This window comes from Streptomyces sp. NPDC090021 (assembly GCF_044748225.1).
Lineage (GTDB): Bacteria > Actinomycetota > Actinomycetes > Streptomycetales > Streptomycetaceae > Streptomyces.
In genome coordinates, this window is the sequence record NZ_JBIVFO010000016.1 from 23306 (window position 1) to 79148 (window position 55843).

53 protein-coding genes, 2 pseudogenes and 1 riboswitch (1 of these 56 only partly in view) are annotated in these 55843 nt (G+C 71.6%); of the genes and pseudogenes, 23 read left to right on the plus strand and 32 right to left on the minus strand.

Annotated elements, in window-relative coordinates; all coding sequences use genetic code 11:
• Positions 1–509: pseudogene (locus ACIPXC_RS14880) on the minus strand (hypothetical protein); the annotation flags it as partial.
• A 405-nt stretch (positions 510–914) separates the two neighbouring features.
• Here ACIPXC_RS14880 and ACIPXC_RS14885 point away from each other — a divergent pair.
• Positions 915–3011 carry a PhoX family protein gene (locus tag ACIPXC_RS14885; protein WP_401617228.1) on the plus strand — a complete coding sequence of 699 codons (2097 nt, stop codon included), beginning with the start codon at positions 915–917 and terminating at the stop codon, positions 3009–3011.
• Positions 3012–3104: 93 nt separating this feature from the next.
• On the opposite strand, the gene ACIPXC_RS14890 is transcribed toward ACIPXC_RS14885, so the two are convergent.
• The 4 genes from ACIPXC_RS14890 to ACIPXC_RS14905 form a co-directional block, all read right to left on the minus strand.
• The gene (locus ACIPXC_RS14890) at positions 3105–4373 is read right to left on the minus strand and encodes a sensor histidine kinase (RefSeq protein ID WP_401617231.1); all 1269 of its coding nucleotides are present in this window, start codon (positions 4371–4373) and stop codon (positions 3105–3107) included.
• Positions 4361–5062 carry a hypothetical protein gene (locus ACIPXC_RS14895; protein WP_401617234.1) on the minus strand — a complete coding sequence of 234 codons (702 nt, stop codon included), beginning with the start codon at positions 5060–5062 and terminating at the stop codon, positions 4361–4363. The genes ACIPXC_RS14890 and ACIPXC_RS14895 overlap by 13 nt, the downstream gene beginning before the upstream one ends.
• 37 nt (positions 5063–5099) lie before the next feature.
• A complete protein-coding gene (locus ACIPXC_RS14900; protein WP_401617237.1) occupies positions 5100–7091 on the minus strand; it encodes an FUSC family protein in 1992 nt (663 codons plus the stop codon).
• 79 nt (positions 7092–7170) lie between these two features.
• Positions 7171–7998, minus strand: coding sequence for a hypothetical protein (locus ACIPXC_RS14905; RefSeq protein ID WP_401617240.1), 828 nt, complete (start codon positions 7996–7998; stop codon positions 7171–7173).
• Between the two features lie 125 nt (positions 7999–8123).
• On the opposite strand from ACIPXC_RS14905, the gene ACIPXC_RS14910 reads away from it, so the two are divergent.
• The 3 genes from ACIPXC_RS14910 to ACIPXC_RS14920 all read left to right on the plus strand — a co-directional run bounded on the left by ACIPXC_RS14910 (position 8124) and on the right by ACIPXC_RS14920 (position 9531).
• Complete coding sequence (locus tag ACIPXC_RS14910; RefSeq protein WP_401617605.1) at positions 8124–8603, plus strand: RrF2 family transcriptional regulator; 480 nt, start codon at positions 8124–8126, stop codon at positions 8601–8603.
• Positions 8604–8652: 49 nt separating this feature from the next.
• A complete protein-coding gene (locus tag ACIPXC_RS14915) occupies positions 8653–9051 on the plus strand; it encodes a RidA family protein (protein ID WP_401617243.1) in 399 nt (132 codons plus the stop codon).
• Between the two features lie 75 nt (positions 9052–9126).
• Positions 9127–9531, plus strand: coding sequence for a hypothetical protein (locus tag ACIPXC_RS14920; protein WP_401617246.1), 405 nt, complete (start codon positions 9127–9129; stop codon positions 9529–9531).
• Positions 9532–9641: 110 nt separating this feature from the next.
• Here the strand turns inward: ACIPXC_RS14920 and ACIPXC_RS14925 are convergent, their stop codons facing one another.
• The 4 genes from ACIPXC_RS14925 to ACIPXC_RS14940 form a co-directional block, all read right to left on the minus strand.
• A complete protein-coding gene (locus tag ACIPXC_RS14925; RefSeq protein WP_401617249.1) occupies positions 9642–9812 on the minus strand; it encodes a hypothetical protein in 171 nt (56 codons plus the stop codon).
• Between the two features lie 57 nt (positions 9813–9869).
• Positions 9870–10265, minus strand: a complete 396-nt coding sequence (locus tag ACIPXC_RS14930; RefSeq protein WP_401617252.1) for a hypothetical protein — start codon at positions 10263–10265, stop codon at positions 9870–9872.
• Between the two features lie 103 nt (positions 10266–10368).
• Positions 10369–10971 (minus strand): hypothetical protein, encoded by a 603-nt coding sequence (locus tag ACIPXC_RS14935; RefSeq protein ID WP_401617255.1) that lies wholly within the window; start codon positions 10969–10971, stop codon positions 10369–10371.
• Positions 10972–11228: 257 nt separating this feature from the next.
• The gene (locus tag ACIPXC_RS14940) at positions 11229–11471 is read right to left on the minus strand and encodes a hypothetical protein (protein WP_401617258.1); all 243 of its coding nucleotides are present in this window, start codon (positions 11469–11471) and stop codon (positions 11229–11231) included.
• Positions 11472–11664: 193 nt separating this feature from the next.
• On the opposite strand from ACIPXC_RS14940, the gene ACIPXC_RS14945 reads away from it, so the two are divergent.
• Entirely contained in the window at positions 11665–12129 is a 465-nt protein-coding gene (locus ACIPXC_RS14945; protein ID WP_401617261.1) for a histidine phosphatase family protein, read from the plus strand.
• A gap of 69 nt (positions 12130–12198) precedes the next feature.
• Here ACIPXC_RS14945 and pucL read toward each other — a convergent pair whose 3' ends face one another.
• The 5 genes from pucL to ACIPXC_RS14970 form a co-directional block, all read right to left on the minus strand.
• Positions 12199–13116, minus strand: coding sequence for a factor-independent urate hydroxylase (gene pucL, locus ACIPXC_RS14950; RefSeq protein WP_401617264.1), 918 nt, complete (start codon positions 13114–13116; stop codon positions 12199–12201).
• 269 nt (positions 13117–13385) lie between these two features.
• Positions 13386–14735 (minus strand): aspartate aminotransferase family protein, encoded by a 1350-nt coding sequence (locus ACIPXC_RS14955; protein WP_401617266.1) that lies wholly within the window; start codon positions 14733–14735, stop codon positions 13386–13388.
• A gap of 172 nt (positions 14736–14907) precedes the next feature.
• Positions 14908–15282, minus strand: a complete 375-nt coding sequence (locus tag ACIPXC_RS14960; protein ID WP_401617269.1) for a hypothetical protein — start codon at positions 15280–15282, stop codon at positions 14908–14910.
• A 195-nt stretch (positions 15283–15477) separates the two neighbouring features.
• Positions 15478–15681 (minus strand): cold-shock protein, encoded by a 204-nt coding sequence (locus tag ACIPXC_RS14965; RefSeq protein ID WP_030030412.1) that lies wholly within the window; start codon positions 15679–15681, stop codon positions 15478–15480.
• 300 nt (positions 15682–15981) lie between these two features.
• Positions 15982–16722, minus strand: a complete 741-nt coding sequence (locus ACIPXC_RS14970; protein WP_401617272.1) for a PP2C family protein-serine/threonine phosphatase — start codon at positions 16720–16722, stop codon at positions 15982–15984.
• Between the two features lie 156 nt (positions 16723–16878).
• Here ACIPXC_RS14970 and ACIPXC_RS14975 point away from each other — a divergent pair, with 156 nt between their 5' ends.
• From ACIPXC_RS14975 to ACIPXC_RS14985, 3 genes are all read left to right on the plus strand, one after another.
• Positions 16879–17178 carry an antibiotic biosynthesis monooxygenase gene (locus ACIPXC_RS14975; protein WP_401617275.1) on the plus strand — a complete coding sequence of 100 codons (300 nt, stop codon included), beginning with the start codon at positions 16879–16881 and terminating at the stop codon, positions 17176–17178.
• Positions 17179–17245: 67 nt separating this feature from the next.
• Complete coding sequence (locus tag ACIPXC_RS14980) at positions 17246–18622, plus strand: FAD-binding oxidoreductase (RefSeq protein WP_401617278.1); 1377 nt, start codon at positions 17246–17248, stop codon at positions 18620–18622.
• Between the two features lie 122 nt (positions 18623–18744).
• Entirely contained in the window at positions 18745–19170 is a 426-nt protein-coding gene (locus tag ACIPXC_RS14985; RefSeq protein ID WP_401617281.1) for a type IV pili methyl-accepting chemotaxis transducer N-terminal domain-containing protein, read from the plus strand.
• Between the two features lie 124 nt (positions 19171–19294).
• Here the strand turns inward: ACIPXC_RS14985 and ACIPXC_RS14990 are convergent, their stop codons facing one another.
• A complete protein-coding gene (locus tag ACIPXC_RS14990) occupies positions 19295–19858 on the minus strand; it encodes a potassium channel family protein (RefSeq protein ID WP_401617285.1) in 564 nt (187 codons plus the stop codon).
• 65 nt (positions 19859–19923) lie between these two features.
• Positions 19924–20586: a GAP family protein gene (locus ACIPXC_RS14995; RefSeq protein ID WP_401617288.1), complete on the minus strand. Its 663-nt coding sequence runs from the start codon at positions 20584–20586 to the stop codon at positions 19924–19926.
• A gap of 175 nt (positions 20587–20761) precedes the next feature.
• On the opposite strand from ACIPXC_RS14995, the gene ACIPXC_RS15000 reads away from it, so the two are divergent.
• Positions 20762–21157: an SHOCT domain-containing protein gene (locus ACIPXC_RS15000; protein WP_401617291.1), complete on the plus strand. Its 396-nt coding sequence runs from the start codon at positions 20762–20764 to the stop codon at positions 21155–21157.
• 57 nt (positions 21158–21214) lie between these two features.
• Here ACIPXC_RS15000 and ACIPXC_RS15005 read toward each other — a convergent pair whose 3' ends face one another.
• The 8 genes from ACIPXC_RS15005 to sigJ all read right to left on the minus strand — a co-directional run bounded on the left by ACIPXC_RS15005 (position 21215) and on the right by sigJ (position 32238).
• A complete protein-coding gene (locus ACIPXC_RS15005) occupies positions 21215–22594 on the minus strand; it encodes a hypothetical protein (protein WP_401617294.1) in 1380 nt (459 codons plus the stop codon).
• Between the two features lie 153 nt (positions 22595–22747).
• On the minus strand, positions 22748–25312 hold the full coding sequence (locus ACIPXC_RS15010; RefSeq protein WP_401617297.1) for an ABC transporter permease: 2565 nt from the start codon (positions 25310–25312) through the stop codon (positions 22748–22750).
• Positions 25313–25410: 98 nt separating this feature from the next.
• The gene (locus ACIPXC_RS15015) at positions 25411–26187 is read right to left on the minus strand and encodes an ABC transporter ATP-binding protein (protein ID WP_401617299.1); all 777 of its coding nucleotides are present in this window, start codon (positions 26185–26187) and stop codon (positions 25411–25413) included.
• Positions 26188–26420: 233 nt separating this feature from the next.
• The gene (locus ACIPXC_RS15020) at positions 26421–27098 is read right to left on the minus strand and encodes a response regulator (RefSeq protein WP_401617302.1); all 678 of its coding nucleotides are present in this window, start codon (positions 27096–27098) and stop codon (positions 26421–26423) included.
• Complete coding sequence (locus ACIPXC_RS15025) at positions 27095–28498, minus strand: sensor histidine kinase (RefSeq protein WP_401617609.1); 1404 nt, start codon at positions 28496–28498, stop codon at positions 27095–27097. Before ACIPXC_RS15025 ends, ACIPXC_RS15020 begins: the two co-directional genes overlap by 4 nt.
• A 431-nt stretch (positions 28499–28929) precedes the next feature.
• Positions 28930–29676: a VOC family protein gene (locus ACIPXC_RS15030; RefSeq protein ID WP_392577671.1), complete on the minus strand. Its 747-nt coding sequence runs from the start codon at positions 29674–29676 to the stop codon at positions 28930–28932.
• A gap of 281 nt (positions 29677–29957) precedes the next feature.
• Positions 29958–31181: an NAD(P)/FAD-dependent oxidoreductase gene (locus tag ACIPXC_RS15035; RefSeq protein WP_401617305.1), complete on the minus strand. Its 1224-nt coding sequence runs from the start codon at positions 31179–31181 to the stop codon at positions 29958–29960.
• A 112-nt stretch (positions 31182–31293) separates the two neighbouring features.
• Positions 31294–32238, minus strand: coding sequence for an RNA polymerase sigma factor SigJ (sigJ, locus tag ACIPXC_RS15040; protein WP_401617308.1), 945 nt, complete (start codon positions 32236–32238; stop codon positions 31294–31296).
• Between the two features lie 496 nt (positions 32239–32734).
• On the opposite strand from sigJ, the gene ACIPXC_RS15045 reads away from it, so the two are divergent.
• From ACIPXC_RS15045 to ACIPXC_RS15055, 3 genes are all read left to right on the plus strand, one after another.
• On the plus strand, positions 32735–33211 hold the full coding sequence (locus ACIPXC_RS15045; RefSeq protein ID WP_401617311.1) for a cupin domain-containing protein: 477 nt from the start codon (positions 32735–32737) through the stop codon (positions 33209–33211).
• A 260-nt stretch (positions 33212–33471) separates the two neighbouring features.
• Positions 33472–34200 carry a hypothetical protein gene (locus ACIPXC_RS15050; RefSeq protein WP_401617314.1) on the plus strand — a complete coding sequence of 243 codons (729 nt, stop codon included), beginning with the start codon at positions 33472–33474 and terminating at the stop codon, positions 34198–34200.
• On the plus strand, positions 34197–35942 hold the full coding sequence (locus ACIPXC_RS15055; protein WP_401617317.1) for a hypothetical protein: 1746 nt from the start codon (positions 34197–34199) through the stop codon (positions 35940–35942). The genes ACIPXC_RS15050 and ACIPXC_RS15055 overlap by 4 nt, the downstream gene beginning before the upstream one ends.
• Positions 35943–36318: 376 nt before the next feature.
• Here the strand turns inward: ACIPXC_RS15055 and ACIPXC_RS15060 are convergent, their stop codons facing one another.
• Positions 36319–36774: a hypothetical protein gene (locus ACIPXC_RS15060; RefSeq protein ID WP_401617320.1), complete on the minus strand. Its 456-nt coding sequence runs from the start codon at positions 36772–36774 to the stop codon at positions 36319–36321.
• 342 nt (positions 36775–37116) lie between these two features.
• On the opposite strand from ACIPXC_RS15060, the gene ACIPXC_RS15065 reads away from it, so the two are divergent.
• The 8 genes from ACIPXC_RS15065 to ACIPXC_RS15100 all read left to right on the plus strand — a co-directional run bounded on the left by ACIPXC_RS15065 (position 37117) and on the right by ACIPXC_RS15100 (position 46070).
• On the plus strand, positions 37117–37413 hold the full coding sequence (locus tag ACIPXC_RS15065) for a lactococcin 972 family bacteriocin (RefSeq protein WP_401617322.1): 297 nt from the start codon (positions 37117–37119) through the stop codon (positions 37411–37413).
• A 143-nt stretch (positions 37414–37556) separates the two neighbouring features.
• Entirely contained in the window at positions 37557–39671 is a 2115-nt protein-coding gene (locus tag ACIPXC_RS15070; RefSeq protein ID WP_401617325.1) for a bacteriocin-associated integral membrane family protein, read from the plus strand.
• 43 nt (positions 39672–39714) lie between these two features.
• Positions 39715–40392, plus strand: coding sequence for an ATP-binding cassette domain-containing protein (locus tag ACIPXC_RS15075; RefSeq protein WP_401617328.1), 678 nt, complete (start codon positions 39715–39717; stop codon positions 40390–40392).
• Positions 40393–41678: 1286 nt separating this feature from the next.
• A complete protein-coding gene (locus tag ACIPXC_RS15080; protein ID WP_401617331.1) occupies positions 41679–42356 on the plus strand; it encodes a hypothetical protein in 678 nt (225 codons plus the stop codon).
• Positions 42357–42442: 86 nt separating this feature from the next.
• Positions 42443–42553, plus strand: a complete 111-nt coding sequence (locus ACIPXC_RS15085; protein WP_401617334.1) for an SDR family oxidoreductase — start codon at positions 42443–42445, stop codon at positions 42551–42553.
• A 30-nt stretch (positions 42554–42583) separates the two neighbouring features.
• Positions 42584–43018, plus strand: coding sequence for an NUDIX domain-containing protein (locus tag ACIPXC_RS15090; RefSeq protein WP_401617337.1), 435 nt, complete (start codon positions 42584–42586; stop codon positions 43016–43018).
• Positions 43019–43348: 330 nt separating this feature from the next.
• A complete protein-coding gene (locus ACIPXC_RS15095) occupies positions 43349–45814 on the plus strand; it encodes a heavy metal translocating P-type ATPase (RefSeq protein ID WP_401617340.1) in 2466 nt (821 codons plus the stop codon).
• A gap of 52 nt (positions 45815–45866) precedes the next feature.
• Positions 45867–46070 (plus strand): hypothetical protein, encoded by a 204-nt coding sequence (locus ACIPXC_RS15100; RefSeq protein WP_401617342.1) that lies wholly within the window; start codon positions 45867–45869, stop codon positions 46068–46070.
• Between the two features lie 114 nt (positions 46071–46184).
• On the opposite strand, the gene ACIPXC_RS15105 is transcribed toward ACIPXC_RS15100, so the two are convergent.
• Positions 46185–47246 carry an amidohydrolase family protein gene (locus tag ACIPXC_RS15105; RefSeq protein WP_401617344.1) on the minus strand — a complete coding sequence of 354 codons (1062 nt, stop codon included), beginning with the start codon at positions 47244–47246 and terminating at the stop codon, positions 46185–46187.
• Positions 47247–47338: 92 nt separating this feature from the next.
• On the opposite strand from ACIPXC_RS15105, the gene ACIPXC_RS15110 reads away from it, so the two are divergent.
• Positions 47339–48073: a TetR/AcrR family transcriptional regulator gene (locus ACIPXC_RS15110; RefSeq protein WP_401617346.1), complete on the plus strand. Its 735-nt coding sequence runs from the start codon at positions 47339–47341 to the stop codon at positions 48071–48073.
• A 49-nt stretch (positions 48074–48122) separates the two neighbouring features.
• Here ACIPXC_RS15110 and ACIPXC_RS15115 read toward each other — a convergent pair.
• From ACIPXC_RS15115 to ACIPXC_RS15140, 6 genes and pseudogenes are all read right to left on the minus strand, one after another.
• A pseudogene (locus tag ACIPXC_RS15115) lies at positions 48123–48248 on the minus strand (RidA family protein); the annotation flags it as partial.
• Positions 48249–48509: 261 nt separating this feature from the next.
• On the minus strand, positions 48510–49070 hold the full coding sequence (locus ACIPXC_RS15120) for a hypothetical protein (protein WP_401617349.1): 561 nt from the start codon (positions 49068–49070) through the stop codon (positions 48510–48512).
• A complete protein-coding gene (locus ACIPXC_RS15125; RefSeq protein ID WP_401617352.1) occupies positions 49067–49816 on the minus strand; it encodes a (2Fe-2S)-binding protein in 750 nt (249 codons plus the stop codon). The genes ACIPXC_RS15120 and ACIPXC_RS15125 overlap by 4 nt, the downstream gene beginning before the upstream one ends.
• A complete protein-coding gene (locus ACIPXC_RS15130) occupies positions 49810–50886 on the minus strand; it encodes an ABC transporter ATP-binding protein (protein ID WP_401617355.1) in 1077 nt (358 codons plus the stop codon). The genes ACIPXC_RS15125 and ACIPXC_RS15130 overlap by 7 nt, the downstream gene beginning before the upstream one ends.
• A complete protein-coding gene (locus tag ACIPXC_RS15135) occupies positions 50883–52001 on the minus strand; it encodes a FecCD family ABC transporter permease (protein ID WP_401617358.1) in 1119 nt (372 codons plus the stop codon). The genes ACIPXC_RS15130 and ACIPXC_RS15135 overlap by 4 nt, the downstream gene beginning before the upstream one ends.
• Complete coding sequence (locus tag ACIPXC_RS15140; RefSeq protein ID WP_401617361.1) at positions 51998–53215, minus strand: ABC transporter substrate-binding protein; 1218 nt, start codon at positions 53213–53215, stop codon at positions 51998–52000. The genes ACIPXC_RS15135 and ACIPXC_RS15140 overlap by 4 nt, the downstream gene beginning before the upstream one ends.
• Before the next feature lie 251 nt (positions 53216–53466).
• A riboswitch (cobalamin riboswitch) is annotated at positions 53467–53652 on the minus strand.
• A gap of 688 nt (positions 53653–54340) precedes the next feature.
• Here ACIPXC_RS15140 and ACIPXC_RS15145 point away from each other — a divergent pair.
• Positions 54341–55798, plus strand: a complete 1458-nt coding sequence (locus ACIPXC_RS15145; RefSeq protein WP_401617364.1) for a hypothetical protein — start codon at positions 54341–54343, stop codon at positions 55796–55798.
• Positions 55799–55807: 9 nt separating this feature from the next.
• Positions 55808–55843: the 5' end (the start) of a hypothetical protein gene (locus tag ACIPXC_RS15150; protein WP_401617366.1), read on the plus strand. The gene runs 537 nt beyond the window's last position; only the first 36 of its 573 coding nucleotides appear in the window; it begins with the start codon at positions 55808–55810; its stop codon lies beyond the right edge, outside the window.

The window sequence follows — 55843 nt, forward strand, 5'->3', positions numbered from 1 at the left end:
GTCTGCGGGGCGTCGGCTTCTGCCTGCGGCTTCGCAGCGAGGGTGTCCGGCTCCGCCGGGGTTTCGGTCTGGGCCTGCGGCTCGGAGGCCGGCTCGGCCGGGGTCTCGGCCTGGGGCTGGGGTGCGTCCGGGTCCACCGCAACCTCGGTCTGGGTCTGCGGGGCGTCGGCTTCTGCCTGCGGCTTCGCAGCGAGGGTGTCCGGCTCCGCCGGGGTTTCGGTCTGGGCCTGCGGCTCGGAGGCCGGCTCCGCCGGGGCTCCGGCCTCGGCTCCGGCCTGGGGCTGCGGCGCGTCCGGGGCTGCGGCGGCCGGGGTTTCTTCGTCGGGCTTCGCCGCAGGCGACCCCGCAGGCGACCCCGCAGGGGAGGCGCGGCGAGCCTCCGGGACCGTGGGGTCGGCGGCCGGGGCGGGGGCCGTCAGGACCGTGCCGGGCTCGCGGTCCCGCGTGGACTGCGGGGGAACCGTCGGGTTGTCGAACGACGCCGCCACGAGTTCGGCGGCCGCGTCCAAGGGGTTGCGTTCCGCCTGGTTCGGGACAGCCGCCGAGGTGGCGTCCGAAGTTTCCGGAACCGGTTCCGCAGACCGTCCGAACACCTTGCGCAACAAGCTCCGAATACCCATGGGCCAGGCCTTTCGCATGAGTGCGTGCGTCATTTGTCCGTGCTGCGCGGTTGATCCCTGCCCAGAGTGGACACGTAAGGTTATCGGCCGCCCGGCTGGATCTTCGGCAGGGGCACCTTTCGTGGCGCCCGCCTCCCAGGGGCTCTCAGGCCGTTCCCGAACTGCCGCTCCGACGTGCCGGGTTCACCCATCGTTCATCCCAGCGCCGCCGCTTCGGCGCAACCCGGGCCTACCGTCGCGGCTGGATCGTCCCGACACGTTGTCGGCGCCCACGCAGCTACTCGGAGGACACTCGTGCGCAAGCTCCTGCCGTTCATCGGCAACCCGCATGGCAGCGGCCGGTCCGCTCTCACCTGTCGTTACCGCTGTGGTGACGCCTGCTTCCACGAGGTGCCGAACACCAGCGACAACGAGTACGCGGGCGACGTCATAGCCCGCGCCTACTCCCGCCGGTCGATGCTGCGCTCCGCGGCCGTCGTGACGGTCGCCACCGCCGCCGGTTCCGCGGTCGCGCTCGGCACCCCGGGGCAGACCGCCAACGCCGCGCCCGCCGCCGACGCCTCGGCCGCCGGTGCGGGCAAGGCAGGCAAGGCCGGCGAGGCCGCTCGCGGCCTGCGCTTCAAGGCCGTCGCGCCGAACACCGACGACAAGGTCACCGTCCCCGAGGGCCACGAGCAGAACGTGGTCATCCGCTGGGGCGACCCGATCATCAAGGGTGCCCCGGGCTTCAACGCCGACAAGCAGACCGCCGCCGCGCAGGCCGGGCAGTTCGGCTACAACAACGACTTCCTGAGCCTTCTCCCGCTCGGCGGGAACTACGAGCGCCAGCAGCTCCTCGTGGCCAACCACGAGTACACGGACGAAGTCCTGATGTTCAAGGGGTACGACCCGGCCAACCCGACCCGTGAGCAGGTTGAGATCGCCTGGGCCGCGCACGGCCTGTCCGTGGTCGTCGTCCAGGAGGACCACCGCAGCGGCAAGCTGACCGCCGTCACCCGCCACCAGCTCAACCGCCGCCTGACGGCCACCAGCGAGTTCCGGATGACCGGTCCGGCCGCGGGCGGTGCCCTGCTGAAGACCTCCGTCGATCCCACCGGCACCAAGGTGCTCGGCACCCTCAACAACTGCGCCGGCGGCACCACCCCGTGGGGCACCACCCTGCACGGCGAGGAGAACTTCAACCAGTACTTCGGCAACGCGGGCCAGGTCACCGACCCCACCGCCGCCGCCCGCCTGAAGCGCTACGGCGTGACCTCGGGTGCCACCGAGCGCAAGTGGGAGCGCTTCGACAAGCGCTTCGACGTGGCCCAGGAGCCCAACGAGTCGCACCGCTTCGGCTGGGTCGTCGAGCTCGACCCGTACGACCCAAACTCCGTCCCGCGCAAGCGGACCGCGCTGGGCCGCTTCAAGCACGAGGCCGCCCAGCCCCGGCTGACCGAGGACGGCCGTCCGGTCGTCTACATGGGCGACGACGAGCGCTTCGACTACTTCTACAAGTTCGTCTCGTCGAAGCGGATGAAGAAGGGCAATTCGCGCGCGGCCAAGGAGCACAACCTCACGCTGCTCGACGAGGGCACCCTGTACGTCGCCAAGCTCACCGGTGACAGCCCGGCCGCCGAACTCGACGGCACCGGCAAGCTCCCCTCCGACGGTGAGTTCGACGGCTCCGGCGTCTGGATCAAGCTGGCCACCGGCAACGTCTCGCACGTCGAGGGCATGACCGCCGAGGAGGTGTACGTCTTCACGCGCCAGGCCGCGGACAAGGTGGGCGCCACCAAGATGGACCGCCCCGAGGACGTCGAGCCCTCCCCGCGCACCGGCCGCGTCTATGTGGCGCTGACCAACAACACCGACCGCGGCAAGCCAGGCAAGGAAGGCGCCACCGAGGCCAACCCGCGCAACCTGAACAAGCACGGCCAGATCCTGGAGCTCGCCGAGAACTTCGACGACCCGGCCGGCGACGGCTTCGCCTGGCGGCTCTTCCTGGTCGCCGGTGACCCCAACGACCCGGCGACCTACTTCGCGGGCTTCCCGAAGGACAAGGTCAGTCCGATCTCCTGCCCGGACAACGTGGCCTTCGACCCGCACGGCAACCTGTGGATCTCCACCGACGGCAACCAGCTCGGCTCCCACGACGGCCTGTTCGGCGTCGCGACGGCGGGCGAGCGCCGGGGCGAGCTGAAGCAGTTCCTCACTGTGCCGCGCGGCGCCGAGACCTGCGGCCCGCTGATCCAGGACAAGCGCGTCGTGGTGGCCGTCCAGCATCCGGGCGAGATCGACGGCGCGTCCGTGGAGAAGCCGCAGTCGGTGTGGCCCGACGGCCCGGGCAAGATCGTCCGTCCGGCCGTCGTCTCGGTCTGGCGCAAGGACGGAAAGAACATCGGCGTCTGATCCGTGGCCTGTTGGGCCGTGTTGGGCCCTGCTGGGCCGTGTTTCACGTGAAACATCCTCAGGTGGAGCACGGCCCGTATCGCCCCGGATCGGTCAACTTCCCTCCGGCAGACGTCCGACGGGAAGCCCGAGCGTCGTCAACGCGCCTCCGTCCGGGGCGTTGGCGAAGCTCAGCGCGATCTCCAGGACCGCCGCCTGGCCCGCCACGATGGTCAGCCCCAGTCCGTGGCCGCGCCCGCGTCCGGGGTCTCCGGTGCGGAAGCGCTGCGGGCCCTGCTCGATCAGCTCCGGCGGGTAGCCGGGACCGTGGTCGCGGACCGTCACCACCGGCCCGTCCACGGTCACCTCGACCGGTGGCCGGCCGTGCTTGTGCGCGTTGACCAGCAGGTTGGTCAGGATGCGGTCCAGGCGCCGCCGGTCGGTGAGCACCGCCGCGTCGCGGACCACCCGTACCGAGACGGCGGGCCCGGCTCCCGCCGCGGCCCGCTCCACCACCCGGCCGAGCTCCACCCGGGCGAGATCGGCCCGCTCCACGCCCGATTCCAGCCGGGAGATCTCCAGCAGGTCCTCGGTGAGCAGGTGCAGGGCCTTCAGCCGGTCGTTGATCATCTCCTTGGGGCGGCCCTCGGGCAGCAGGGCCGCCGCGGCCAGTGAGCCGGTGAGCGGGGTCCGCAGCTCGTGTGCCACGTCCGCGGTGAAGCGCTTCTCGGCCTCCAGCCGTTCCTGGAGCGATCCGGCCATCAGGTCCAGTGCTTGTGCCACGTCCCGTACCTCGTCCCGGTCCCGGGAGCGGCGGCCCGCCCGCCGTTCGTCCGCCCGGGAGGGGAAGCCCACGCGGGCGTCCAGGTCCCCGGCGCTGATCCGGCGTGCCACGGCGGCGGTCCTCGCCAGCCGCCGGCTGATCCGGTCGGCGAGGAAGAGCCCGGCCAGCGCCACCACCCCGGCGGCCAGCGCGGCGGAGGCGAGGATCGCGGTGTCCATGTCCCGCAGGCGCTTGCGGGTGCCCTCGAACGGGATCCAGACGGCGAGGGCCTGACGGTCGGCGGGGGCCGCGGCCCACATCACGGGCTTGCCGTCGAGCGAGCCGACCATGCTGCCGGTGTCGCCGCGGGCGACCAGGTCGCGCAGTGGGCGGGGCAGCTGGGGCGGGTCGAGGACGACGTTCACGTCGCCATGGGTGGTGCCGTACTCGTAGTGGCTGAGGGCGTGCTCCAGGGCGGTGTCCGCGTCCTTGCGGACCTCGCCGACGATCTGCCGGGCGACCACGTTGTGCACCAGGATTCCGAGGGCGGCGGCGACCATGCAGCACACCGCCGTGGTGGTCAGGGCGATCTTCCAGCGCAGGCTGCTCAGCGCGTGCATCGCTGCGCGTCCGGGCTGAGCGGGACGCCGGTGAGGGAGGCGCAGTCGTCGAGGGTGAGCTGGCTGAGGTTCATGATCCCGGCCTTCGGGTCCCACACGTAGTCGGAGACGGCGACGTAGGCCGGGTTCGACGTGGGTTCGCGGATCGCCAGGTGCTCGGCGGCCACCTCCACTCCCTCCAGCACCGCCCGCCGGGACAGGATCCGGGCGATCCTGCCGTCGTCCTGGACGGTGTAGACCCGCAGCTCGTTGAGCCGGCCGTCGAGGTCCAGGGCGGTGATCAGCTCCTCGCGGCCGTTGCCCGTCAGGTCGTGGAAGACCGCGGGGCGCAGCGGGCAGTCGGGGCCGCCGTCCACAGCCTGTGTACAGAGCGCGAGCCGCTGGACGGCCCGGGGGTCGACGAGCCGGCCCGTGCCGCCGTCCTGTTCGGTGGCGGAGGTGATGTCGGCGCGGACGACGCTCACCGGGTTCACCCCGCGCATGCTCCGGTCCGCGACCTCGGGCAGGCCCGGGAGGACGGTGGCCGTGCCCGGTTGCAGGGCGGGGTCGGGCGGATCGGGGCGGATGTCCTTCCACAGGCTCTGCGGGGCGTGCACCGTGCCCAGGTCGCCCTCGCTCTGCAGCCCCTCCACGTCGGCGCACCCTGTCAGGAGCAGGGCGAGGGCCAGGGCGGCCGGGGCGCGGTACATGCTCCGATGCTCCCCCGTCCGGTGCCTCCCGGCCCGGTCAGCGCTCCGGCTGGGTGATGGCCCGGGCCGCCGCGAGCTCCTGGTGGACGGGTGCCAGGACGCCCGCCCCGTCGCCTCCCGGCTCGCCCTCGACCCGTACCGGGGTGGTGCTGCTGCGGACGCGGCCGGCCAGTTCGCGCAGCTGCCGGGCGAGTCCGGCCACCTCGTCGGCGGCCGGTGGCGGGGCGCCGTGGTTGACGCGGACCCGGGCGGCGGTGGAGGCGTCGACGATCCGTTCCACGGCGACGACCAGCGGCCACCATGCGGCGGCCCGGGTGCCGGTCGGCGGCGGCTCGGTCAGTGCCCGCTGGAACTCGCTGCGTACGCCGGACAGGTCGCGGTAGAGCCGCCGCCGGGCCTGGAGCCGGGCGGTCCGGGCCGCCGCGAGGGCGGCGTCGGGGGCCGGTGCGAAGGCCCGCTCCAGATAGCGGGCGGCGTCGTCGACGGTGTCGGCGAGCCGGTCCCCGATCCGGGTGTGCCAGCTCTCGGGCCACAGCAGGTAGCCGGCGGTCAGGGTGATCGCGCAGCCGATCAGGCTGTCCAGCAGCCGGGGGCGGATCAGGTCGAAGCCCTGGTGGTTGAGCAGGTCCGAGAGCAGCAGGATCACCGGGGTGATCGCGGCGGTCTGGAAGGCGTACCCCTTGGCGGAGAAGACCGGGATCAGTGCGCCGAGCACCATCATCACCGGCACGTCCCACCAGCCGCGCGGTACCTCGGCGAGTACGGCGGCGGCGACGACCAGCCCGATCGCGGTGCCGAGCGCGCGCAGCAGGGCCCGGGAGAACACGGAGCCGAAGTCGGGCTTGAGGACGAAGGTGACGGTCAGTGCGATCCAGTAGGACCGCTCGACCTCGACGACCGACACGAGTGACTGCGAGAGGCCGATGCAGAGGGCGAGCCGCAGTCCGTAGCGCCAGGAGGCCTCGGACAGCATCATGTCGCGCACCGCCCGCTTCGCGCGCACCCGGAGCGCGGCGGGCCGGCCGAGGCGGTCGTCCACGTTGGACGGGTCCGGTTCGGCGAGGTGCACGACGGCCGCGGCGTGGCGCAGCGCGGCGTCGAGGGCCCGCTCGGCGGGGGTTGTGGCGGGGGGCAGGTCCAGTGCGGGTGTCCCGGTGCGGCCCTCCTCGACGGCCGTGGCGAGCTCCCGTACGGCGGCGGGGATCTGCGGGGGCAGCGGCCGGCCGCGCAGGTGTGCGGCGGGTGCGGCCTCCACGAGCGGGATCACCACGTTGAGCTGGGCGAGCATGCGGACGAGCGACGGGTTGCGTCCGTGTACCCGGGCCCGGCGGCCCAGGATGAGGTCGTAGGCCTGGTTGAGGTCCTGCGTGACCCGGCGGCGTTGCTCGTCGTAGAGGTCGGCGGGGCCTCCGGCGGCCTCCAGGGTGTCCGCCAGGGCCCGGTAGGTGGCGGCGACCGCCGCCCGTTCGGGCCGTCGGCCGCGCAGGGGCCAGCCCAGCAGGGTCAGGGCCAGGACGAACAGCCCGCCCGCGCTCAGCAGCAGTGGGGCCGTCCACCAGGGCTGCGGCATCGGGAGTCCGGCGCCGACCACGGCGTTGAGCAGGAGCAGCAGCCCGGACACGGAGGCGACCGTGCCGATGGAGGAGATCATCCCGGAGACCAGGGCGATGAGGGTGAGCGCGCCGACGGCCACCCAGCCGTGGCCGTAGACGAGGGTGCCCAGGGCCACGCCGACGGCGCCGAAGAACTGCGGCACGGCGATGTTCAGGACGCGCATCCGGTAGGCGTCGGCGGTGTCGCCGATGACCCCGGACAGGGCGCCCATGGAGGCGAGGGCGCCGTACTCGGGCTCGTTCAGGGCGAAGCCGACGGCGAGCGGGACGGACAGCGCGACCGCCGCCCGTGCCGCGGCGGCCCAGGGGACGGGCGCGGTGGTCGGCCTCAGCCCTTCGAGCAGCCAGGCGGGCGGAGCCAGCGGATGGTGCCGGGCTCGCCGCGACGCTATGTGTTCGGTGCGTTCGGTGCTCATTCCGCTTCCGTGCCGCCGCTCGCGAATCGGTTCTTCTGCGCTCTTCTGCGTCGTTCTGCGCGTGTTGTACCTTCCGAGCTTATGGGGTGCGGCGTAGTCGTCCCGTCACCCATGCCGCCAGGGCCGCCGCGAGCCCGGTCAGCAGGACGATCCAGGCGGTGGTCCGCAGGAACGCGGTGAGGGCGTCGTACACCGCGCCGGCCGCGGCCCGGTCGATGTCGGCGGGCAGATCGTCCAGGGTGAGGCGGCGGCACACCTCCACCGTGAGCCACAGCAGTCCGGCTCCCACCGCCAGGCCCAGTCCGGTGGCGATGACGGCACGCCGCCGGTGGACGGCGACCGCGACGGCCGAGACGGCCAGGACCAGGGTCAGGACGGGAAGCCAGACGCCGGCGATCTGGAGCATGCGGAACCCCTTCCGTAGGGCGCCGAGGTTGTCGTACTCCATGACCTCCACGGACAGCCGGGTCACGGGGATGCGGTCCGCGAAGGGCACCTGGTCGGAGACGAGTTCGCTCTTGATCCGGTCGATGACGGGCGCGAGGTCGATGGTGACGGCGTTGCCGTGGCCGGTGGTGAGCGCGTGGAGGAAGGCGGCGTGGGCGGCGCGGTTGGCGGCGTCCCAGGCCGTCCGGTAGGCGGGGGTGTCGGCGAAGGAGTGCAGGGCCTCGTCGAGCAGGGCGTCCACGCCCGCCTGGAAGGGGCCCGCGTCGATCTGACCGGTGAGGGCGCGGGCGGTCTGGGTGACGACGACCTCCTGCACGGCCGGGTTCTCGGCGAGCGGGGCCATGGCCGCGGTGTAGCGGTCGGCGTCGCCCAGCTCGCGGTCGGCCCAGTACGCGACGGCGCTCGCGGGCACGAGGAGGGCCACGAGCACGATGAGAACCGCCGACAGGATGCTGCGCACGTCACCAGGGAAAGCGGGGGCGGGCCGGGGCGCGAGCGGTGTTGCTGCGGTCGGGTGGTGGGTCCCCGGACGGCGTGGGATCCTTGCCCTCCCTATTCTGGACATCTAGTATCCAGGTTATGCGGATGAGCGAGGGCGTCGAGTGGGCGCTGCACAGCTGCGTCAACCTGGCCTGGAGCGGACCGGACCGCGCGGTGACGGCGGCGCGGCTCGCCGCCTGGCACGACCTGCCCGCGGCCTACCTCAACAAGCAGCTGCAGGCGCTGGCCCGGGCGGGCATCCTCACCTCCAGCCCCGGACCCCGCGGCGGCTTCCGGCTGGCCCGGCCGCTCGCCGCCGTCTCGCTCATGGATGTGGTCGCCGCGGTCGAAGGGCCCGAAGAGGCCTTCCGGTGCGCGGAGATCCGCCGGCAGGGGCCCGGCGCGGCACCTACGGCCGAGGGCGCCGACGCCGCGGACTGCGCCATCGCGCACGCCATGGGCCGGGCCGAACTGGCCTGGCGCAGGGCGCTCGCGGCCCAGAACCTCGACGAGATCCGGCAGCAGGCCGAACGGCAGGCCCCCGAGGCCCCGCAGCGGCTGCGCGCCTGGCTCGCCGCGCAGTGACAGCAGGCACCGCTCGTACGGACACGGACACGGACACAGGGAGCTCGGTATGACGCGCAGCATCATCAACCCCGCAGGACTCCACACCCCGACCGGCTACGGCTACAGCCACGTCGTCTCCGCCCCGGGCGAACAGGTCTTCATAGCCGGTCAGTACGGCTCCGACGAGAGCGGCCACGTCGTCTCCGACGACTTCGCCGACCAGGTGGAACGGGCCTTCGCCAACCTCCGCACCGCGCTCGCCGCGGCCGGCCTCGGCCCCGCCGACGTGGTCCGCATCGGCACCTACGTCGTCGACCACGACCAGCGGAAGCTGGAGGTGCTCCTGAAGCACCTGCACGCCACCTGGGGCACCGACCTTCCCGCGCAGACCCTCATCGGGGTCGCCGCCCTGGCCCTGCCCGGCATGCTCTTCGAGATCGACGCCGTGGCGGTGCGCACGCCCTGAGCGCCCGCTCCGCTGATCCACTTGCCGGGCGGAGGTGGCGGGTGTGCCCTGGAGGATGGGAGAGAGGAGCCCGTCATGGCACATGCGGCACCCGCTGCCCACCGGCAGCACCGGCAGATGCCGGACATGACCCACCTGAGCAAGGGCGCCTACGTGAGGCCGCTGCTCCTCGGACTGGTCTACGGCGTCTGGTGCGCCTTCATCGAGCGCCAGTCGGGCCCGGTCACCGTGGCCAACGTCTTGTACGGGATCCTGTGCGGCGTGATCTTCGCGGCGATCATGTTCGGTCTGGCGAGGGTCGGCCCGCGGATGATGCGCGAACTCCACGCCGCCGCCTACGGGGCCTTCGGCGGTATCGCGGTGGGCTACCTGCACAGTCTCACCAACGAGTCGATCCTGTCGTCCGTGGTGATCGGCCTGGCGGTCGCCGTCGGTGTCGGCGCCACCGCCTTCTACCGCTACTACACGCACGAGGACTGAGCCGAGCCGCTCGGCCCCGGGGCCGAGCGGCCGGGCTCACAGCGGCGCCGGCTCCCCCACCCCCTGGCCCGGGGCGGGGGAGCCGGCGCCGTTCCCTGTTCGCGCGGCCGCTACGCGGCCGAGCCGCCGGGCGCGGGCCGCTGCGGATCACTCTCGTCCTCGACGGACGGGGCCGGGGTCTTCGGCGGGGCGGTCGGCTCTGCCTGGCGTACGGGCGGCGCGAAGCGGGTGACCTCGGCGCGGAGCATGGCGTTCAGTGCGGCGTACGGGTCGATGGGCATGGCGGAACCTCACGGTGCTCAGGGGGTGTGGGGGGATGCGCTGGGGACTCGGTCCGCTCAGCAGCGCAGCACCACACTCCGTACCGTCCGCAGGGACAGGGCCGGTTCGGCCGCCTCCGCCCGGGGCCCGCGCCCCGGGGCCTCGGCCTGTTTCACGTGAAACAGTGCGAGCGGGATCCGCTGCACACCGGCCGGGCCGCGCGCGGCCGTACGGACCGCCGCGCGTGCCTCGGAATCGGCAGCGGGATCGGGCTGGCCCTCCGAGGGCCCGGCGGGCTCACCGGGAGCGGCCGGCTCACCAGGAGCGGCGGGCTCCACGGGGGCCGAGGAGGCCGGGCGGTGCTCAGCGGCCGCCGCTCCGGCCGGACCGGCACCGAACACGCACAGCAGCACGACGCAGGCCGCGGTGAGCGCCCTCGTCAGTGCCGTGCGTGCGTATCGCCTCCAGGTCATGCGAGGGGTGTGCCCCGCCACGCCGGAGGACTCCCGTACGGACCCCCAGAAGCCTCCGACCGGGGGACGAAGACACCCCCCACGGCTGACAGGCCGCCAGGTGTCAGCTGCTGCTGCGGTGCCCGGTCAGCCGGGCCAGTACGGCGGTCTCCCCGCCGATCAACCGCAGTTGGGCGCGGCCGGGGGATTCCTCGCGCCCCGGCGCCCTGCCGGGCGAGACCTCCACGACGGTGAACACGGCCGTACGGCGGTCCGCGCGCGGGATCTCGATCGTCCGGCCCCGGCGCAACTCCCCCAGCCGCAGCCCCGTTCCGGTCACCACCGCGGTTCCGGCGGCGCCCGGAGCAGGTCCTGCGGAGTCCCACGCGGCCTCCGCCCGGTCTGCGCCGAACGGCACGTCGACGCCCAGGCTCGGGATGCGCAGCCGCAGTGGCCGGGCGGCCCGCAGGGGCCCGGAGACCGTTCTCAGCGGCCCGGCGGCGGCAACCCGGCGCGGTCGGGTCACCTCACCGGGGCCGTTCCCGCCGGACTGTTCCAGCTCCCGCACGAGACGGCGGTGGCCGGAGAGCCCCAGCGCCCGCGAGGGCAGAGCGTCGTCGGTGGTCGCGGCTGCGGACGTGCCGCCCTCGGTCCGCTGCAACACCACGACGGTGGTGGCCAGCAGAGCCACCGTCAGAGAGGCGACGACCCACTTGGCGCGGGGCATGGACTTCCTCCTGTCCGGCTCGTGCGGCCGGGTCATGTGAGCAGTGGACACTTCCTCTGCCCATCGGCACACCGTGAAACACGGGAGACTGACATGGAGTCACGGGCGTGTCGTCGCACGATCGGGGAGTCTTCGCAGTTCGCGCCGGTCGGGCGCACCGGACGCCGGGGGCGGCGCGGATACGCCCGAACGGGTGAGGGCCCGACAGAGCCGGAGGGGGGGGGTCGGGCGGCGCCCGGCGGCCCGGGACGGAGCGGTCACATGACGACGGCCGCCGTGCCCGCCCCCATGAACGCGGCGGCCAGGTGCATGGCCGGATGGCCGTAGTCGCCGTACCAGAGGTGGCGGGCCAGGCCGCCGAGCGCGGCCAGCGCGGCGATGACGCCGATCTGGCCGAACAGTGTGATGGCGCAGCAGGGGGCCAGGAGCAGCAGGAAGGAATTCAGCCAGAAGGGTGCGGCACCCGTCCAGCCCCGCCATTCCCTGATCGCCGTCGCCATGGACTATCGGCCTTTCATCGTCAACTCGTCGGCTGCACAGCCTCCTTGGGTGAGGGTGCGGGCACAAGGGCCCGTTCGGCTAGAAAACGGAAGGTCAGGCCGAAAGTCGTCCACAACGTGGTCTGGATCGCCGGGGACGCCAGGCGGAAGTCCCAGATCAGGGTGGCGGGGCCGGCGCGCTTAGGCTCCCCTCATGAAGAGTCAGTCGGTGCGCGTCCACCTCGTGCGCCCCCCACTGGACACGGCCGCCCGGCAGGGCCGTTTCGGTCACGCACGGCCGTGTCCCGGCCACGAGGGCCTGCGCGGGCCGGACACCGGGGAGTGGGCCGGCCGCACCCTGGACGAGGTGGCCGCGCAGGCCCCGCAGGCCCTGCACGCATGGCTGACGGACCCCGGGTACGCGCCGCCGGGCGGGGAGTCCGTGGAAGCGCTGATCGCCCGCGTCGGGGCGGAGCTGGCCGCCCTGGCCCCGGGCACGTACCGCGTCGAGGTCGACCAGGCCGTCGTACGGGCAGCCGTGGTGCACGCCCTGGAGCTCCCGGCCGCCGCCTTCTGGCGCCTCGACGTCCGGCCGGAGTGGGTGACCACCCTGACCGGACGGGCCGGACGCTGGAACCTCCTCGTGGGCCGGCCGCAGGAGGAACTGCCCGACGCGTAGCGCGAGGCCGGGCCCGGACCCCGCGACGCGGTCCGGGCCCGGCTCACGACCGGCGCGGGAGGGGGTCCGCTACGCCACGATCCAGTCGGACGTCGCGATGACCGGCTGCACGCCGTCACGGTGGACGGTGCCCTCGATCAGGCCGTACATGCGGTCCGCCGCGAAGTAGACCTCGTTGTCGTTCCCCAGGCCGAAGGGCTCCAGGTCGACGAGGAAGTGGTGCTTGTTGGGGAGGTTGAGCCGCACCTCGTTGACCTTGGGGCAGTTGTCGAGCACCCGCTCGGCCATCTGGTTCAGGGTCTGCTGGAGCGAGTACGAGTACGTCTCCGCGAAGGCCTCCAGCATGTTCTTGCGGACCTTCTTGTACGCCTGGTCCCAGTCGTACCCGCGGTCGTCGGCGGCCAGCGCCGAGTGCGCCCAGCGCGCGGTGACCTTGGTCGCCAGGATGCGGTCGTACGCCTCCTTGAGCGTCGTGTACTCGTCCTTGATGTAGCCGTGGAACTCGGAGTTCGTCGAGTTCATCACCGTGAGGTCCTTCAGGCCCGAGATGACCTGGAGGCCGGTCGTCTCGCTGTAGGTGATCTGCGCGGTGCGCACCTCCTGGCCCTTGAGGGCGAAGGAGTGCTGCTCCTTGCGGGTCGGGACCGGGATGCGCTCCCAGGCGAATTCCTCGATGCGGATCTGGGCCTCGCGGATCGGTGCCTGCGAGGAGACGAAGTGTTTGGCGAGCAGGATGCCGAAGGCCTCCGGGGACTCGATGCCGTGCTCCTTGCCGAAGGCGTACACCGTGTTCTTGGTGGTGTCGGTCGGCAGGCAGTTGGCGTTGTCGCCGGTGAGGTGGACGTCGCGGAACTCACCGCGGAGCGCGACCGAGACGTTGAGGTCGCGGATCTCGTGCCAGGAACCGTCGTTGCCCTTGCGGGTGACCTTGACGATGCGGTTCTCGGCCTTGCCGTACTGGTTCTGGGCCAGGACGTGCTTGCTCATGCTGTCTTCCTTCGGGTACTCGGGAACACGGAGTCCGTCTTTCTGGATCCCGTACGCCCGGCGTCCAGCGGTCGTCGTCCCGCTCCCCGCCGTTCGGCCCCGAGGGGGCCGCCCCGGGACTGACGTGCATCCCGGTCCGTAGGTGGTGCTCGGCCTGTTCAGGCATTCGTGGCCTGCACGGATTGCAGCATGCGCACGGCGGGTTGACCCCCGCACGGATCCTCCGAACACCGGTACCAACGGATTGGGCGACCCCACAGAAGCGCAGGTCAGACAGTGTGAGCGTCGGCCACCGTCAGAGCCTCGTCGAGGATCCGCAGCCCCTTCGCCACGTCCTCGGGGGAGATGTTGCAGGCCGGTGCGATATGGATCCGGTTGCCCGCGACGAGCGGCCAGAGCCCGCCCTTCTTGCACGCGGCCCCGAACTCCGCCATCGGCGCGTTGTCCGCCCCGGCGGCGTTGTACGGGACCAGCGGCTCACGCGTCTCCTTGCTGCGGACGAGTTCCAGGGCCCAGAACGTGCCGAGGCCGCGGACCTCCCCGACCGAGGGGTGGCGCTCGGCGAGCGCGCGCAGGCCGGGTCCGAGGAGTTCGGAGCCGGTGCGGGCGGACTGCTCGACGACGCCCTCCTCCTCCATGACGCCGATGGTGGCGACGGCCGCCGCGCAGGCCAGTACGTGCCCGGAGTACGTCAGCCCGCCCGGGTAGGGCCGACGGGCGAAGGTCTCGGCGATGGCCGCCGAGATGGCGACACCGCCGAGCGGTACGTAGCCGCTGGTCACGCCCTTGGCGAAGCAGATCAGGTCGGGTGTGACGTCCCAGTGCTCGGAGGCGAACCACTTCCCCGTGCGCCCGAAGCCGACCATGATCTCGTCGAGGACGAAGACGATGCCGTAGCGGTCACAGAGCGCGCGCACCCCGGCCAGGTAGCCGTCGGGGTGCACGAGCACGCCGGGGGCGCCGCCGACGGTCTCCAGGATGATCGCGGCGATGGACTGCGGGCCCTCGAAGACGATGGTGTCCTCCAGGTGGCGCAGGGCCCGCTCGCACTCCTCGGCCTCGGTCGTCGCGTAGAAGGGCGACCGGTAGGCGAAGGGTCCCCAGAAGTGCACGACGCCCGCGGTCGCGGAGTCGTTGCCGAAGCGCCGGGCGTCGCCGGTCAGGTTGATCGCGGTGGAGGTGGCGCCGTGGTACGAGCGGTACGCGGACAGCACCTTCGGACGTCCGGTGTGCAGCCGGGCCATGCGGACGGCGTTCTCCACCGCCTCGGCCCCGGCGTTGGTGAAGAAGATCTTGTCGAGGTCGCCCGGGGTGCGCTCGGCGATCAGCCGGGCCGCCTCGGAGCGTACGTCGACGGCGAAGCCGGGCGCGACGGTGCAGAGCCTGGCCGCCTGCTCCTGGATGGCCGCGGTGACCTTGGGGTGCTGGTAGCCGATGTTCGTGTAGACCAGGGCGCTGGAGAAGTCGAGGTAGCGGTTGCCCTGGTAGTCCCAGAAGTACGACCCCTCGGCGCCGGCGACGGCGAGCGGGTCGATGAGCTCCTGCGCCGACCAGGAGTGGAAGACGTGCTTCCGGTCAGCGTCTTTCACGGTCGTGAGGGCGTCGGCTTCTGCGTTCATGAAACGAGCGTAGTCGTCCAGGATGTGGACGTGGCGGGGGCCGGGGCCGCGTCGCGCGCAGCGGCCCCGGCCCGCCGGACCCGCCGGATCCGAGCCCGCTCCCCCGGCGCCGACGCCGCTCCCGTCCTCGCCCCGTACCTCCAGGGCCACGGCATCGAGATGCGCATGCGGACTAATGGTCGGAGTAGCTGAAGTCCCCGACGGTCCAGGCGCTGACGTCGCTCAGGGCGATCCGGTACATCCCGCCGGTCTCGGGGATGCCCACCGGTCCCTGCAGGATGCGTGCCACGTGGAAGTGCAGGTGCGAGGGCGGGCCCGCGGGCCGTCTGGCCGTGGTCGCGGCGGTGGAGCTGAAGACGTCGGCGAACGGGCCCAGCTGCTCGGAGTCCCGCAGGACCTCCGCGACCCGTTCGCGCCAGACGCGTTCGGGGGCGAGGCGGCCGGTGATGACGGCGCCGTTCACGACGACCGTCAGGGACATCTGATTGGTCTGCTCCGACTCGACCATGGCGGCGATGTCGTGGAGCAGGTCGTCAGGGATCGACATGGGCAGGGACTCTAGCAAGCGGGCCTGCTTCCGGGCGGCGCTTGCGCCGCGGCGGCGGCCGATTCACGGCGGGTGCGCGGAAACGGGCGCGCGGCCCGCACCCAGGGGTGCGGGCCGCGCGGGCGTTCTCGCGTCGCCGTCGGGAATCAGCCGTCGGGAATCGGCCGTCGCCGTCGCCGGTGTCAGGCGGGTGGGTCAGGCGGGAACGATGTTCTCGGCCTGCGGGCCCTTCTGGCCCTGCGTGACGTCGAAGGTGACCTTCTGGCCCTCCTGGAGCTCACGGAAGCCGGACGTGGCGATGTTGGAGTAGTGGGCGAAGACGTCCGCGCCGCCGCCCTCCTGCTCGATGAAACCGAAGCCCTTTTCCGCGTTGAACCACTTCACGGTGCCGGATGCCATGAGATTTCTCCTTTGGGGCAGTGCCCGGGCCGCACTGTGCGGACCCGGCGTCGCCGAGATGATTGCCCCGACCGGAAATCTGAACCGGAAATGAAAAGTGCGCCCACCGGACGATCGGGTGAGAGCACTTGTAAGCTTTTTGGGGACCTCAACCGCAACTGGCGTCACCGTAGCACAGGGAAAAGCGCCGGGCCGGGAACATCTTTCCTTCCGGTAATTCCGGCGTCGCCCGTTCGGTTTACGGTCCGGAAATGCGATGAGCGGTCCGGAAGCTCGGGAAGTGATGCCGGAATTCCCCCGTCAGGAGCCGATCCGCACCAGCGCGAGCGTGATGTTGTCGGGGCCTCCCGCGTCGATCGCGGCCTTCCACAGCTCGAAGGCCGCCCTGCCGTCGTCGTGCACCCGCAGCAGTTCCTCGATCGCCTCGTCCGGCACCGGGTCGGTCAGCCCGTCGCTGCACACCAGGTAGCGGTCGCCCTCGGCCGGCGTGAACGTCCCGATGTGCGGGGTGATCGTCGTGCGCCCGCGGCTGCCGCCGAGCACCTGGGTGACGGCGGAGGTGGTGCGGTGCCCGGGCGCCGGCGGCGGGCTGTCGTCCACGCTCACCTGGCGCAGCCCGTCCCGCCCCGCGTGGAACACCTTGCTGTCGCCGACGTTGAACGACAGGAGCGACTCGGCCAGGACGAGGGCGCCCGCGACCGTGGTCCCCATGGCCGTCAGGTCCGGCCTGCCGTCGGCGGCCGCGTACACCGCGTCGTTGCAGAGGTCCAGTGCGTCACCGACGGCCTCCGCGCAGTCCAGCGAGGGGCCGAGCGAGGAGAGCTGGCGCACCACGAGCTCGCTGGCCACCTCACCGGCCGGCTGTCCGCCGAGCCCGTCGGCGACCGCGACGACGAGCGGTCTGCCGAAGGGGAACACCAGCGTCTGGGGGTTCTGGGTCACGGTCCCGCACAGGGTCCACGGACCGATGACGAGACTGTCCTCGTTGTGCTCGCGGACCAGCCCCACATGGCTCAGGGCGGTCACAGCTATGTACGTCACCTCGACGTCCCGCCTCTCCGTAACGGCACCGGCAGACGCGTCCCCCCGCCACCATTGTCGCGCCGCTCCGGCATGCGCGGCTCGGTCTGCCGGAGGACGCTGGTCCTGGAGCTGCCTGTCCCCCGACGGTGGCCGGGCCAGGAAGGACTGCCGCAGATGTTCGCGAGGCTGAGCACCTACCAGGGATCACCCGTCCCCGCGGAGGGGGACCTGGGCGCGCATTCGGAGCAGATCGTCCGGCAGGTGAGGGACGTCCCCGGCTTCCTGGGCGTCTACTACCTGGTCGACCGGGCCACCGGTGAGGCCAAGTCGCTCACTCTGTGGGAGGACGAGCAGAGCATGCGGGACAGCGAGGAGCTCGCCCACCGGATCCGCGAGGAGACCGCGCGCCGGGAGGGCCAGCAGGTCGTCGGGGTCGAGCACTTCGAGGTGGGCTTCAGCCATCTGGGGCCGTAGCGGCAGCATCCGGCGCACGCGTCCCGGCGCGGCGCGGGAGAGGTACGAAGGACGAGGAGCGATGGTCATGGGCAAGCTCTCGATCGACCAGCTGCGGGAACGCGTGCGCGGGGCGGTGGTCACCCCCGGCGACGACGCCTACGAGGAGGCCCGCGCGGTCAACAACGCCATGATCGACCGTCGGCCGGCCGCCGTCGTGCGGTGCGCCAACGCCGGCGACGTCATGGCGACGGTCGACTTCGCGCGGGAGAACGGGCTGGACCTCGCGGTCCGCGGCGGTGGTCACAGCGTGCCCGGCTTCGGCACCTGCGACGACGGCGTGGTCGCGGACCTGTCCGGGATGCGCGGGGTCCGCGTCGACGCCGCGCGCCGCACGGCGCGTGCCGAGGGCGGCGCCACCTGGGGCGACTTCAACGCGGCGACCCACGCCTACGGGCTGGCCACCACGGGCGGGATCATCTCCACCACCGGCATCGGCGGGCTCACCCTCGGCGGCGGCATCGGCTACCTGTGCCGCGGGCTGGGGCTGAGCTGCGACAACCTGGTCTCGGCCGATGTGGTGACGGCGGACGGCCGGGTCCTCGTGGCGAGCGAGGAGGAGAATCCCGATCTCTTCTGGGCGCTGCGCGGCGGCAGCGGGAACTTCGGCGCGGTGACCTCGTTCGAGTACCGGCTCAGCCCGGTCGCGGACATCTACGGCGGGCCGATGCTCTTCGAGCTGGACGACGCCGCCACCGTGCTGCGCTCCTTCGCCGAGTACATCGCCGACGCCCCGGAGCAGCTCGGCGGCTTCCCCGCCTTCCAGCTCGCTCCGCCGCTGCCGTTCATCCCGGAGGACCGGCACGGGGATCCCTTCGCCCTGATCGTGGGGTGCTGGGCCGGGCCGCTCGACGAGGGCGAGAAGGCCATGAGGGTCTTCCACGACTTCGCCCCGGTGGTCGCCGAGCACGTCGGCCCCATGCCGTACCCGGCGCTCAACAGTGCCTTCGACGCGCTCGTGCCGCCGGGCCTGCAGCACTACTGGAAGGCCAACTTCGTGACGGAGCTGACCGACTCCGCGATCGAGGCGCACCTGGTGCACGGTCCGAAGCTGCCCGCCGTGAACTCGACGGTCCACATCTACCCGATCAACGGTGCCTGTCACCGCGTGGGGCCGGACGAGACGGCCTTCGCCTACCGAGACGCCAACTTCGCCACCGTCATCGCCGGGATGTGGCCGGACCCCGCGGACAACGAGGCGAACATCGCCTGGGTCCGCGACTACTACGAGGCCACCGCCCCGCACTCGGAGGAGGGCGGCTACATCAACTTCATGGCCGAGGACGACCAGAGCCGGATCAGGGCCAACTACAAGGGGAACTACGACCGTCTGGCCGAGGTCAAGCGGACGTACGACCCGGGCAACCTCTTCCACCTCAACCAGAACATCCAGCCCGCAGCCTAGGGGGTCGGGCCGGTGGCGGGGCGGAGCGGTGCGGATGCGGACCGTGTCCAGTTGTGCATATTTTGTCGTAGTACCGGAAGGTCCCGTACGCCTGGTTTGCCTGATCGAGGAAGGCCCCCTCCATGAAGCGTTTGCCGGTGATCGGCGTGCTCTGCCTGAGCGCGGTGTTCGGCCTCAGCGCGTGTTCCGACGACAGTTCCCCCGCCGAGGAGGCCACCGAGGCCGCGGCCGACCTGTGCACCGACCTGAACGCGCTCAAGGCCGACAACGCCAAGCTGAAGGCCCTGAACCCCGCCGTCGCGACCAAGGACCAGATCAAGGACGCCTACGACGCCGTCCAGCAGGACTGGGAGAACGTCGAGGAGAACGCGAGCAAGATGAAGGACGCGGAGCGCGAGGCGGTCCAGTCCGCCGCCGAGAACCTGAAGAAGGGCTACGAGGACCTGCCGGGCGACACCACCGGCCAGGACGCGCTCACCCAGCTGCAGCCGCAGATCCAGTCGCTGGACCAGGCCGCGACGGCCGCGACCTCCGGTCTCAAGTGCTGACGACGGGGTGACCGGCCACCGGTCCCCGGACGAGGCGCGCAAGGACCCCGCCCGGGGGAACGAACCGGGCGGGGTCCTTCCCGTGTCAGGGCTCCTCGTCAGGGCTCCGCGTCAGGGCTCCGCGTCAGGGCTCCTCGTCGTCCACGAACGGCGGTCCCCCGTGGTCGGCGCCGCCCCGCCGGCGCATTCCGATCTTCATCGCGCCGAAGAGGGCCTTGGCGATCACACCCACCACGACCAGGTCGGCGATCATCTGCACGGTGGTCAGCACCCGGCCGGTCCCGGTCACGGGGACGATGTCCCCGAAGCCCACGGTCGCGAACACCGTCACCGTGAAATACAGGGCGTCCGTGCGGTTCAGGGCCTCGGAGAAGGTGCCCGGGATGCTCTCCGAGAGCGTGAAGTACGTGGCGGAGAAGACGAACAGGAACAGCGGAACGGCGGTGGCCATGGCTTCCAGGGCGCTCAGCCGCGGATACTCCGCCCGGGTGATGGCACCCACCTGCCAGACCGTCAGCAGGCCGAACGCGGCCAGCCCCAGCACGAGCGTCAGGACCGTCAGGACGCCGAACCCGCCCTGCAGGGGCGCCAGGAAGTAGAGCGTCGTGAGCAGGGCCGCCGAGCCCGTCGCACGCAGGCAGTGGCCCAGCAGGACGCGCCGGCGGTGACGGGCTGCGTTGCGTTCCATGCCTTCAGGAGAACGGCCCGGCCCGCATCCGGCGACCCGAGCGCCGGCCTGCGCCGGCCCCACCGTCAGCGCGTGAGGTCGTAGAGGCTCCTGCCGACCAGCCACAGGCCGAGGAGGAGACAGGCGAGGACGATCGCCGGGTCCTTGTGGTCCGACAGCCATGCCCGCATGCCCGTGAGGGCCAGCGCCGCCCGCTCGGGGGCGAACACCATGAACAGCTCCATCGCCAGGAGGGTGGCGGAGGCCAGGATGCAGAAGCCGAACAGGGCCAGGAACGTACCGCCCTGGGAGAGGTCCGCCTCGACGACGGTGGCGGCGGCCGCCCCGACCATGCCCCACGGCTGCAGGAGCACGGCGAGCCCGGCCGCCGACCAGGCGGACGCCCGGTCCATCCGGGACGTGAGGGCGTGCGTGTCCCCTTCCGCCGGGGGACCGGGCGGAAGGGGCGCCCGGCGGCGGCGGTACTCGGCGTACGCGACGAGCCCGATGCCGATGGCCAGTCGGACCACCAGGCCGGCGGTGGCCGGGGGAGAGCGGGGCGGCGGGGGCTCACCACCGGTCAGCAGCAGCACGATGGTGATCACGGCCACCAGGCAGCCGAGCCAGGCGAGGATGAAGGCGAGGCCCTTCCACAGCCCGCGGGGCGCGGAGACCACCAGGACGAAGGCCATGACGGGCAGCGGATAGAGCGTGATGATCAGCCCGATGACGATCAGGTCAAGCACCATCGGCTTTTCCTCGTCGGTGTACTGACCCCTACTCCGGAACCGGGAAGGGAATGTTCATGCCTCCATGGTTGCCCCGCCACGCGTACGGGTGCAAAAGATGCGCCGTCCGCTCCGCGTGCGGAGCGACGGACCCGCCTGTATCAATGAAGTACCACGTGCATGATCGGAGTCGGGTATGGACGACTATCCACTTCTCAATCTCTTCTGGACGATGCTGTGGTTCTTCGTGTGGGTCATGTGGTTCTTCCTGCTCTTCAAAATCATCACGGACATCTTCCGTGACCACAGCCTGCACGGCTGGGGGAAGGCCGGATGGCTCGTCCTCGTGCTGCTGGTGCCCTTCCTCGGCGTGTTCATCTACGTGATCGCGCGCGGTCGCAGCATGCACGAACGGGACGCCAAGCAGATGAAGGAGAACGAGGCGGCCTTCCGTTCCTATGTCCAGCAGGCGGCCGTCGGCGGTGGCGGCGGCGGCAGTGCGGACGAGCTGAGCAAACTTTCCGCGCTCAAGGACAAGGGCGACATCACGCAGGAGGAGTTCGACCGGGCCAAAGCCAGGATCCTGGCCTGAACCGCACCCGGACCGAGCCGGCGGTCCCCACCCCGTCCGGGGCGGGGACCGCCGGACTCATCCGCGCTCCGGCGGACCGCCCGGTCCCGGACCCGGACCCGGTCCCGGACCGGCACCAGGAGCAGCGCCCGCGCCCGCCTTCGCGCCGTCGTCGACGCGGCCGCCGGCCGCCAGCAGAGCCAGTACGGCGAGCACCACGAGCAGGATCAGCACCAGCAACAGCACCGTCAGCACGGTCGGGTGGTTCCACAGCGCGAACACGAGCGCGACCACGACCAGCGCACCCACGGTCAGCGCCTGACGGTGCGCCGCCACCCACCGGCCGGTCCCGCCGGTGCGCACTCCGTGCCCGGCACCCCAGAGCGCCGCGGAGTCGGCCGTACGGTCGGCCCTGCCGCGCAGGCCGCGCGGCAGGCGGCCGGCTCCCGACAGGTAGGCGCCGAGCGCCACGACGATGCCGAGGACGATCGCGGTCCGCAGGCTGACCCGCAGGAACCGCACCAGCGTGTCGAAGACGGCCGCCGCCGCGGCCGGGGACTGCACCTCCGGAGGGAGGTGGTCGAGGTAGTAACGGCGTCCCACGACCAGGGCGACGGCGACGAGCAGACAGGCGAAGGCGGCGCACAGCGCGGTGGTCACCAGGGCCCGGCGCCGGCGCCGGGCGAGCAGCACGCCGGCCGCGCCGAGGACGACCGTGAGGACCGGCAGCCAGTTGCCGAGCACGTCGAGGAGGCGGACGGCGCTCCTGATCCGCCCCAGCTCGTCGCTCTGGAAGAGCACCAGCTGCTTGTTGACCTCGGGGATCTTCTCCGCCGGGGAGACCCCGGCGGCCACGAGCTCCTCCTTGACCCTGTCGACGGCCTCACCCACGTCGAGGGTGACGGTGCCGCCGTCGACACCGACGGCCCCGCGGCCCTCGCCGGTGAGCGCGTGCACCACGGCGTTGTGGGCGGCCCGGTTGGCCACGGTCCACACGTTCTCGAAGCGGTCGCTCTCGACGAACCGGGTCGCCACCGCGGAGACAACCTGGTCGGCGGCCGAGTCCAGCTGCGGGCCCAGTGCCTTGACCGCCGCGCCCACACGCGGCGGCAGCCCCTGGGACTCCAGCCACTTCGCCAGGTCGGCCGCGACCTGGGAGCCGTCCACCCGCACGTCGGCCGCCTCCGTGATGCGGTGGACGGCGGCCTCCTCGATCGCGGGGTTCGAGGCGAGCGGCTTGACCGTGGAGACGTACCGGTCGGTGTCCAGCACGATGTCGTGCACCCAGACGGTGAGCAGCGAGACCGGTACGAGGATGCACGTCAGCGTGATCAGTACCGCCGAGAGGGTGCTCTTCGCGATGCGCCCCCCACGGGATCCGCCGCCGGCTCCCGCGGCCGGGTGGGCGGTCGGCGCCGCGCCGGGCGGGTCGCCGGGGGACGGGGACGGCTCGCTCATGGCACTCCCGGGGACGGCTGGGCAGGGGCGGGGGCGCGGCTGGACGGCCACGCCCTGCCATTGGATCCGGAGCCGTACCGGACCGCCCGTTCAGTTGGGCCCTCCAGGTGACGCCGCCGACGCGGCGTCACCTGCCGGGGCCACCCACCGGTTTCAGGACTCGGCGACGGCGCGCAGCGGGCTCAGCGCCGCCGCCCGGCGGGCGGGCACGACCGCCGCGGCCGCGCCGATCACCAGCGACAGCAGGCACACCAGCAGCAGGGTCCCCCACGGGAGCACCAGCGAGTACTGCGCCATCGCGCCGTTCGCCAGCGAGCCGACCGCCCAGGCGCTGAACACCCCGCCCGCCAGCCCCAGCAGGGTGCCGAAGGCGGCGACGACCACGGCCTCCAGCCGGATCATCCGCCGGACCCCGGCCCGGTCCATTCCGATGGCGCGCAGCACACCGATCTCCCGGGTCCGTTCCGAGACCGACATGGCCAGCGTGTTCACGATGCCGAGCGCACTGATCACGACGCCGATCGCGAGGAGTCCGTACATCAGGGTCAGCAACTCGCCGACGCTGCCCGCGGCCTCGTGGACGAGGGCCGCCCGGTCCTGGACCTTCAGCAGCGGGTTGCCGCCCACCGCGGTGCGCAGCCGCTCGCCCATGGCGTCGGACGCGCCGCCGCTGTCGGTGCGTACGAGGATCCGCTGGACGGAGCCGGGCAGGAAGCCGGCGCTGCGCACCTCGCCGAGGTCGCCGATCACGTCGCCGGCGACGGGGTTGTCGCGGTACACCCCGACGACCGTGTACGGGCGCGGGTCCCGGCCGCGTCCGATGTGCGCGTCGAGCCGGTCGCCGGCGCCGATCCCCTGCTCCCGGGCGAGGGCCGAGGAGACGGCGATGCGGCCCGGCCCCAGATCCTTCGCGGAGCCGTCGACGAAGTCGAGCCGCATGACCGCGCCCAGCGCGGCCGGGTCCACTCCGGCGATCTGCCGCACCCCGCCGCCGACGAACATCGAGACGTCCGCGACGGCCGCCGCGGTCCGTACCCCGGCGGTGGCGGCGACCCGCTCGACGGCGGCCGGGTCGATGCCCGTGGTGGGGGTACGGGTGGCGATCACGTAGTCGGCGTCGAGTCCCGCGGCGGCCTGCCGGTCCAGGGCCTGCGCGGTGGAGTTCCCGACGACGGCGAGCCCGGCCACCAGCGCCGTACTGATCATCAGGGCGGAGGCGGTGGCCGCGGTGCGCCGCGGGTCGCGCAGCGCGTTCTCCCGGGCGAGATGGCCGACGGCTCCGAAGCGGCCGGTCAGCCGTCCCGCCGGCCGGATCACCGGTGCGGCCAGCAGCGGCGCGAGCACGATCAGCGCGACGAGGAGGACGCCGCAGCCGAGCATCGCGTCCTGGAGGTTCTGCGCCGAGGCGTCCTTCGCCCCGCTCAGCGTCACCAGCAGCCCCACGCCGAGGACGAGCAGGACCAGCCCCGCGGCGGCACGGAGCCGCGAGCGCGCGGCGGAGGGCGGCTGCTGGACCGAGCGCATCGCCTCGACCGGGGCGACCCTCGCCGCCCTGCGGGAGGGCAGCCACGCGGCGAGCACCGTGACGCCCACGCCGACGCCGAGCGCGGCCACGACGGGCCGCGGGCCGATCACCAACGGCCCGTCCGGCAGGGCGTCCTGCGCGGTGCCGAGCAGGCCGGGCAGCACGGCGGCGATGCCGAGGCCGAGCAGGAAGCCGGCGGCGGAGGCGACGAGACCGAGGAGCGCGGCCTCGGCGAGTACGGAGCCGGAGACCTGGCGGCGGGAGGCGCCGATCGCCCGCAGCAGCGCGATCTCGCGGGTGCGCCCGGTCACGAGCATCGTGAAGGTGTTGACGACGAGGAAGGAGCCGATGAACAGCGAGACCCCGGCGAAGACCAGCGGCAGCTTGGTGTGGCCCCGCGTCAGGGTGTCGACGTAGAGGGCCTGCTGTGCCGCCTGGGCGGCGCCGGTGGTGGCCTCGGCCCGGCCGGCGGGGAGCACGGCGGCGACCCGGGCGGAGAGTTCGGCCTGGCCGGTACCGGGCGCGGCGGTCAGGTCGATCCCGGTGTACCGGCCCGGGGCGGCGAACAACTGCTGGGCGGTGGCTTTGTCGAACAGGGCGAGGGTGCCGCCCGCGGTCACCCGGGTGTCCTCGGTGGTGACGATGCCCACCAGCCGCTTGGTCATGACCGGCCCGTCGGTGGCCAGCGCGACCGGGTCGCCGAGGCGGAAGCGGCCGGCGGCGGCGGTGCCGCTGTCGACGGCGATCTCGTCGCCGTTGCGCGGAGCGCGGCCGTCGACCAGGGGATAACGCCCGTCCTCGCCGTTCCCGTCCGGTACGTGGGCCGCGCCGAGGTTCGCCCGGGCCCGGCCCGCCCGCAGCGGGGTGCCGTCCGAGGCGGACAGGGTGGCCGAGCCGTCGGCGGTGGGCCGTACGGAGGCGACACCCGGTACGGCGGCCAGCTTCCGTACGAGCGCGTCGTCCAGGACGCCCGCGGGGTCCTCGCCGGGTGGCGCGTCCGGGGAGTGCTTCGGGGTCACGCTGACCGCGATGCCGGCGAAGCTCTTCGACGCGGCGGCGCGGTGGGCGGCGGCGGAGGAGTCGGCGAAGACGAGGGTGCCGGAGACGAACGCGACACCGAGACAGACCGCCAGGAGGGTCATGGCCAGCCGGGCCTTGTGTGCGAGGACGTTGCGCAGGGCTGTTCGCAGCATGGAGAGCTTTCGGGGTGCGGGGTGCGGGGTGCGGGGTGCGGGGTGCGGAGTGCGGGGTTACGGGTGCGGGCGCGGAGGGAGAAGGGGCGGCGGAGCCGTCAGCGGGTGTGGCGGCCCGCGCCGCGGCTCCCGCTCTCGAGTCCGGGCATCCGGTCGAGCACGGCCGCGGAGGACGGCTCGTGCAGTTCGTCGACGACGTGGCCGTCGGCGAGGAACAGGACCCGGTCCGCGTACGAGGCGGCCGCCGGGTCATGGGTGACCATCACCACCGACTGCCCCAACTCCCGTACGCAGTCGCGCAGGAAGCCGAGGATCTCGGCGCCGGAGCGCGAGTCGAGGTTCCCGGTCGGCTCGTCGGCGAAGACGATCTCGGGCCGGGAGACCAGCGCCCGCGCCACGGCGACCCGCTGCTGCTGTCCGCCGGAGAGCTCGGCCGGGCGGTGACCCAGCCGGCCGGCCAGCCCGACGGTGGCGACGACGGCGTCCAGCCAGGCGGCGTCGGGCCGGCGTCCGGCGAGCCGCAGCGGCAGCGTGATGTTCTCCAGCGCGGTCAGGGTGGGCATCAGGTTGAAGCCCTGGAACACGAAACCCACCTTGTCCCGGCGCAGGGCGGTCAGCTGCTTCTCGGTCAGCGACGACAGTTCGGTGCCGCCGATGCGGGCGGAGCCGGAGGTCACCGTGTCCAGCCCGGCCAGGCAGTGCATCAGCGTGGACTTGCCGGAGCCGGAGGGGCCCATGACGGCGGTGAACCGGCCGCGGGCGAAGTCGACCGTCACCGCGTCCAGGGCGGTCACCCGGGTCTCCCCCTTCCCGTACACCTTGGTCAGAGCGGTGGCGCGGGCGGCCGGTTCGGGACAGGGAGGGAGCTGCGACATAGGGGGACTCCGCCTCGGGTGCGAGCTGCGTCGGTCCGCGCCCCAAAGGGCGGACGGACCGGGGGACGCATCCATGCTCACGGCCCTGACCTGCGTAAACATCCTGCTGGAGGTTGGAGTCGAGCTCTGTCGGAGGGAGGGTGCCGGGCCGGTTCCCTCTGTCCTCGGGCACAGCCGCGGCGGCGCCGCCTCCGTCGTGGGACAGAGGGCGGGCGTCCGGTGTCAGGGGGCGGTCAGGGGGCCAGGCCCGTGCGGTGGGCGAGAAGGGCCGCCTGCACCCGGCCGGCCGAGCCGGTCTTCTCCAGGATCGCGCCCACGTGGGTCTTCACCGTGCCGATCCCGATGCCGAGCCGTCCGGCGATGTCCTGGTTCGACAGACCCTCCCCGAGCATCGACAGGACTTCGCGTTCCCGCACGGTGAGCCGCGCGATCCGCTCGTCCGCGGCCGCCCGGCCGGAGTCGTCCCGGTCGTCGCCGCGCAGCATCCGGGCGATCACCGCCCCGGTCACGCCCGGGGAGAGCACCGAGTCGCCGGCGGCCGCCGCCCGCACCGCGCCGATCAGCTCCTGCGGTCCCTCGTCCTTCAGGAGGAAGCCCGCGGCGCCCTCCCGCAGCGCCCTCAGGACGTTGTCCTCGTCGCCGAACGTCGTCAGGATCACCACGCGCGGTGCCGGATCGAGGGCGAGCAGCGGTGCGACCGCGGCCAGGCCGTCGCACACCGGCATCCGGATGTCGACCAGTGCCACGTCGGGCCGGTGGACGGCCGCGAGCTCGACGGCCTGCCGTCCGTCGGCGGCCTCGGCGACGACGTCGATGTCGCCCGCGTGCCGGAGGATCAGGCGGACACCGTGCCGGATCATCGTCTCGTCGTCGGCGAGCAGGACGCGGATGGGACGGCCGGGCTCGGTCACGGGATCTCCCAGGGGGTGGTGTCCCGGACCGACGGGACGTCGAACCGGTCGATGGCGATCAGCCGCTGGGCGGCGTCGAAGCAGTAGCGGGCGATGAGCAGGCCGCCGGGGCGCCGCTCGGTGGCGCCGTTGAACGGGTAGACGCAGCCGGCCGTGCCGGCCGGGCGCGGCGGTTCGTGACCGGTGGCCGCGGCCCGCACGGCGCCGTTGTCCTGTACGCCGAGTCCCGCCACCTCCCCGTAGGTCATGCCGACGCGCGGCAGCGGAGCCGGGCCCGCACGGCCGGACGGCTGGGCTGCGTACACGAAGGCGGTTCCGACGACCATGAGCGCGGACAGTGCCGCCAGCCCGAAGCCCAGCGTCAGCACCTCGGCGGTCCGCCGCCCGTCGGGCCCCACGACGGACGGCCCCACGACTGACGGGTCCGGGACGGACGGCGGGCGGGGGACGTCGGGGCCGCCACCGCGGGCGCAGGGGCCGGGGCCGGGGACGAGGTCGCGGGCCGGTTCGGCCGGCAAGGCCGCGTCCACCCGGAACCCGCCGGACGGCAGCGCGGCCGCCCCGAACGTCCCGCCGAGCAGTTCCACCCGCTCACGCAGTCCGGTGAGGCCGCGCCCGGTGCCCACCTCCTCCACGGGCGCCGGCGGTCCGGGCCGCGCCCCGTTGCGCACGGTGACCCGCACCTGCGCGTCGCCGTGCACGACCGAGACGGTGACGTGCGCGTCCGCCGCGTACCGGTGCACGTTGGTCAGGGCCTCCCGTACGAGGCGGTGCACCGCCCGGCGGACCGGCGCGGGGCGGGCGTCGAGGTCCGGTCCCGCCCAGTCGAGGCGTACCGCGATGCCCCCCTCGCGCGACTGGGCGACCAGGGCCTCGATGTCGGCGCGGGTGCCCGTCGCGTCGGTGAGCGCGTCGGGCCCGGTGTCGCGGGCGAGCGGCCCGAGCACGCCGAGCGCCTGGCGCAGCTCGCGCAGGGCGTCGCCGGTGGTGCGCCGCACCAGGACGGCTTCCTCGCGCAGTTCCGGGGCGGCCCGTTCCAGGGCCAGTTCCAGCCCGCCGGCGTGCAGCGACACGAGGCTGAGCCGGTGGCCCACCAGATCGTGCATCTCGGCGGCGATACGGGACCGCTCGTGGGTCCGGGCCTCGCTGTCGGCCAGCCGGCGGGCCCGCTCCGCCGCGTCACCGCGCTCGCGCAGCGCCCGCAGCAGGCGGCCCTGCTGCCCCTGCGCCGTGCCGACCAGACCGGGGACGATCACGGCCGTCGGCGCGAGCACGAGGCCGAGGGCCAGCCCGTACGCCGCCGACCCGGGGCCCAGCCGAGGGCCTGCCACCGTCGCGCCGGCCACGAGGAGGACCCCGGCGGCGGCGAGCAGCCGGGCCCGTCGGCGCGGCTGGGCCATCCGGCGGGCCACGGAGTAGGCGGCGGCCGCCGTGACGGGCCCCACGGCCGGTACGAGGCCGGTCAGCGCGGCGAGCGTCAGGAGCACGGCCCGGGGCCACCGGCGGCGCAGCGTGAACAGCCCGGTGCCCGCGGCGAGGACGACGAGCTGCAGGAGCGGGTACGGCAGGAACCCGAGGCGGCCGACGACCCCGTAGACGCCCAGGCCGACGAGGCCGACCAAGCCGACGTAGGCCGGCTCGGCGACCGCGCGGACGCGGACGCGGGCGCGGACGCGGGCGGGGCGGGGCGCAGGGCTGATGGGTACCACGCCGACCAGTATCGATGCCGGATTCCGCACCGGCATGGACCGTGCGGCCGATATGCGTCTCTGCCGGAAGGCAGAGGACGGGGCAGAGGACGGGGGCAGAGGAGGGAGGACGGGGGACGGGATCAGAAGGGCAGGGAGTCGTCCGGCCCGACGATGCCGAAGAGCGCACCCTCGGGGTCCCGCAGGGTGATCTCGTGGGGGCCGGGCCCGGAGTCCGCCACGGACACGGTGCTGCCGCCCAGCCCGGTCGCGGCCTTCACCGCGGTCTCCAGGTCGGGCACCCGGAAGTGGACCTGCCAGCGCGGCCGCAGGTCAGGGTCGGGGGCCTGCGCGAGCGTGCCGCCGTGCAGGCGGGCCACCGTACGGCCCCCGTGGCGGAGCAGGATGCGGTTGTCCTCCTCCACGTAGGCGACCTCGCAGCACCCGGCCTGGGCACAGGCCCATTCCAGGACCTCGCCGTAGAAGATGGCGGCGTCGAAGGCGTTCCTGGTACGCAGTTCGAGCCAGGCCGGCGCGGCCTCGCCGCCCATACCCCAGTCGGGGATGGCGTCGCCCTGCCAGATCCCGAAGACCGCGCCGTCGAGGTCGGAGGCGAGCGCCGCCCGTCCCGTACCGAAGGCGAGGGGGCCGACGGCGACGGTCCCGCTGCGCTCCAGGATGCGCGACGCGGTGGCGTCCGCGTCGTCGACGGCGAAGTACGGGGTCCAGGCGACGGGGACGGTGACCCCGGCGGGCACGGCACCGAGACCCGCCACCGGGATCCCGTCGCTGAAGCCGACGGCGAAGCCGCCGCCGAGCCGGTCACTGCCGAAGCGCCAGCCGAGGACCGCGCTGTAGAAGGCCTGCGCGGCACCGACGTCGCGGGCCATGAGACTCACCCAGCAGGGTGCGCCGAACGTTTCGTGACTCGATGTCGACACGCCTGTCATCCCCATCCGCCGGTGCGGCCCGGATGCCCCTCCCACGGTACTCGCGGGAGCTCCCGGGAAACGTCGGCCACATCCTCGTGGCGCCACCGCCCGGGCCCGCGCCGACACGCGGTCGCGGCCCCGGGCAGCGGAACCCGTCGCGGCCCGTCACACCCCGGTGAGGCGCACGGCGCACGGCCCACGGCCCGCGGGCCCGCGACGGTCGCCGCCCGCAGCCGCACCTACGCTGACCGAGCCGTGACGGCGGTCGCAGCGTCCGCTCGTGCGCGGTCCCGGGGCTGCGGCGGGGCGACGCGGCGGCGCCGGGTCGGCATGCCCACGGTCGGGTGGGCGACGCCCCAGGCCGCGCCCTTGCAGATCAGTTCCTTGTAGCGGGCGGCCGTGCGGCCCGTCAGGGTCTTGTCGACCGCCCGGTCGTCGGCGGTGACGAACTGGATCAGGCCCTCCTTGCGGCCGAGGGAGACGCACTGCTGGAAGTAGCGGATCGAGACGCGGGGGACCTCGGTGCCGGCGAGACGGGCGGCTATGGCGTCGGCGGCCTGCCAGGCCATGGGGACGCCCGAGGCGCAGGACATGCGCAGCGGCTTGTCGCCGGGACCCATCGCCATCGCCGCGTCGCCCACGGCGTACACGTCCGGGTGGGAGACCGAGCGCATCGTGCCGTCGACCACGATCCGGTCGCCGTCGGCGAGCTCCAGGCCGGTGGCCCGGGCGATCGGGTGGACGGCGAATCCGGTGGTCCAGACGGTGACCTCGGCGGGGAGGGTCCGGCCGTCGGCGGTCGTGACGCGGTCGGCCCCGACGGCGTCGACCCTGGCGTGTTCGTGGACCGTGATGCCGAGGCCGTCCATCACCTTCCGCAGGTGGGTGCGGCCCTTCTCCGAGAGCCAGTCGCCGAGGGCGCCGTGTGCGGCCAGGGCGACGTCGAGGTCCGGGCGGGCCTCGGCGATCTCGGTCGCGGCCTCCAGGCCGGTCAGTCCGCCGCCGACCACGACCACGGGCCGGCCGGCGCCCAGGGCGGCCAGGCGGTCGCGCAGGCGCAGTGCGCCGGGCCGGCTGGAGACCTCGTGGGCGTGTTCGGCGGTACCGGGGACGCCCCCGTCGTGCCACCCGCTGCCGAGGGCGTAGACCAGGGTGTCGTACGCCAGCTCCTCCCGGCCGAGGCCGTTCGCGGCGGCGACCGCCACCGCCTTGCGGTCCACGTCCACGGCGGTGACCTTCGCGAGCTTCAGCTGCACGCCCGTGCCCGCGAACATCTCGGCGAACGGCCGGGGCTTGAGGTCCTGGCCGGCCGCGACCTGGTGCAGCCGGACGCGCTCGACGAAGTCGGGCTCCGGGTTGACGAGGGTGATGGTGACGTCCTCCTGGTGCAGCCGCTTGGCGAGACGGCCGGCGGCGATGGCACCGGTGTAGCCGGCTCCGAGGACGACGATGCGGTGCTGCATGTCCGTGCTCCTGTCTGGGCGGGTCCGCCGGTGTCCGGCGTGGTGTCGCCCCTTGAACCGGACAGCCCCGTGTTTCCTGACAGGATCCAGGTGTGACCTGCGCCACACCTTCTCAGAGGGTGTGGAGCGGGCCCTCCCCGTGGTCCGTGGAGGCCCACCGCTCGGTCGCGCGGACGAGCTTGTCGGGGTTGACCTGGCTGCGGATCGCCACGATGCCGTCCGGGGTGACCTCCAGGCAGGTGATGCCGACGACCCGGCCGTCCACGACGGCGAGGACGGCGGGCCCGCCGTTGGCGGTCGTGGCGTAGATCTCGGGTGCTCCGCCGACGAGAGCCCGCTTGGCCGGGCTGGTCTTGAACACCCCGCGCAGGAAGGTGGCGACCGCGAGCGCGCCCTCGAACGCCTTCGCGCGGGCCGGGACCTTGCCGCCGCCGTCGCCGGTCGCGACGGCGTCCTGGGTGAGCAGGCGTATGAGCGGTTCGGTGCGGCCGCTGGTCGCCGCGGCCAGGAACTCCTCGACGACGCGCAGCGCGGCGGCCTCGTCGATCTCGGTGCGGGCCCTGCCGTCCGCGACGTGCTTCTTGGCCCGGTGGTGGATCTGCTGGCTGGCTGCCTCGGTGATGTCCAGGATCTCGGCGATCTCCCGGTGCGGGTAGTCGAAGGCCTCCCGCAGCACGTACACCGCCCGCTCGTTGGGCGACAGCCGCTCCAGCAGGACGAGGACGGCGTACGACACCGACTCGCGCTGCTCGGCGGTGTCGGCCGGACCGAGCATCGGGTCCCCGCCGAGCAGCGGCTCGGGGAGCCAGCGTCCCACGTACGTCTCGCGCCGGGCGCGGGCCGATGTCAGCTGGTTGAGGCAGTAGTTGGTGAGGACCTTCGTCAACCAGGCCTCGGGCACCTCGATCCGCCCGACGTCGGCCGCCTGCCAGCGCAGGTACGTCTCCTGCACGGCGTCCTCCGCCTCGCTCGCCGAGCCGAGCAGCCGGTAGGCGATGGCCTCCAGCCGGGGCCTGGCGGCCTCGAACCGGTCCACGTCACTCACGATCAGCGCCATACCCGCGATCCTAGAGGGCGTCCCGCCGATCGGGCCGGGCCCGGACCGGGGGTACGGGGGAGTCGGCGATGTGGAGGGAGGACCCCCAGGACGAGCGTGCGGCCCGCGCCGAGCCCTTCGCACAGCTCCACCGGGTCGATACGGACGGGCCGGCCTCCGCACCTCAGCCCTGCCTCGGCTCTGCCACGTCCCCGTGGGACGCCATCGGCGCTTCCTGGCCGTGCTCAAGCGCGGCGGCGCCACGCTTCCGGTGTTCTTCGCCCGGTAGGCCCCGCAAGAGACGGCGAGTCAGGGCATCACCGTCTCGAACCTACAGGCGCGTTCCCACGGCTCCCGGCTCGCCGAGATCGGGCGCCCGTTCGACGGGGCGATCTTCATCGCCGAACTCCAGCGCGCGGTGGCGCACTACGCCCCGGAGCTCTGGGATCGTTGACGCGGGCTGACGCAAGACCGCGACTGTGTACCGCGTACCACCTTCGTTGACCGGGAGAGAAGTATGACCATCAAGGACATCGGGCCGGAACCCCAGAGCTTCGACCTCGAGAAGGCGACGCTGGAGAACGCGAACCACCGCGCGGTCGCCTGGTCCGGGAAGTACCTCCAGCTGACCCTCATGTCGATCCCGGTGGGTGAGGACATCGGCTTGGAGGCGCACCCGGAGACCGACCAGTTCCTACGACTCGACGCGGGCCGGGGCCGGGTCCAGATGGGCAGCGCGCAGGACCGGCTCGACTTCGACCAGGAGGTCGAGGACGGCTGGGCGATCTTCGTACCCGCCGGCACCTGGCACAACGTCACCAACATCGGTGACGAGCCCCTGCAGCTCTACGCCGTGTACGCGCCGGTCCACCACGCGTCGGGCAAGATCCACGAGACGGCCGCCGACGCGGAGCGCGACGAGGACTCGGGCGGCGACCAGCCGCCGAGCTGGTCGGTCCAGCCCGCCCGTCGCCCGTCGGACGAGCACGCCTGACCAGCGAGGGCTCACCGCGACGTCGGTTCGGGAGCAGCCGTCCGCTTCCGTCACCGCTACCGCGTATTTCGCCCTGAAAGGCGTAATAAACGCGCATCGGTGCGCAGCCCTCTCTGGCGTCTGGACATCGGCGGCTGGATCCGTGCCGCTCATGCCCGCCGTTGCCTGCGACGGGCATCGGTACGAGTCGCCGATGGCAGGGCTGCGGCCGACGCGCTGGAAGGAGCGGTCCGAAGGGTGATCGCCGTGGTGGGGAGCAGATGGGTGCGGCGAGTGGGCTGCTCGCGGCCCTCATGTTCGTGCTCGCGTTCATCATGTTCATGACGACCGGCCCGGCCGGGGGCACGCCGTATCCGGCGGTCGGGAACGCGCAGACGGTCAACGACTTCTACTCCCAGAACGTGAACTCGGTCCGGTTTCAGATGCTGTTCACCAGCTTGGGGATCGCGCTGTTCCTGTGGTTCCTCGGACCGCTGTGGCGGGTCCTGAGGGAAGCCGAGGGCGGGCCGGCGCGGGGTACGACGGTCGCGCTGGTCGGCGCGGGCGTCGCCTCGGCGCTGATGCTGGTGAGCCTGGCACTGACGTACGCGGTCCTGCTCACGACGAGCCCGGCGCAGGCGGCCACGGTGCCGGCGTTCTTCACCGTTTCGACGGTGCTGTTCGCGCTCGGCGGCGGTGTGCTGTCGCTGTTCTTCTTCGCCGTGGGCAAGGTCATCCTGCACACCGGGGTGACCGGGCGCTGGCTCGGATGGCTCGCGCTGCTCGCCGCGGTGCTGTCGGTGCTGGCGTTCATCAGCCCGTTCTGGGTGAGCGGCATCCTCAACCCCGCCACCGGGGCGCTCGGCCTGCGGGCCTGGTGGGCCGCGTTCGTGGTCTGGCTGCTGCTGGCGAGCTCGGTCCTGACCCTCCAGGAGTACCGGGAGATCAAGGCGGCCCGCCGGGCGGAGCCGGGCCCGCAGGAGTCCGCGACCAAGGAGGCGGGCAAGTGAAGAAGTTCTGGCACCGCGCCTGGCGCGTCCTCAAGCCCGTCCTCGAAGTGGCCGCGGCCCTCGTCGTACTCGCCGTGCTCATCGTCCTGCCGCTGCTGAAGGGGGCGACCCCGCAGGTCAAGAACAGCCTCAGCAGCTTCGCCGAGAGCCCCCTCGCCAACACCGGGCCGCTCGTGGGCGACCTGAACGCGATCCCCACAGAGGTCGCGTGCATGAAGAAGTACGCGGCCGACCCGGCCAACAACATGGTGAACTACCCGCCGATGATCGGAGCCCCGGAGCACACCGACTCCATCCACAGCGGCGTCTACCCCTGCGCCACCTGGACCGGCGACTCCAACGGCCCCAACCAGGTCTTCAGGTACAAGTCCGAGACCAACTACCCCGGCGGCATCGTCTTCGTCACCTTCGGCGGACCCGACGACGCCTACCTGATCGCGGGGAGCAGCGGGCTGGAGGTCTACTCACCCGGCCCGTACGTGTCGAAGTTCAACCCCTCGACCGGCCGGGAGATCTGGCGCCAGCCGCTGCTGAACATCAACACCAGCGGCCAGTGGAACCCGGCACCGAGCATGGCCGTGGGCAAGGAGGGCGTCTACGCCGCCTTCGGCCCGCACGTCTACCGCCTCGACCCCGTCTCGGGAGCGATCCTCGCCCACAAGGAGGTACCGATCCTCGACGGGCCGCAGACGGACGCCAACTTCGACGGGTTCCACATCGCGCCCGACGCGGCGGGCCACATCCTGATGAAGACCCAGAACCGCGTACCGGGCTGCAGGATCTACGGCAACTTCGCGCTGGGCGCGTGCCCCGGGGCCCCTGACGCCAACCCGAAGACGACCTTCGCGGCTCTCGACCCGGTCTCGCTCGCGGTCGTCGACGAGATCAAGCTGAGCCAGGCCATCGTGGCCCGCACGATCGTGACGTCCTACAAGGGCAAGATCTACGCCTACCTCTCCGGTACCGAGACCCTCACGCGCGTCCAGTGGGACCCGGAGGCCGGAAAGCTCACCGAGGACACGTCCTGGGCGCCCAAGTACCTGCTCGAAGGGCAGGGCCCGGGAGCCGCGCCCGCGGTGGTCGGCAAATGGATCATCGCCAACGCCAACGCCAACCCGTCGAAGACCGTCCCCATCTGCGCCTTCGCGGTCAGCCAGGACGACCCGAACGACTCCAGCCGACTGTGCCCGTGGGGAGAGAAACTGCCGGTCCGCGGCGCGAGTACGAGCAACACCCTGGCCTCCTTCTCCACCGACCCCGAGAACAGCCTGATCTTCATGCAGGACTGGCTCGTCCCCGGCATCTGGGCCGTCCACATCGACCAGACCACCGGTGAGATGAAGGTCAAGTGGCAGCGCGAGGACATCATCATGGGCGACTACTTCGTCACGATCGGCCCGGCCGACAAGCGGGTGCTCCTCACCCAGAACGTCCTGGACAACACGCCCGCGAAAGCCTTCGCCGAGGACTCCAACTACCAGGAGACCCTCATGTGGCTGGACGAAGCCACCGGCAAGACCCTCGCACAGGGCGACGCCACCCCCGCGACGACCTCGGGAAGCCTGATCAACATCGGCTACGGCGGCCGCGTGTACATGATGGGCACCCAAGGATCCCTGTTCATCTACCAGGTCGCCCCCTGCAAGGGCGGCGCGTACATCCCGCAGTCCCTCGGCGGTACCACCTGCCCTTCGCCGTCGCCGTCCCCGTCGTCGTCTGCGACTCCTACGCCGAGCGGGTAGGGGACAACCGGCCGGCGCTGCCGAGGTACGCGAAGACGATCTGCGGGTCGGCGGTGCGGCGGGTGAACGTGTAGTGGATCCGGCCCCGGCCGTGATCGAAACAGCAGACGCACAGCCCATTCGGTACCGCCGACGGTACCGCCGACCGAAGCGGCGCGATGCGGCAGCCGGGCGGGAGATCCGGGACGTCGTCGATGCCACGGAGACAGGCGGCCTTCTTCGCCCGGTCCAGTACGAGCTTCTGCCTGTCGGTCAGGGCCGCCTGCGGGGCTCGGGTGCAAACAAGCCCCAGGTCGCTGACCTGGGGCTTTGTCGTGGAGTGGATGACGGGAATCGAACCCGCGCCAAGCTTGGGAATCAGTCGGCACTTGGAGCCCTAATGTGTCGATGACCTGCGGAAACGTCTACGTGCGGCCTCGATTTCGATGACGCCGGAAGACCTGTGTTGACCGCTGCGTACCGCCGCTACGTGACCCGACGTCCGGAGGAGGTCAAGCCGGTCCGCCGGCCGGCCGCGTCGTACGTCCACTCTGCAGTCGCTCCGGAGTTCCCGCCCGTCGGGGCGGACGACGGAGAGCAGTCTCCCTTCGTCGTCGCGGCCGAAGGCGGTGGTGCGGACCAGCGCATCGGTGAGGGCCGTCAGCCGGCCACGGGCGTCGTACGTGGATCTCGCCGCCGCACCCAACGGGTCGCGGCTCTCCACCACGCGGTATGTCCTGCCCACCAGGTAAGTGGTGTCCTTCCCGTCGGATGTGGTCGTGGTGGTCGTGCGCAGGGGTCGCCGGGGGGTGAGCTGGTCTGGGTCTGTAATGAGCCGCACCTGTGGTGGCATGACGCTGTGGTGCGGAGCCCTCGTCTACCGGATCCAGGGGAGAGGACTCGGGTGAACTGGCAGGTGAGAGTGGGTTCCGCGTGTGATGTGACTCTCTTGTGCGGTGCGGGTGCAACACGGAGGGTCTGTCAGTAGTGGGCATTTTTCAGCCAGTTGCTAGGAGGGATCCTGAACTGAAGCTGCCCCGTGGGTCCTTGCGGCCGTGGATTGTGCGGGCGTTCGGCATGGTGGGTGCGTCGAGGGCGGGTTTTGGCCATGCCAGGAGTCGAGTTGGCCAAATGATCAGGCGCTCCACATGATTGGGCCTCGTTCCCAGGATTGATCAAGAAAATGGAGATAAACATGCAGGTCAGTCGCATGCTCAAGGGTGCTGTCGCAGCTGGTGCACTCGTGGTGGCCGTCGCTGCCCCGGCGCTGGCCGGCGAGTCGGATGTCAGTGGCGGCAAGTGGTACTTCGGCGTCACCAGCAGCGACTTCGTGTACTCGAACTACTACCACCCGGACCGTTGCCACGGCTCCTCGGCGAAGGGCAAATACCTCGCCCAGAGCGGCAACGTCGAGAAGGACAGGACGTCCTACGCGTCGGCGCCGGAGGCGGCCTGGGGTAACCAGTCGTACTACCGTTCCAACTGCAGCTGAGAACCTTCGCGGTTGTTCGGGCTTCGCGTAGCCATCCCTGACCGTGTGGGGGGGGCCGGAAACAGGTCCCCCACACGGCTGGGCTCTTCGGCGATCTGCTCAGCCCCATGTCATGCCCCCAAGCGCTCCAACCTAGGTAGTCGATGCTGCACCGAGGGATCAAATTCATCTACGCCGCCGTGCTCGCGTTCTCCGCGGTGGTGTCGTTTCTGTTCGTGCGGGGGCTGGACGAGGACTGGGTGCTCGGTCACTCGGCTGTGGTCTGGGTGCTTGACTCCGACGACTCGACGAGCGGGTCGCAGGTCGCAGGGGATCTGGCATCGTTCGCCGCCGACCACAAGGTCTCGGTCGCCCGCGAGGTGCCCGACCTGAAGGACCCCGACGGCCGCCGACACCTCTACCTTGCTTCAGGCATCCCGGACTCCGATGCGGCGTCATGGCTGGACGAGGGCTATCCGGCGTTCGGCCGGGACTACCGCACCGAGGTGCATCCGCTCGCCGAGATCGGACAGCGGGACCCGCGGGGCTTCTACTACGTGTTCGGGCCGCCGGAGGCCGCCGATGCCCTGGTGGCCGAGTTTGCCCGTCTGGGCCTGCAGGCGAGCGTGCAGCACCCGCTCTCCCCCGCGGAACTGGCTCCCTACTACGCGGACGGCACTCTCGCCCTGGCGCTCGGCGTGGTCGCTCTCGCCGCTGTGACGATGACCGGCGCGAGCGTCCTGCTCAACGCGAAGACGTACGGGGTGCTGCGCCTGCAGGGAAGGTCCTTCGCCGAGATCCTGCTCCGTGACCTGCGGCAGCTGGCTGCGTTCGGCGCGATCGCGGCCGGCGCCGTTGCCGCTGGGGTCCTGGCCCTCCTCGGCCTGTACAACGGTCTCGCCTGGATCGGCCTCTTCGCTTCGGTGACCGCAGCCATCGCCGGCCTTCTCGTCCTTCTGATGCTGGCCACCCACGCAGCAGTGCTCGCCCTGACCTTCAAGACCGACGTCCTGCCCGCCCTCAAGGGCGAACTGCCCGCCAGAGCGGCGTCCGTCTCCGCGTACCTCGTACGCGTCCCCGCCCTGCTGCTCGCCCTCAGCATCGCCACCTCTGTCGTCGCGGCCGGCCAGGACATCCTTTCCCGCCAGGAGAGCAGGGACGTCTACGCCAAGGTGGGCGAGACATCCGCGATCCGTCTCAACGGCAGCCTGGGCGAAGACGACACGAAGGTGATGGAAGAGCGTGTCGGGCGATGGCTGCGCCAATCCGACGCGGCCGGCAAGCTCATCGTCGCCGGGCGCCGGGAACTCCGTGACATAGCGCCACGTTCCGGCCTGCCCCAGGGCGAGATGCTCATCGTCAACGAGACCTTCCTCGCCCAGCAGCCCTTCTTCGATCCCGCGGGGCGGCGCTATACCCCCGCACCACAGGACGGCAAGGGCCCCGACGCCCACGCCGTGCGCGTGCTCGTGCCCGAGTCCCTCGGACGGCACGCATCGGCCATCGCCGCGGAGATCCCCGGAACCCTGAGCCCAGCGCAACCGGAACGCATCCGGCCGGACCAGGTGCAGACGCTTACCGCCAAGAGCGGCCAACGAGTCTTCGGCTACAGCTCTGGCGACCAGGCGCACACCGCCGCCCGCAACATCAAGGAAGATCGCTCGCTGGTCAGCGACCCGGTTCTCGTCGTGGTCCCCAACGGGTCGCGGTTCCTCACCGACAATGCCTACACCTCGTTCGCCACCCAGGGAGGTGTGGTCTTCCCCGCCCCCTCCCACATCCAGGCGGGCATCGAAGCGAACAAGCTGCAGGACGAAGTCATAGCCATCCGTCCGGTCGGGCAGAACGCGGCCCTGCAAATGAGGGACGCGCTGAACGACTTCCGGCTCCATCTGTTCAACCTGGCCGTGGCCGTGGCCGTGCTCGTCATCACCGGCATCGGCGTTTGCATCGTCTACTCCCGCAAGAACGCCCAGGCCATCTTCGTCAAGCACATCAGCGGCTGGAGGTTTGCGGCCAGTCACCGCTCCGTGCTGGCTGTTGAGGGCGTCCTCGCCGTTCTCCTGGCCGGCTGGGTCCCGTTCGACGTGTGGCAGCAGAACCAGGAGCTGAAGGAGTACACGGCCCTGGGCATTCCCGCCCCCAGCGAACCCGCGCAGATCACCGCGCTGGACCTGGGCCTCACCGCAGGGCTGGTCGCCTTCGAGGCCGGTGCCGTGCTCCTGGCGCTGATGGTCTTCCACCGCCGAATCGTCAAGGAAGGGGCGACCGAAGGATGAAGCCACCCACACCCACCCCCCTTCACTCAGGAGGAGCAGCGCCGTGATCGATATTGAGAAGCTGTCGAAATCCTTCGGACCCCGGACCCTGTGGTCCGACGTCACCTTGACCATCAACGGCGGAGAGATGCTCGCCCTGGTCGGCCCCAGCGGCTCGGGTAAATCCACCCTCCTCAACTGCCTCGGTCTCCTGGAAACACCCAGCGCGGGCGCGATCCGACACCAGGGCAAGGACATCACCCGATTCGACCGGCGCGGGATCCGGCGGTTCCGCCGCGAGGTACTCGGCTACCTCTTCCAGAACTACGCCCTGATCGAGAACGCCACCGTCGCGGCCAACCTGGAGGCTGCCATCAAACCCCGGCGGTCCCTGAAGCACACCCCTTGCTTCACCATCGCCGAGGCCCTTGACCGCGTCGGCCTCGCCGGGCGCGAGAAGGAGAAGATCCACTACCTCAGCGGCGGAGAACAGCAGCGGGTGGCCCTTGCCCGACTCATGGTCAAGCAGCCGGCACTCGTACTCGCCGACGAGCCGACCGGCGCCCTCGACCACGCCAACACCACCATGGTCGTCGACATCCTCCGCGAGATGAGCCACGCCGGATGCGCCGTCGTCATCGCCACCCACAACGACTATGTGCGTGACCGCTGCGACACCGTTTTCGCTGTCAACGAGCCTGCCCCGGTGATGGCCTTCCCACCGAGGTCAGCCCGGAGGTGATCTCGTACTCGTTGTGATTGCCGAAGCCTGATGGAAGTCGAGGGCCGCCCTCGTGAGGCGGTCTCCGGTCAGCTCCACGGGATCACCGGAATCCAGGAACTGCTCCCTGGCTGCACGTGCGTCCCGTCCTTCAAGGGCGCTTATTGCACGCGGACTCTGAGAGATCTGGACAACAAACAAGCCCCAGGTCGCTGACCTGGGGCTTTGTCGTGGAGCAGATGACGGGAATCGAACCCGCGCCACAAGCTGGGGAATCACCCGGGACTCAGGCGGGCGCGCACTGTCTGACCTGCGAGAACGGTCATGGGCGGCCTCGCGGGGGTCGACTCGCCGAAGCCTCTGGTGACCGCTGTTCACCGTTCCTACTGGCACGTTGTGGCACGGCGACCCCACCCAGGCTGCGGAGGGCCGCATCAGGGGCCGAGCCGTCTGTCTACGTGCGCCGATGCTGCCGGAACCCGGCAGTGTGTTCCCCGGTGTGGGGTGGCATGCTCGGTCCTGCGCCGAGGCGAGGTCGCGGACGAGCAAGGAGGTCTTGTTTTCTCCTTCGCCGACTCGCGCGGCACCCATACCGGCTGCGGCTTCGCTTCTGGAGGCGTCGGGCCCCTTCCTGAGAGCTGGGCAAGGCGACAAGGCGCTCCCTCGTGGCATGAGGTTCGGAGCCGGGCGTAACCAGGGAGGGGAGTCATGGACTGGCTGTGGGACGCGTTCGGCGATGTCGCTCTGTTGCTCTTCGGGCCGCTGGTGGCGTGGACCGCCTGAGAGTGGCGGCGTCACCTCGATCGGGCTCCCGCGTGGATGGCTCGTGGCCCGCGGTGGGCGGTGCGCTGCTGGGTGGCGGGCCTTGTGCTTCTGGGGATCGGCATGGGGAGCAGTGGTGTGTACGGCTTGACGGGGCTGCCGGAGCCCTGGGTGGTCGGCTTCTGCCGTGCCGCCGGCCCGATGCTCTACCTTGTCGTCTTCTGGCGCCTTCCCCATGGAGCAGGACGGCGTGGTGACAGACGGTTGCCGGTTTCCGGCACGCTCGAAGGGACGACGGAGGGGGGCCGGGACGATGACGGGTCGCCGAAGCGGCACGTGGCGTGAGGCGTGGTGGGTGCTCGCGGGGTGCTGGGCGGTGTGTGGCCTGGGCGGGGCACTGCTGTCGGCACGAGCGGTTCGGGTGCGGAGGTCGCATGTCTGACGGTTCACCGCGTCCCGCTCGGCCGACGGCTGAGGGTTCCGTACGTCGGCGTACGGTCTGGCATCGCGTATGGGGTGCGTGCGCGGCTCTTCTGGGTCTCGCGATGACCCTGCTGTCGGGGGCGGTTCTCCTGGGCGTGGTGCCGGAGCTGATCGACGACGAACGGGCCCATGCCGCTGCGTCTCCGTGTCCCGCCGCCGCGGGCGCGGCCGACGACTGTCTCCGTGAGGTGACGGCGACAGTCGTGAGCACGGTGATCAAGGACGAGGTCAAGTACGCAGAGTTCTCGGTACGCCTCAGGGGCCCGCGCGAGGTCGCGGGCGACGTCGACATGGGCGCGCCAGGCCCGCTGCTGAAGGACCTGCGGCCGGGTGATGTCGTGACCGTCACGCTGTGGCAGGACTACGTGGTCGCGGTGGCCAAGGACGGCCGGCTCCAGGAGACGGCCGACACCCCGGTGGGTGAGCCGCAGCTCGCGACCGCGGTGGGTACGGCCCTGCTGCCGGCCGGCGTGTTCACCGCCTATGCCGGAGGGCGGGTGTTCACCAGGGCGCGCCGCTACGGGGAACGAGGGCTGCCCCGGCTCCTCGTGGTCCATGGCAAGGCGGCGTTCGGCGCGATGGTGTGCGCTGTGCCTGCCATGGTCGTCGGGGACCTCACCGGCGTCCCGCTTCAGATGGTCGCCTGGCTCGTTCCGCTGCCCGCGGTCTGGTGGTTCGTGCGCCGACGTGAGCTTCGGGGCCGGGGCCGACATGCCGCTCCGGCACTCCAGGACCGATGAGCTCACCGTCGAGACGGTGACCTGATGGCGGTCGGGTGGGGAGCCGGGCCGGGTGGCGCATGTGACGCGCTGGGTCGCCGGGCCGCTTGTGGCGCCCCGAAGACGTCGCGGTCCTGGTGGCGTTTCTCGTGGGCCCCTCCGCGTCGTTCATCACTGGGCAATCCGTCCACGTCGACGGCGGCCGGCTGCTGCACTGAGAACGACAACAAGCAAGGAGACAGACCGAAATGAAGGAACGAGTCCGCGCCGTACTCGTCACAGCTGACGCCACGATGCTGGTCATCCGCCGCACCAAGCCCGACATCCCCGAGTACTGGGTGCTCCCCGGCGGCGGCGTCGAGCCCGGCGACGAGTCCCGGGAGGCCGCCCTCCACCGGGAGATCCACGAGGAGATCGCGGGGAAGGCGGACATCGTCCGGCTCCTCCACACGATGGAGTCCGACGAGGAGCGTCAGCTCTTCTATCTCGCCCGCATCGAGACCTGGTCCTTCGAGGACCGCACGGGTCCCGAGTTCAGTGTCGAGGGACGCGGCCAGTACGCGCTGGAGGAGATCCCGCTGACCGCGGAAGGGCTCGACGGCATCGACCTCAAGCCCGAGGAGATCGCCCAGGTCCTCAGGGGCGCCATCAGCGCCGGTACGTTCGCCCTGCTCGGTCACTGAACGACCGGGCGTGCTTTCGAGGAACACCTGCTGTGCTCCCGGAGGAACATGGCCGCCGCCGGTGATGGTGGCGGCCCTTCGGGCTGCCGTCCGCTTCGGGGAGCGCCCCCGCCGGGGGTTCGGACTTCGGCTGCGATCCGCCCTCGGTCGCTGCTTGGTGGACCGGTGCCCCCTGGCTCCGGTCCGCTCCCGCCACCCCAGGGGCGGGAGCGGCTGCTTCGGGCGGCCGCTCTGCCGTTGCAGGGCCGCCGCAGCGGGCACAGGCTGCTGGTAGGCGAAGGGAAGTGCCCTGGCCGAGCGGGGGCCGCCGACGTACCGAGGTGAACGGGTATGCGAGACCCGCGGGACCCCGAGCCGAGCGATGCGGGCAAGGAACGCAGCACGGCGGTACTGGACGTGCGGGGCATTCTCCGCGCCACCCAGCAGAGCACCGTCGCCGCCGTGCTGGGCCGTCGGCCGGGTGTGCTGGACGTCGAGGTCAACCCGGTGGCGCAGTCGGCCAACGTCGTCTTCGACCCGCGGCGGACCTCGCTCGCCGAGCTGCGCGGATGGGTGACCGAGTGCGGCTACCACTGCGCCGGCCAGTCGGTGCCGGCGCACATCTGTGACCCGATGGACGAGCCGGATCCGCCCGATCCCGCGAGGGCGGCCGAAGCCGTGCGACCCGCGCACGCGGGGCACGAGGTGGAGGGCGTGCCGTCGCACGCGGGGCACGAGGCAGAGGGGGTGCCGTCACCCGAGGAGGCGATGGGCCACGGCGGCCATGCGCAGATGTCGATGGCGGCCATGGTGGCCGACATGCGCAACCGCTTCCTCGTCGCGGTGATCTTCTCCGTTCCGATCGTGATCTGGTCCCCGATCGGCGAGGAGGTCTTCGGCTGGCACGTGCCCGTGCCGTTCGGGCTCCGTCAGGACGTGTGGGCGCTCCTGCTGAGCCTGCCGGTGATCTTCTACTCGTGCTCGATCTTCTTCGTCGGCGCCGTCCGTGCCCTGCGCGCCCGGACGCTGGACATGATGGTGCTGGTGGCCGTCGCCATCGGAGCGGGCTGGCTGTACTCCCTGATCATCACCCTCACGGGCGGCGGGGAGGTCTTCTACGAGGCTGCCACCGTCCTGGCGTCCTTCGTGTTGCTCGGCCACTGGTTCGAGATGCGCGCCCGCGGCGGTGCCAACGACGCCGTCCGCGCCCTGCTCGACCTCGCCCCGCCCAAGGCCGTCGTCCTGCGGGACGGGGAAACGGTCGAGGTCGCCACGTCAGAGGTGGCCGTCGGGGACCTGCTGCTCGTACGCCCCGGGACGAAGATCGCCGCGGACGGGGTCGTGGAGGAGGGCGAGAGCGAGGTCGACGAGTCGACCGTGACGGGGGAGAGCCTTCCGGTGCACAAGGCTCCGGGATCCTCCGTGGTCGGTGCCACCCTGAACGCCAACGGCACGCTGCGGGTACGGGCGACCAGGGTGGGTGCGGACACGGCACTGGCCCAGATCGTCAAGCTGGTCCAGGAGGCCCAGAACTCCAAGGCCCCCGGCCAGCGCCTCGCCGACCGGGCCGCGTTCTGGCTCGTCTTCGTCGCCCTCGTAGGAGGCGCACTCACGCTCGCCGTCTGGTTGCTGGCCACCGACCGGCCCTTCAGCAGCGCGATGCTGTTCGCGATCACCGTGGTCGTCATCACCTGCCCGGACGCGCTCGGCCTGGCCACTCCCACCGCGATCATGGTCGGTACCGGGCTGGGGGCCAGGCGAGGGGTCCTGTTCAAGAACGCGATGGCCCTGGAAGCGTCCGCCGGTATCCAGACCGTGGTGATGGACAAGACCGGCACTCTCACCAGGGGAGAACCGGAGGTCACCGAGGTGATCACCGCACCCGACCGCCACGAGGACGAGGTACTGCGGCTGGTCGCTGCGGTCGAGCGGGAATCGGAGCACCCGCTCGCCGAAGCGGTCGTACGCTACGCGCAGTCGCGCGGCGTGGGGCCGGTGCCGGCCCGGCATTTCGAGAACGTGCCCGGCCACGGGGCGACCGCAGTGGTGGACGGCCACCGGGTCGCCGTGGGCAACCGCCGGCTGACCGAACGTGAAGGCGTGGACCTCGGTTCACTGGCTGCCCGGCGGGACGAGCTCGCAGCCACCGGCCGCACCGTCGGCATCGCCGCCGTCGACGGCCTGGCCGCCGCCCTCGTCGGCATCGCCGACGCGCCGCGGGAGACCTCCCGAGCCGCCGTACGCGAACTCCACGCACTCGGCGTCGAAGTCGTCATGCTCACCGGGGACAACCGGGCCACCGCCGAACGGATCGCGCAGCGCCTGGGCATTGACACCGTCATCGCCGAGGTCCTCCCGGGCGACAAGGCCGCCACCATCGCCGAGCTCCAGCGCGGCGGCCGCAAGGTCGCCATGGTCGGCGACGGAGTCAACGACGCCCCCGCCCTCGCCCAGGCCGACCTCGGCATCGCCATCGGAGCCGGCACCGACGTCGCCATCGAGACCGCCGACCTCGTCCTGATGCGCTCCGACCCGCTCGACGTCCCCACCGCCCTGCGCATCGGTCGGGGCACCCTGCGCAAGATGCGCCAGAACCTCGGCTGGGCCATCGGCTACAACGCCATCGCCCTGCCCATCGCCGCCGGCGTCTTCGAACCCGCCACCGGACTGATCCTCCGCCCCGAGATCGCCGCCCTGTCCATGTCCGGATCCAGCGTGATCGTCGCCGTCAACGCCCTCGCCCTCAAGCGCCTCCGCCTGCCCGGCGCGGCTGCCCCTGACGCCCCGGCGGACGGAGGCGACGACCATGGCGGGTAGCCGGGCCCAGGTCGCACCGCGCCGGGTGCGGGCGCGTCATACGGCGGGAAACGTGACCGCCCACGAGCCCCGCACGCAGCCGCAGTCCCGGCCGGTGCTGCGGCTCGGACTGCTGCTCGTTTTCGGAGTCGTCGTCGGGCTGCTCGGTATGCACGGCCTCGGCACTGCCGCTGCGCTGCCGACGGCGGGCGCCACCGAGCACCCGCGGCTTTCCTGGAGTCCGTCTCGCGATGGGAGATGCCCCGACGTGGGGTAGTGGTTGCGGTGCACCGCAACCGCGAGCGGCGGATCACCTACGTGGCCGTGCAGGCGCGAGTGTCGAAGGCCTCGAGACCTCGGCTGCGGGGCGCCTCGTGATGGTACGGCCTGGTCAGGCGGGTGATGGGCCTGGCCGGGACCGCTGGGTGTGGTCCGTGCCGCGGGACGTGAGGCGTTCCCAGTTGCGGTGCGCGATGTCGGCCTTCTGTTCGTCCGTGAAGGGGGCGTCCTCAAGGAAGGACCGGGCGACGCCGGCGCTGGTGTCCACGAAGGGGAAGCCGCCGGGGCGGAACCCATAGGTGAAGGGGTAGTCGGTGGAGTACAGCATCCGTGCGGTCCCCACGACTTCGGCTGTCCAGCGGAGGTAGCGGGGGCTGACGGTGCCGCTGCCGGCGATCCAGAAGTTCTGCTTGAAGTAGTCGGTGAGCGGGCGGGCCAGGCCACCGGCGTCGGCGAAGAACCCGGTGTGGTCGAGATAGAAGAGCACGACCTCTCCCCAGTGGCCGGCAATCACCTGGAGATCGGGGTGCCGGTCGAAGACACCGGAGAAGATCATGCGCAGGTACTGCACGCCCAGGTCGTAGTACCAGCCGATCGCAGGCCCTGCCAGCGTGGTTCCGATGGGGCCGATGTTGGAGTAGTAGGCGTCCATCACCGCCTGCACAGGCATCTGCGGATGGAAGTGGAGGGGGACCTGCAGCCGCTCCGCAGCGGCGTACAGCTCGTCGTACTCGGAGTCGTCGGCGAGCTTGGATCCGGTGCGCCCGTAGAGCATGGCGCCCGGGAAGCCCAGCTCGGTGACCGCCCGCTCCAGCTCCGCAGCCGCGGCCGACGGCGACTGCGTCGGGATCGCTGCGAACGCGTCGAACCGGTCGGGGTTGCCGGCCACGATCTCCGCGAGCTGGTCGTTGGTGTCGCGGGCAACGGCGACCGCGTCCGAGTCGGGCAGGTTCTGCACGCCTGGTGATGAGATCGACAGCACCGCCACATCGACTCCCTGGTCGTCCATGTGCGCGAGCCTCGTCTCCGCGGTGTCGCGCAGTCGCCGGGCGACGGGGCTGTCGCCGAATCCCAGGTTCGGCAGCTCCGGGACTCCGGCACGCGACCACGCCTTCGTGATCGCCGGCACGACGATGTGCTCCTCCAGTGCAACGATCCGCAGCCGGTCGGGCATGGGATGCTCCTCCACCGTCTGATTCCATTGGAATCGTAGAAATGTTATCGATGATAATAACGATGGTTTCGGAGGCGCGGTATCGTCGATACATGTCAACACGCGCACAGAGCGGGAGCAGCGCTTCCGAAGTCGCGACCATCGGCCGCGCACAGGCCCGGCAACTGGTCATCGAGGCCGCCATCGGCCTGCTGACGCGCGGGGGACGCGAGGCGGTCACCACCCGTGCGGTCGCTGAAGCGGCGGGCCTGCAGCCGCCGGCCATCTACCGGCTGTTCGGCGACAAGGACGGGCTGCTCGACGCAGTGGCCGAGCACGGCTTCGCCGCGTTCCTCGCCACCAAGCACGTCGACCCCGACCCGCTGGACCCGATCGAGGATCTGAGAGCCGGCTGGGACGTCGCGGTCGAGTTCGGTCTGGCCAATCCCGCGCTGTACACGCTGATGTACAGCGAACCCACGAGGTCCGCCTCCGCCTCCTTCAAGGCAGGCATGGAGATCCTCATGGGCCGTATCCGGCGCCTCGCCGTCGGCGGCTGGCTCCGTGTCGACGAGGAACTCGCGGCCCAGGTCATTCATGCCACGGCCCGCGGCGCAGTACTCACCTGGCTGTCCCTGCCGGAACACGGGCGTGACCCGGCCCTGTTGACCACGCTACGGGAGACCATGGTCACCGCCGTGACCAACCGGCAGCCGGTCGTGCAGGACCCGGGCCCGGTCGGCGCCGCCCGCGCCCTGCGCGCCGCGCTGCCCGAACAGACGACCCTCAGCCGCGCGGAGCAGCATCTGCTGAGGGAGTGGCTGGAGCGGCTCGCCGCCGACGGCTGAGGCGCCGACGTATGGGGACAGGCCGCCGCCCGGGAGGAGGAGTGCCTGCTCAGCCGAGAACGGCGGTTGCCTCGATCTCGACCAGATGGTCAGGTACGTCCAGTGCGGCCACGCCCAGCAGCGAGGCCGGCGGCGCCGCGGTGACGCCCAGCTTCGCGGCCGCCCGGCCGCGCCCCTAGGCTTGGGAATCTACGGCGCGCAGCGTGCCCGAAGGGCTCCTGACCTGCGGTGACGCTCTGCCCGGCGACCTGTCCGGACGGTCCTGTCGTACCGGTGTTGACCGCTGTTTCCCGCCCGGAAGGGCACGGCTGGGGCACGGGCGCCGGACCCGGCCGGACAGCTCTCCGGGGCGAAACGCGAGGTGCCCCTGTCCTGCCGCCCGGCCCGGCACGCCAGTCCATGCTGTTGCGTTCGCAAGCGGTACCCGGCCCGTGCGTCAGCCGCTGTGGCGGAACCCCTTGCCGGTGCGGTCGAGAGGGTCGGGCGAAAGGCCCAGGAAGCGGTCGCGGAGGGCGTCCCAGGCGGCGAGGCGGGTGAAGTCGGGCGTGTCGAGGATGTCCTGGCGGTCGGTGAGGAACGGGTTGGGCAGCAGGACGGTCATCATCTGCTCGTCACGGCCGTTGAACAGGCGGGCTCCCCAGCTGACGGGGGCGCCGTCGGAGCCGAGGCTGCGGTAGAGCTCGGCGCGGGAGCAGCGGCGGATGCGGCCGAGTTCGGGACCGGAGGCGGTGTGATCGCCGATGCACAGGTGGAAGTGCCAGGCGCCGAAGTCGACAGTGGCGTAGCCGTCGTTCATGGTGATGGCGGTGGGGGCGCCCGGGGCGCCGACCTCCCAGGCGGCGCCCTCGATGATGGGCCCGAAGTGGATGTGCTGCCAGTGGTCGGTGAAGACGGTGGTGACGAGGTCGAGGAGAGTGGCCTCGTCGACGGGGAGGGGCCAGACGTGCTGGGTGCCGCCGCCGGGGGTTTCGACGATGGTCGGCTCGGTGGTGGTCATGCGGTCTTCTCCTTGGGGTTGAGGACGCAGTCGCCGCAGGTGCCCGCACCCGGCACGCGGTAGTACAGGCAGCAGCTGCGGCGCCGGAACGCGAGAGGTGAGGCCGGGACGACGCGGTACGTGCCGGCGTCTGCCAGCGGAGGCCGGTCCAGCAGGGCTCGAACGAGCGGTACGACGGGGAACGGCGCGTGCGGCTCCCTGGCGAGCAGGACGCGATGGGCTCCGATCAGCGCCGAGGCGGCGTTGCCGCGCAGCGTGTGCGGGGAGACGCCGGACACGTGCCGGACGGCGTCGGCCCATGGGGCCAGGTTCTGGACGGTGATGGTGTGGTGCAGGGCCGGAAGCGGATCCTGGCCCACCTCCCGTATGTCGGGCAGCCACAGAGCGAGGGGGCCGGAGGCGGGCAGGCGCCACCACAGGCGGTCGGGCTCCAGATCGGGGACGCGGCCGGTGAGCGCGGCGCAGGCCAGGGCGATCGACCAGAGCCGGGAGACGGTGCCCAGGTGCAGGGTGGACGCGGCCACCCTGGGCTGATCGGTGCCCAGCCGCAGGGAAACGTTCCGTACGCATGCGTCCAGCACGTCCGGGTCGGAGTGCAGCTCGGTCATCGGGCGGAACCCTCCCCCGGGGCCTTCGGCCTGGGAGGTAACCCCAGCCTCGGGGCTGGGGCCGGTGGCCACCGCGAAGTAGGGGCCGATCGTGGAGATCCGTGCCAGGGTGTCGGGGGTGATGGCCGCGTTCACCACGTCCGTACCGCCTGCGTCAGCTCGTGGAAGCTGCGGACCCGGGAGACCCGCCCGTCCGGTCCGGTGAGGATGAGCTGGTCCGCTCCCTCCCAGCTCACCCTCGTGCCCGTGCCCGCGCCCGGGTCGCTCGGGGCCGCGGCGGCCAGTCCCTCCCGGGCGAGGGCGCGTTCGAGGAGCGGGAGCATGTCGGGTGGCGCGTCCACCGTCACGCGGGCCCGCTCGGTTCGGCGCAGTCCGAAGGTGCCGGAGACCAGGTCGAAGGCGAGGTGGTCGGCGTCGAACGCGGCGCCCACGGCGCCCCCGCGGATCAGGTCCTCGGGCGCCCCGGCGTGGACGCGGGAGTCGCGGTCGACGAGCCATACGGCGTCGGCCACCCGCAGGGCCAGCTCCAGGTCGTGAGTGCTGACCACGACGGTCAGGCCCTTGTCCCGGGCGAGGTCGCGCAACAGCACCGTGAGTGCCACCCGCGAGGGGACGTCGAGGAAGGCGGTCGGCTCGTCGAGGAGGACGACCTCCGGTTCCTGGGCGAGGGCGCGGGCGGTCAGGACGCGCTGGCGTTCGCCGTCGGAGAGTTCGGCGGCCGGCCGGTCCGCGAGGTGTTCCGCGCCCACCGCCTTCAGCGACCACTCGACGGCCGCGTGGTCAGCGGCCGTGAGACGGCCGCTGAATCCGGTGTGCGGGTGGCGGCCGAGCCCGGCCAGTTCTCGTACGGACAGCAGTCCGGGGTCCACCCGGTCGGTCAGGACGACCGCGAGCCGCCGGGCGAGCGCGGCCGGCCGCTGCCGTGCGAGGTCGGTCCCGCCGATGCGAATCCGGCCGTCGAGTGGTGGCAGGAGCCCGCACAGGGTGCGCAGCAGCGTGGACTTGCCCGCGCCGTTGGGGCCGAGCAGAACGGTCAGTTCGCCGGCCCGTGCCTGGAGGTCGAGCCCTGAGAGCACGGCCCGCCCCGCTCCGAGGCGGCGTGGTGACCGGGTGCGGTAGCCGACGGCGAGGCCTTGGGTGACCAGGCCGCCGGTGGGGTCCGGTCCGCCGGCCGTCTGCGTGACGGGGCCGGTCATGGTGTCGGTCACGAGGCCACTCCTTGTACGCCGCGACGGCTGCGGATCAGGAAAGCGATGACGACGGGAGCACCGAACAGTGAGGTGATGGCGTTGAGCGGCAGCACGGATTCCGTGCCGGGCGGCTGGCTGAGCAGCGCGCACGCGAGTGCGAGGAACGCTCCCGCGAGCATCGACGCCGGGATCAGCGCCCTGTGGTCCGAGGTCCCCAACGCCACCCGGGTCAGGTGCGGGACGGCCAGGCCGAGGAACGCGACCGGACCGCAGAACGCTGTTGCCGCGCCCGCCAGCAGCGAGGTGCCGAACAGTGCCAGATCTCGGCTGCACCGTACGTTCAGCCCCATCGTGCGGGCGTAGTCCTCGCCGAGCAGCAGGGCGTTGAGACGTTTGGCGGTGAGCAGGGCGGTCAGCAGTCCGGCTCCGATGACGGGCAGCATGACCTGAAGGTCGGGCCAGGTCGTGGCGCTGAAGCTGCCCAGGCCCCACATGACGAACTGCTGGGCGCGTTCGGGCCGGGCGTAGACGAGCATCACGCCGACCACGGCGGTGGCCGCCGAGCCGATCATGACGCCGATGACGAGCAGGGTGACGGCCGACTGCACCCAGCGCGAGAGCAGCAGGACGAGGGCCAGCACGGCGGCGGCGCCCAGCGAGGCGGCCAGGACGACGCCCACGCGCCCGAGCCCGGCCAGGTCTCCGGTGAAGCTGCCGGCGACCCCGCCGGTGCCGACCACCACCGCGGCGACACCCATACTGGCGCCCGAGCTCACCCCGAGGGAGAACGGGTCGGCCAGCGCGTTGCGGAACAGGGTCTGCATCTGCACGCCCGCCACCGCCAGAGCGGCGCCGACGGCGGTGGCGGTCAGCGCGCGCGGCAGCCGGACCTGCTCGACGATCACCGTCCAGCGCGGGTCCTCGGCGGTGCCGCCGAACAGGATGCGTACCACCTCCGCGACCGGCACCGGGTGGGAGCCGGTGGCGATGGTGAGGACGAAGAGGGCGGCGGTGCCGGCCGCGAGGGCGAGGACGACGGCCAGGCGCCGCCGCCCCGGCCGCGGCGCCCGGGGGGTGTCGGGGGCGTCCGGGGCGGATGCGGCGGCCGGCGCGGTTGCCGTGTGCGTCGTCACGCCTTGGGCACCGGCTGGTAGAAGGTGAAGGTGTGGTCCTTCGCCTGGTCCGGGTGCATCAGGGCGAAGAGGTCGGCGAGGACCAGGTCCGGGCGCAGCACGCCGCGCTCGAAGTAGTCGTTGCCGCCGCCGGGGCCGAGCGCCTTGGTGTTTGTCCAGACCGCACCGCCGGAGAGGGCCTTCAACTGCCCGTACCGGTTGTCCGCCTTCACCGCGTCGGCGGTGGACTTCCACTTCTGGTCGGCGACCCAGACGGGAGCCTCGCCGCCCTTGGCGTACACGGCCTCGAAGTTCAGCTGGACGTTGCCGGTGCCCGGCTCGCCGGCCCAGGGGTAGGTGCCGCCCGCGTCCTTGATCAGCTGGGCGGCGTAGCTGCCGCCGGCGGGCATGTACCAGGTGCCCTGGTACATCGTGCCGGGGAGAACGTCGACGGTCTTGCCGTCCTTGACCGCCTGTGCGCCCTTCTCGGCGACCTTCCGGTAGTCGGTCTCGATGGTGTCGAAGACCTCGCCGGCGCGCTGCTCCGCCCCGGTGAGTGCGGCCATCGCCTTGACCCACTCGGCGCGTCCGAGCGGACTGGACTCCAGCCACTCGGCGTTGGCTACGACGGCGATTCCGGCCTGGCGCAGCTTGGGGTACTGCGGGTCGTCGGTGCCCTGGGTCATCAGCACGTCCGGCTTCGCGCCGATGACCGTCTCGGCGTTGAGGGTACGGTCCTTGGCGTACTCGGTGACCTTGCCCGCCTTCACCCGCTCGATCACCTGGGCGGAGGAGACGGTCGCGGTGCTCGCCACCCCCGTCAGCACGTCGAGCGTGCCGGTCTCGGTCAGCAGCGGAAGGTGGGTGGTGGAGGCGGAGTACAGGCTCTTGACCGGAACCGTGACCTGCTGCGCGGATGCCAGCTCACCGGTCAGCTCCGGATTCGGCGCACCGCACTTGACCAGCACGTACGACTCGGGCTTGCCCTTGGGGAAAGGCTCGTTGACGGTGAGGACCTGGTAGCTCTTCTCGTACCGGAGCGTGAAGTTCTTGGCGTGCTCCACCGTCGACTTGACGGGGAAGTAGTCCTTGGCCGGGTCGAAGTCCTTGATGCACCCCTCCCCGGCGACCTGGGTCTTGGCGTCGGCGGGCGGGCCGGGCTCGCCCCCGCACGCCGTGAGCGTGAGAGCGGCGGCGAGGAAGGCCACCGCGGTGGCCGGTCGGCGAGCAGGCATGGCGGATCGTACGGACAAGGTGACTCCTGGTGACATGCGTGGACAGTGCGCAGCGCCGGTATGGCGGGCGCGTGATGCGGCGTACGGGAAGGAACCCGCTGGGGGAGGGGGTCGTCAGAACCTGAGGAGGGAACGGGCGCGGGAATCAACCCGGGCAGGCCGGCTCCAAAGAACCACAGGCGGCGCGAAGCCGCCCCCACGCATACGCAGGCACACGAGTGCCACCGCCTCTCCTGGGGAAATCCGCCCCGTACATCGAGGTGCGACGGCGTGAGTCTCCTGACTCGGGATCACAGCTTCTCCGGCCTTCCCGCCCCCGGTTGGGGCGGTGGCCATGGGTGGAGTCGCTCCCCCTACACAGTGGCGGTACCGTGCCGGAATCTCACCGGCTTCCTCGTTCCGCCGTCGCTTGTCGGACGGAAGCATCGCAGAACCGGCCACGGCCCCGCCAGACCCACAACTGTGCGACCAGCCACAGAGCGCGGTCGTCGGACCCGGGAGGGCGCCCGCCCGGAGTCTCGGCCGGACCATCGCGACGCACGTTCCGCCTCGGGGAGCCTGTGGCACGCGGAGGGTGCGGCAGACCCGGAGAGGTCCGGACAACGACGAAGGCCCAGGTCTGTGACCTGGGCCTTCGTATCTGAGCGGATGACGGGAATCGAACCCGCGCTATAAGCTTGGGAATCACCCGGCACTTGACCGTCTGCATGGCTGTTGCCCTGGGAAACGCTGCTTACGATGGCAGTCTCGAGGTCTCTGGAAACGTCTCTGCTGACCGCCGGATACCGTCTCTACTGGCACGTTGTGGCATGGCCCGTAAGGGAGATGGCAGGGAGCGGGCTTGCCGCACTGCGGTGCCGCAGCGAGTTCCAGTGCCGCCGTGCCCGGTCCCCCACCCGATCGACGATCACCGCCACCGCGGCGGGCGGCACGGTGAGCGAGAAGACGATCAGGCCGAATCCACTGCCACTGCATGGCATGCTTCCTCGGTTCGTGTGCTGGCACGTGGACTGGTCGGGTTGGTTAGGGTTGTCCCGAACGTAAGATCGGTTAAGCGGGCTTTGGTGCGCCTTCTGCCGGCGAGATGCTCTCGGGGGATGGGCGTTGCTGACATATCACGAGGTCATGACCACCGACTTCGGTCTTCTCGATACCGCCGCGACGGGGTGGGACAAGGTCGCCGAGGAACTGAAGAAGGTCGAAGGACGCTACAAGAGTGCCGTCCTGCCCATCACAACCGGCTCCGGCTGGGTGGGCGTCTCGGCAATCGCCGCCAACCGCCGGTTCGTCGGGACCCACTACGAGTATCTGGCGGCGCAGACCCAGGCGAAGGCCACCGCCAAGGTGCTGCGCGCGGGGCGTGAGCGATTCGCTGAGCTGAAGAAGATCCTTGAATCCGCCCGCGCGGACGCTGTGGCTGCGGGCATGAAGGTGTCGGAGCAGGGCCGTGTCGCCTACGGCTACGACCGACTGACCGGTCAGGAGCGCGCCGACCTCCAGGCGGATTCCAAGGCCCTCCAGAGTGTCAAGGAGAACGAAGGGGCCTGGGCCGAGTACATCGATGCCTGCGTGAAGTCTTTCGACGAGGCGGACAAGGACCTCAAGGCGTCCCTGGAGACCGTGGTCACGGACGCCATCGGCGGCGGAAACGCGAACGATATGACCTTCGGCAGCGGATTCAACGGCCAGGCGAAGGGCGACATGATCGCGGCCGCCCCGCCGAAGGCCGAGGATGAGGTCTCACTCGACCTCAGCGGCCTGCTGATGGACCCGAAGAAGGAAACGCTGAGCATGTGGTCGGCGCGCGCCCAGGGTGACATCGTCGCCAGACTCTCGGGCAACCCGGAGTGGGGCAGGCTCTACTCCCGTTACGTGTCAGGTGCCGTCTCCCTCGCCGCCTTCGCCAGGGCGACCGGTATCACGGTCCCCGGCGCGTTCGCCCTGATCCAGGCCTACCGCAAGCCCGGAACCCTGCTGAACGCGCCGGGCACACTGACCGCGCGGCTCATCGGCGGTAGCCCGAACATTCCCGGTGCCGCCAATGCCCTGAACGCCTCCTCTGCCGCCCGATCGGTTCTCGGCGGCTCCAATGCGGTGGCTGCGCAGTACGGCTCGTACATGAAGAACGGCGCGCTCATCACGCCCACGACTGCAGCCCAGGCGAACCTCATCACGGTCGCCGAGAGCGGCGGGCTGGCCAATGCGGCCAAGGCGGCCGGTGCCATGCGGGGGCTCGGCATCGTCGGGTCCGCGGGTGCGACGCTCTACGGAGTTGCGAACCTCTCCACCTACGACTCGGAGAAGATAGCCAACAACCCCGACAAGTTCGCCTCCGACCTGACGGGTACAGCGTTCAACGCGACCCTGACCGCCGCGATGGTCGCGCCGAACCCGGTCACGGTGGGCCTGGCCGTCGGCACGGGTGTGATCTATGCGGGTGCCCTTGCCTGGGAGAACCGGGAGAACATCGCCGACGCGTGGAACACGTCCACCGACTGGGTGGGGGACAAGGCGGAGGATCTTGGGAAGGGAATCGCATCAGGCGCGAGCAAGGTCGGCAAGTTCCTCAACCCCTTCGACTAGGAGCACGCATTGACCACATCGTTCGAGATGAGAGAAATACGGGAC

Coding starts and splice junctions, on each gene's coding strand:
- ACIPXC_RS14890 (WP_401617231.1), bottom strand. CDS start 4,373: ATGCACGCGCTGAGCAGCCTGCGCTGGAAGATCGCCCTGACCACCACG.
- ACIPXC_RS14895 (WP_401617234.1), bottom strand. CDS start 5,062: ATGTACCGCGCCCCGGCCGCCCTGGCCCTCGCCCTGCTCCTGACAGGG.
- ACIPXC_RS14900 (WP_401617237.1), bottom strand. CDS start 7,091: ATGAGCACCGAACGCACCGAACACATAGCGTCGCGGCGAGCCCGGCAC.
- ACIPXC_RS14910 (WP_401617605.1), top strand. CDS start 8,124: ATGAGCGAGGGCGTCGAGTGGGCGCTGCACAGCTGCGTCAACCTGGCC.
- ACIPXC_RS14915 (WP_401617243.1), top strand. CDS start 8,653: ATGACGCGCAGCATCATCAACCCCGCAGGACTCCACACCCCGACCGGC.
- ACIPXC_RS14920 (WP_401617246.1), top strand. CDS start 9,127: ATGGCACATGCGGCACCCGCTGCCCACCGGCAGCACCGGCAGATGCCG.
- ACIPXC_RS14925 (WP_401617249.1), bottom strand. CDS start 9,812: ATGCCCATCGACCCGTACGCCGCACTGAACGCCATGCTCCGCGCCGAG.
- ACIPXC_RS14930 (WP_401617252.1), bottom strand. CDS start 10,265: ATGACCTGGAGGCGATACGCACGCACGGCACTGACGAGGGCGCTCACC.
- ACIPXC_RS14935 (WP_401617255.1), bottom strand. CDS start 10,971: ATGCCCCGCGCCAAGTGGGTCGTCGCCTCTCTGACGGTGGCTCTGCTG.
- ACIPXC_RS14940 (WP_401617258.1), bottom strand. CDS start 11,471: ATGGCGACGGCGATCAGGGAATGGCGGGGCTGGACGGGTGCCGCACCC.
- ACIPXC_RS14945 (WP_401617261.1), top strand. CDS start 11,665: ATGAAGAGTCAGTCGGTGCGCGTCCACCTCGTGCGCCCCCCACTGGAC.
- pucL (WP_401617264.1), bottom strand. CDS start 13,116: ATGAGCAAGCACGTCCTGGCCCAGAACCAGTACGGCAAGGCCGAGAAC.
- ACIPXC_RS14955 (WP_401617266.1), bottom strand. CDS start 14,735: ATGAACGCAGAAGCCGACGCCCTCACGACCGTGAAAGACGCTGACCGG.
- ACIPXC_RS14960 (WP_401617269.1), bottom strand. CDS start 15,282: ATGTCGATCCCTGACGACCTGCTCCACGACATCGCCGCCATGGTCGAG.
- ACIPXC_RS14965 (WP_030030412.1), bottom strand. CDS start 15,681: ATGGCATCCGGCACCGTGAAGTGGTTCAACGCGGAAAAGGGCTTCGGT.
- ACIPXC_RS14975 (WP_401617275.1), top strand. CDS start 16,879: ATGTTCGCGAGGCTGAGCACCTACCAGGGATCACCCGTCCCCGCGGAG.
- ACIPXC_RS14980 (WP_401617278.1), top strand. CDS start 17,246: ATGGGCAAGCTCTCGATCGACCAGCTGCGGGAACGCGTGCGCGGGGCG.
- ACIPXC_RS14985 (WP_401617281.1), top strand. CDS start 18,745: ATGAAGCGTTTGCCGGTGATCGGCGTGCTCTGCCTGAGCGCGGTGTTC.
- ACIPXC_RS14990 (WP_401617285.1), bottom strand. CDS start 19,858: ATGGAACGCAACGCAGCCCGTCACCGCCGGCGCGTCCTGCTGGGCCAC.
- ACIPXC_RS14995 (WP_401617288.1), bottom strand. CDS start 20,586: ATGGTGCTTGACCTGATCGTCATCGGGCTGATCATCACGCTCTATCCG.
- ACIPXC_RS15000 (WP_401617291.1), top strand. CDS start 20,762: ATGGACGACTATCCACTTCTCAATCTCTTCTGGACGATGCTGTGGTTC.
- ACIPXC_RS15005 (WP_401617294.1), bottom strand. CDS start 22,594: ATGAGCGAGCCGTCCCCGTCCCCCGGCGACCCGCCCGGCGCGGCGCCG.
- ACIPXC_RS15010 (WP_401617297.1), bottom strand. CDS start 25,312: ATGCTGCGAACAGCCCTGCGCAACGTCCTCGCACACAAGGCCCGGCTG.
- ACIPXC_RS15015 (WP_401617299.1), bottom strand. CDS start 26,187: ATGTCGCAGCTCCCTCCCTGTCCCGAACCGGCCGCCCGCGCCACCGCT.
- ACIPXC_RS15025 (WP_401617609.1), bottom strand. CDS start 28,498: ATGGCCCAGCCGCGCCGACGGGCCCGGCTGCTCGCCGCCGCCGGGGTC.
- ACIPXC_RS15030 (WP_392577671.1), bottom strand. CDS start 29,676: ATGGCCCGCGACGTCGGTGCCGCGCAGGCCTTCTACAGCGCGGTCCTC.
- ACIPXC_RS15035 (WP_401617305.1), bottom strand. CDS start 31,181: ATGCAGCACCGCATCGTCGTCCTCGGAGCCGGCTACACCGGTGCCATC.
- sigJ (WP_401617308.1), bottom strand. CDS start 32,238: ATGGCGCTGATCGTGAGTGACGTGGACCGGTTCGAGGCCGCCAGGCCC.
- ACIPXC_RS15045 (WP_401617311.1), top strand. CDS start 32,735: ATGACCATCAAGGACATCGGGCCGGAACCCCAGAGCTTCGACCTCGAG.
- ACIPXC_RS15050 (WP_401617314.1), top strand. CDS start 33,472: ATGGGTGCGGCGAGTGGGCTGCTCGCGGCCCTCATGTTCGTGCTCGCG.
- ACIPXC_RS15060 (WP_401617320.1), bottom strand. CDS start 36,774: ATGCCACCACAGGTGCGGCTCATTACAGACCCAGACCAGCTCACCCCC.
- ACIPXC_RS15065 (WP_401617322.1), top strand. CDS start 37,117: ATGCAGGTCAGTCGCATGCTCAAGGGTGCTGTCGCAGCTGGTGCACTC.
- ACIPXC_RS15070 (WP_401617325.1), top strand. CDS start 37,557: ATGCTGCACCGAGGGATCAAATTCATCTACGCCGCCGTGCTCGCGTTC.
- ACIPXC_RS15080 (WP_401617331.1), top strand. CDS start 41,679: ATGACCCTGCTGTCGGGGGCGGTTCTCCTGGGCGTGGTGCCGGAGCTG.
- ACIPXC_RS15090 (WP_401617337.1), top strand. CDS start 42,584: ATGAAGGAACGAGTCCGCGCCGTACTCGTCACAGCTGACGCCACGATG.
- ACIPXC_RS15095 (WP_401617340.1), top strand. CDS start 43,349: ATGCGAGACCCGCGGGACCCCGAGCCGAGCGATGCGGGCAAGGAACGC.
- ACIPXC_RS15105 (WP_401617344.1), bottom strand. CDS start 47,246: ATGCCCGACCGGCTGCGGATCGTTGCACTGGAGGAGCACATCGTCGTG.
- ACIPXC_RS15110 (WP_401617346.1), top strand. CDS start 47,339: ATGTCAACACGCGCACAGAGCGGGAGCAGCGCTTCCGAAGTCGCGACC.
- ACIPXC_RS15120 (WP_401617349.1), bottom strand. CDS start 49,070: ATGACCACCACCGAGCCGACCATCGTCGAAACCCCCGGCGGCGGCACC.
- ACIPXC_RS15140 (WP_401617361.1), bottom strand. CDS start 53,215: ATGCCTGCTCGCCGACCGGCCACCGCGGTGGCCTTCCTCGCCGCCGCT.
- ACIPXC_RS15145 (WP_401617364.1), top strand. CDS start 54,341: ATGACCACCGACTTCGGTCTTCTCGATACCGCCGCGACGGGGTGGGAC.